This is a genomic window from Pseudomonas sp. D5(2026), from assembly GCF_057766845.1.
The window spans coordinates 182,672-237,950 of sequence record NZ_CM173421.1; the positions used below are offsets into that span (position 1 = coordinate 182,672).

The 55,279-nt window shown below is 61.9% G+C and carries 53 protein-coding genes and 1 tRNA gene (2 of these 54 cut by a window edge); 27 read left to right on the forward strand and 27 right to left on the reverse strand.

Features of this window, described 5'->3' with window-relative positions:
* Positions 1-193, forward strand: the final stretch of a protein-coding gene (locus AC3B5Q_RS00800) for a LysE family transporter (protein WP_103443291.1). The gene continues 440 nt to the left of window position 1, outside the view; 193 of the gene's 633 nt are visible here — the last part of the coding sequence; its start codon lies beyond the left edge, outside the window; its stop codon occupies positions 191-193.
* A gap of 45 nt (positions 194-238) precedes the next feature.
* Here AC3B5Q_RS00800 and AC3B5Q_RS00805 read toward each other — a convergent pair whose 3' ends face one another.
* Both AC3B5Q_RS00805 and AC3B5Q_RS00810 read right to left on the reverse strand, forming a co-directional pair.
* Positions 239-991 (reverse strand): slipin family protein, encoded by a 753-nt coding sequence (locus tag AC3B5Q_RS00805; RefSeq protein WP_488392795.1) that lies wholly within the window; start codon positions 989-991, stop codon positions 239-241.
* Between the two features lie 2 nt (positions 992-993).
* Positions 994-2,340, reverse strand: coding sequence for an NfeD family protein (locus tag AC3B5Q_RS00810; RefSeq protein WP_103443292.1), 1,347 nt, complete (start codon positions 2,338-2,340; stop codon positions 994-996).
* Positions 2,341-2,438: 98 nt separating this feature from the next.
* Between AC3B5Q_RS00810 and AC3B5Q_RS00815 the strand changes: the two genes are divergently transcribed.
* The 3 genes from AC3B5Q_RS00815 (at position 2,439) to AC3B5Q_RS00825 (ending at position 3,909) form a co-directional block, all read left to right on the forward strand.
* A complete protein-coding gene (locus AC3B5Q_RS00815; protein WP_103443293.1) occupies positions 2,439-2,897 on the forward strand; it encodes an aminoacyl-tRNA deacylase in 459 nt (152 codons plus the stop codon).
* Positions 2,898-2,958: 61 nt separating this feature from the next.
* Positions 2,959-3,201 (forward strand): DUF2789 domain-containing protein, encoded by a 243-nt coding sequence (locus AC3B5Q_RS00820; RefSeq protein WP_021782569.1) that lies wholly within the window; start codon positions 2,959-2,961, stop codon positions 3,199-3,201.
* A gap of 69 nt (positions 3,202-3,270) precedes the next feature.
* Complete coding sequence (locus AC3B5Q_RS00825) at positions 3,271-3,909, forward strand: hypothetical protein (RefSeq protein ID WP_021782570.1); 639 nt, start codon at positions 3,271-3,273, stop codon at positions 3,907-3,909.
* Positions 3,910-3,915: 6 nt separating this feature from the next.
* Here the strand turns inward: AC3B5Q_RS00825 and AC3B5Q_RS00830 are convergent, their stop codons facing one another.
* The 3 genes from AC3B5Q_RS00830 to AC3B5Q_RS00840 all read right to left on the reverse strand — a co-directional run bounded on the left by AC3B5Q_RS00830 (position 3,916) and on the right by AC3B5Q_RS00840 (position 6,491).
* On the reverse strand, positions 3,916-4,353 hold the full coding sequence (locus AC3B5Q_RS00830; protein ID WP_021782571.1) for a CBS domain-containing protein: 438 nt from the start codon (positions 4,351-4,353) through the stop codon (positions 3,916-3,918).
* A 168-nt stretch (positions 4,354-4,521) separates the two neighbouring features.
* Positions 4,522-6,252 (reverse strand): dipeptidase, encoded by a 1,731-nt coding sequence (locus tag AC3B5Q_RS00835; RefSeq protein ID WP_021782572.1) that lies wholly within the window; start codon positions 6,250-6,252, stop codon positions 4,522-4,524.
* Positions 6,253-6,414: 162 nt separating this feature from the next.
* Positions 6,415-6,491: transfer RNA gene (locus AC3B5Q_RS00840), tRNA-Arg, on the reverse strand.
* A 24-nt stretch (positions 6,492-6,515) separates the two neighbouring features.
* Here AC3B5Q_RS00840 and AC3B5Q_RS00845 point away from each other — a divergent pair.
* The 4 genes from AC3B5Q_RS00845 to AC3B5Q_RS00860 all read left to right on the forward strand — a co-directional run bounded on the left by AC3B5Q_RS00845 (position 6,516) and on the right by AC3B5Q_RS00860 (position 11,259).
* Complete coding sequence (locus AC3B5Q_RS00845) at positions 6,516-7,049, forward strand: aryl-sulfate sulfotransferase (protein ID WP_258035516.1); 534 nt, start codon at positions 6,516-6,518, stop codon at positions 7,047-7,049.
* On the forward strand, positions 6,959-8,401 hold the full coding sequence (gabD, locus tag AC3B5Q_RS00850) for an NADP-dependent succinate-semialdehyde dehydrogenase (protein WP_103443294.1): 1,443 nt from the start codon (positions 6,959-6,961) through the stop codon (positions 8,399-8,401). The genes AC3B5Q_RS00845 and gabD overlap by 91 nt, the downstream gene beginning before the upstream one ends.
* 182 nt (positions 8,402-8,583) lie before the next feature.
* Positions 8,584-9,861, forward strand: coding sequence for a 4-aminobutyrate--2-oxoglutarate transaminase (gene gabT / locus AC3B5Q_RS00855; RefSeq protein WP_003255866.1), 1,278 nt, complete (start codon positions 8,584-8,586; stop codon positions 9,859-9,861).
* Between the two features lie 138 nt (positions 9,862-9,999).
* Entirely contained in the window at positions 10,000-11,259 is a 1,260-nt protein-coding gene (locus AC3B5Q_RS00860) for a response regulator (RefSeq protein ID WP_103470270.1), read from the forward strand.
* A 102-nt stretch (positions 11,260-11,361) separates the two neighbouring features.
* Here AC3B5Q_RS00860 and AC3B5Q_RS00865 read toward each other — a convergent pair whose 3' ends face one another.
* Both AC3B5Q_RS00865 and desA read right to left on the reverse strand, forming a co-directional pair.
* Positions 11,362-12,390 (reverse strand): GGDEF domain-containing protein, encoded by a 1,029-nt coding sequence (locus AC3B5Q_RS00865; protein ID WP_103443295.1) that lies wholly within the window; start codon positions 12,388-12,390, stop codon positions 11,362-11,364.
* 99 nt (positions 12,391-12,489) lie between these two features.
* Positions 12,490-13,674, reverse strand: coding sequence for a delta-9 fatty acid desaturase DesA (desA, locus tag AC3B5Q_RS00870; RefSeq protein ID WP_010951599.1), 1,185 nt, complete (start codon positions 13,672-13,674; stop codon positions 12,490-12,492).
* Between the two features lie 146 nt (positions 13,675-13,820).
* Between desA and dibA the strand changes: the two genes are divergently transcribed.
* Positions 13,821-15,716, forward strand: a complete 1,896-nt coding sequence (gene dibA, locus AC3B5Q_RS00875; protein WP_021782576.1) for a phosphodiesterase DibA — start codon at positions 13,821-13,823, stop codon at positions 15,714-15,716.
* Between the two features lie 284 nt (positions 15,717-16,000).
* Here the strand turns inward: dibA and AC3B5Q_RS00880 are convergent, their stop codons facing one another.
* The 9 genes from AC3B5Q_RS00880 to tcyJ all read right to left on the reverse strand — a co-directional run bounded on the left by AC3B5Q_RS00880 (position 16,001) and on the right by tcyJ (position 25,032).
* Complete coding sequence (locus AC3B5Q_RS00880; RefSeq protein WP_021782577.1) at positions 16,001-16,651, reverse strand: methionine ABC transporter permease; 651 nt, start codon at positions 16,649-16,651, stop codon at positions 16,001-16,003.
* A complete protein-coding gene (locus AC3B5Q_RS00885; RefSeq protein ID WP_103443296.1) occupies positions 16,641-17,750 on the reverse strand; it encodes a methionine ABC transporter ATP-binding protein in 1,110 nt (369 codons plus the stop codon). Before AC3B5Q_RS00885 ends, AC3B5Q_RS00880 begins: the two co-directional genes overlap by 11 nt.
* 1 nt (position 17,751) lies before the next feature.
* Positions 17,752-18,552, reverse strand: coding sequence for a MetQ/NlpA family ABC transporter substrate-binding protein (locus AC3B5Q_RS00890; RefSeq protein WP_103443297.1), 801 nt, complete (start codon positions 18,550-18,552; stop codon positions 17,752-17,754).
* Complete coding sequence (locus AC3B5Q_RS00895; RefSeq protein ID WP_028697330.1) at positions 18,545-19,930, reverse strand: LLM class flavin-dependent oxidoreductase; 1,386 nt, start codon at positions 19,928-19,930, stop codon at positions 18,545-18,547. Before AC3B5Q_RS00895 ends, AC3B5Q_RS00890 begins: the two co-directional genes overlap by 8 nt.
* Positions 19,930-21,111 (reverse strand): SfnB family sulfur acquisition oxidoreductase, encoded by a 1,182-nt coding sequence (locus AC3B5Q_RS00900; protein ID WP_488392796.1) that lies wholly within the window; start codon positions 21,109-21,111, stop codon positions 19,930-19,932. Before AC3B5Q_RS00900 ends, AC3B5Q_RS00895 begins: the two co-directional genes overlap by 1 nt.
* 141 nt (positions 21,112-21,252) lie before the next feature.
* The gene (locus AC3B5Q_RS00905; RefSeq protein ID WP_021782582.1) at positions 21,253-22,494 is read right to left on the reverse strand and encodes an SfnB family sulfur acquisition oxidoreductase; all 1,242 of its coding nucleotides are present in this window, start codon (positions 22,492-22,494) and stop codon (positions 21,253-21,255) included.
* Between the two features lie 317 nt (positions 22,495-22,811).
* Entirely contained in the window at positions 22,812-23,570 is a 759-nt protein-coding gene (gene tcyN / locus AC3B5Q_RS00910; RefSeq protein ID WP_021782583.1) for an L-cystine ABC transporter ATP-binding protein TcyN, read from the reverse strand.
* Positions 23,571-23,572: 2 nt separating this feature from the next.
* The gene (tcyL, locus tag AC3B5Q_RS00915) at positions 23,573-24,241 is read right to left on the reverse strand and encodes a cystine ABC transporter permease (RefSeq protein WP_003255849.1); all 669 of its coding nucleotides are present in this window, start codon (positions 24,239-24,241) and stop codon (positions 23,573-23,575) included.
* Positions 24,238-25,032 (reverse strand): cystine ABC transporter substrate-binding protein, encoded by a 795-nt coding sequence (gene tcyJ, locus AC3B5Q_RS00920; RefSeq protein WP_021782584.1) that lies wholly within the window; start codon positions 25,030-25,032, stop codon positions 24,238-24,240. The genes tcyL and tcyJ overlap by 4 nt, the downstream gene beginning before the upstream one ends.
* Before the next feature lie 307 nt (positions 25,033-25,339).
* On the opposite strand from tcyJ, the gene epsC reads away from it, so the two are divergent.
* The 10 genes from epsC (at position 25,340) to AC3B5Q_RS00970 (ending at position 36,097) form a co-directional block, all read left to right on the forward strand.
* Complete coding sequence (gene epsC / locus AC3B5Q_RS00925; RefSeq protein WP_021782585.1) at positions 25,340-26,272, forward strand: serine O-acetyltransferase EpsC; 933 nt, start codon at positions 25,340-25,342, stop codon at positions 26,270-26,272.
* Positions 26,273-26,585: 313 nt separating this feature from the next.
* Complete coding sequence (gene betT / locus AC3B5Q_RS00930) at positions 26,586-28,547, forward strand: choline transporter BetT (protein WP_172402802.1); 1,962 nt, start codon at positions 26,586-26,588, stop codon at positions 28,545-28,547.
* Between the two features lie 484 nt (positions 28,548-29,031).
* Positions 29,032-30,363: an OprD family porin gene (locus AC3B5Q_RS00935; protein WP_021782587.1), complete on the forward strand. Its 1,332-nt coding sequence runs from the start codon at positions 29,032-29,034 to the stop codon at positions 30,361-30,363.
* 165 nt (positions 30,364-30,528) lie between these two features.
* Entirely contained in the window at positions 30,529-31,167 is a 639-nt protein-coding gene (locus AC3B5Q_RS00940; RefSeq protein ID WP_275966499.1) for a peroxiredoxin, read from the forward strand.
* 219 nt (positions 31,168-31,386) lie between these two features.
* Positions 31,387-31,980, forward strand: coding sequence for an NADPH-dependent FMN reductase (ssuE, locus tag AC3B5Q_RS00945; protein WP_084850419.1), 594 nt, complete (start codon positions 31,387-31,389; stop codon positions 31,978-31,980).
* Positions 31,981-32,063: 83 nt separating this feature from the next.
* Complete coding sequence (locus tag AC3B5Q_RS00950; RefSeq protein ID WP_103443301.1) at positions 32,064-33,029, forward strand: sulfonate ABC transporter substrate-binding protein; 966 nt, start codon at positions 32,064-32,066, stop codon at positions 33,027-33,029.
* A gap of 59 nt (positions 33,030-33,088) precedes the next feature.
* Positions 33,089-34,237, forward strand: a complete 1,149-nt coding sequence (ssuD, locus tag AC3B5Q_RS00955) for an FMNH2-dependent alkanesulfonate monooxygenase (RefSeq protein ID WP_275966497.1) — start codon at positions 33,089-33,091, stop codon at positions 34,235-34,237.
* A gap of 10 nt (positions 34,238-34,247) precedes the next feature.
* The gene (ssuC, locus tag AC3B5Q_RS00960) at positions 34,248-35,045 is read left to right on the forward strand and encodes an aliphatic sulfonate ABC transporter permease SsuC (protein ID WP_003255831.1); all 798 of its coding nucleotides are present in this window, start codon (positions 34,248-34,250) and stop codon (positions 35,043-35,045) included.
* The gene (gene ssuB, locus AC3B5Q_RS00965) at positions 35,042-35,854 is read left to right on the forward strand and encodes an aliphatic sulfonates ABC transporter ATP-binding protein (RefSeq protein WP_003255830.1); all 813 of its coding nucleotides are present in this window, start codon (positions 35,042-35,044) and stop codon (positions 35,852-35,854) included. Before ssuC ends, ssuB begins: the two co-directional genes overlap by 4 nt.
* 27 nt (positions 35,855-35,881) lie before the next feature.
* The gene (locus tag AC3B5Q_RS00970) at positions 35,882-36,097 is read left to right on the forward strand and encodes a TOBE domain-containing protein (protein WP_003255829.1); all 216 of its coding nucleotides are present in this window, start codon (positions 35,882-35,884) and stop codon (positions 36,095-36,097) included.
* 141 nt (positions 36,098-36,238) lie between these two features.
* Here the strand turns inward: AC3B5Q_RS00970 and AC3B5Q_RS00975 are convergent, their stop codons facing one another.
* From AC3B5Q_RS00975 to AC3B5Q_RS00990, 4 genes are all read right to left on the reverse strand, one after another.
* Complete coding sequence (locus AC3B5Q_RS00975) at positions 36,239-36,871, reverse strand: TetR/AcrR family transcriptional regulator (RefSeq protein ID WP_021782593.1); 633 nt, start codon at positions 36,869-36,871, stop codon at positions 36,239-36,241.
* Entirely contained in the window at positions 36,871-38,463 is a 1,593-nt protein-coding gene (gshA, locus tag AC3B5Q_RS00980) for a glutamate--cysteine ligase (RefSeq protein ID WP_323600762.1), read from the reverse strand. The genes AC3B5Q_RS00975 and gshA overlap by 1 nt, the downstream gene beginning before the upstream one ends.
* A 138-nt stretch (positions 38,464-38,601) precedes the next feature.
* The gene (locus tag AC3B5Q_RS00985) at positions 38,602-38,985 is read right to left on the reverse strand and encodes a PaaI family thioesterase (RefSeq protein ID WP_021782595.1); all 384 of its coding nucleotides are present in this window, start codon (positions 38,983-38,985) and stop codon (positions 38,602-38,604) included.
* Positions 38,985-41,309 (reverse strand): Tex family protein, encoded by a 2,325-nt coding sequence (locus AC3B5Q_RS00990; protein ID WP_021782596.1) that lies wholly within the window; start codon positions 41,307-41,309, stop codon positions 38,985-38,987. The genes AC3B5Q_RS00985 and AC3B5Q_RS00990 overlap by 1 nt, the downstream gene beginning before the upstream one ends.
* A gap of 217 nt (positions 41,310-41,526) precedes the next feature.
* Between AC3B5Q_RS00990 and ompR the strand changes: the two genes are divergently transcribed.
* Positions 41,527-42,267 (forward strand): osmolarity response regulator transcription factor OmpR, encoded by a 741-nt coding sequence (gene ompR, locus AC3B5Q_RS00995; protein WP_012270052.1) that lies wholly within the window; start codon positions 41,527-41,529, stop codon positions 42,265-42,267.
* Between the two features lie 13 nt (positions 42,268-42,280).
* On the forward strand, positions 42,281-43,594 hold the full coding sequence (locus AC3B5Q_RS01000; RefSeq protein ID WP_021782597.1) for an ATP-binding protein: 1,314 nt from the start codon (positions 42,281-42,283) through the stop codon (positions 43,592-43,594).
* A gap of 90 nt (positions 43,595-43,684) precedes the next feature.
* Here the strand turns inward: AC3B5Q_RS01000 and rimK are convergent, their stop codons facing one another.
* Together rimK and rimB are read right to left on the reverse strand one after the other, a co-directional pair.
* Positions 43,685-44,590 carry a 30S ribosomal protein S6--L-glutamate ligase gene (rimK, locus tag AC3B5Q_RS01005; protein ID WP_021782598.1) on the reverse strand — a complete coding sequence of 302 codons (906 nt, stop codon included), beginning with the start codon at positions 44,588-44,590 and terminating at the stop codon, positions 43,685-43,687.
* A complete protein-coding gene (gene rimB / locus AC3B5Q_RS01010) occupies positions 44,587-45,069 on the reverse strand; it encodes a retropepsin-like aspartic endopeptidase RimB (RefSeq protein WP_028697326.1) in 483 nt (160 codons plus the stop codon). The genes rimK and rimB overlap by 4 nt, the downstream gene beginning before the upstream one ends.
* Before the next feature lie 109 nt (positions 45,070-45,178).
* Here rimB and hslR point away from each other — a divergent pair, with 109 nt between their 5' ends.
* Positions 45,179-45,580 (forward strand): Hsp15 family ribosome-associated heat shock protein, encoded by a 402-nt coding sequence (gene hslR, locus AC3B5Q_RS01015; RefSeq protein WP_021782600.1) that lies wholly within the window; start codon positions 45,179-45,181, stop codon positions 45,578-45,580.
* A gap of 27 nt (positions 45,581-45,607) precedes the next feature.
* Here hslR and AC3B5Q_RS01020 read toward each other — a convergent pair whose 3' ends face one another.
* On the reverse strand, positions 45,608-46,402 hold the full coding sequence (locus AC3B5Q_RS01020) for a phosphatase PAP2 family protein (protein ID WP_021782601.1): 795 nt from the start codon (positions 46,400-46,402) through the stop codon (positions 45,608-45,610).
* 119 nt (positions 46,403-46,521) lie between these two features.
* On the opposite strand from AC3B5Q_RS01020, the gene hslO reads away from it, so the two are divergent.
* The 3 genes from hslO (at position 46,522) to AC3B5Q_RS01035 (ending at position 49,737) form a co-directional block, all read left to right on the forward strand.
* Positions 46,522-47,421 (forward strand): Hsp33 family molecular chaperone HslO, encoded by a 900-nt coding sequence (hslO, locus tag AC3B5Q_RS01025; protein WP_021782602.1) that lies wholly within the window; start codon positions 46,522-46,524, stop codon positions 47,419-47,421.
* Between the two features lie 179 nt (positions 47,422-47,600).
* Positions 47,601-49,142, forward strand: coding sequence for a phosphoenolpyruvate carboxykinase (locus tag AC3B5Q_RS01030; protein ID WP_003255806.1), 1,542 nt, complete (start codon positions 47,601-47,603; stop codon positions 49,140-49,142).
* 154 nt (positions 49,143-49,296) lie between these two features.
* On the forward strand, positions 49,297-49,737 hold the full coding sequence (locus tag AC3B5Q_RS01035) for an acyl-CoA thioesterase (protein WP_021782603.1): 441 nt from the start codon (positions 49,297-49,299) through the stop codon (positions 49,735-49,737).
* 52 nt (positions 49,738-49,789) lie between these two features.
* On the opposite strand, the gene AC3B5Q_RS01040 is transcribed toward AC3B5Q_RS01035, so the two are convergent.
* The 3 genes from AC3B5Q_RS01040 to fdhD all read right to left on the reverse strand — a co-directional run bounded on the left by AC3B5Q_RS01040 (position 49,790) and on the right by fdhD (position 53,647).
* A complete protein-coding gene (locus AC3B5Q_RS01040) occupies positions 49,790-50,269 on the reverse strand; it encodes a YMGG-like glycine zipper-containing protein (RefSeq protein ID WP_021782604.1) in 480 nt (159 codons plus the stop codon).
* Positions 50,270-50,465: 196 nt separating this feature from the next.
* Positions 50,466-52,811, reverse strand: a complete 2,346-nt coding sequence (locus tag AC3B5Q_RS01045; protein WP_021782605.1) for an FdhF/YdeP family oxidoreductase — start codon at positions 52,809-52,811, stop codon at positions 50,466-50,468.
* Between the two features lie 5 nt (positions 52,812-52,816).
* Positions 52,817-53,647 carry a formate dehydrogenase accessory sulfurtransferase FdhD gene (fdhD, locus tag AC3B5Q_RS01050; RefSeq protein ID WP_021782606.1) on the reverse strand — a complete coding sequence of 277 codons (831 nt, stop codon included), beginning with the start codon at positions 53,645-53,647 and terminating at the stop codon, positions 52,817-52,819.
* Between the two features lie 173 nt (positions 53,648-53,820).
* On the opposite strand from fdhD, the gene lysM reads away from it, so the two are divergent.
* A complete protein-coding gene (gene lysM, locus AC3B5Q_RS01055) occupies positions 53,821-54,261 on the forward strand; it encodes a peptidoglycan-binding protein LysM (RefSeq protein ID WP_021782607.1) in 441 nt (146 codons plus the stop codon).
* A 99-nt stretch (positions 54,262-54,360) separates the two neighbouring features.
* Here the strand turns inward: lysM and yrfG are convergent, their stop codons facing one another.
* Complete coding sequence (gene yrfG, locus AC3B5Q_RS01060) at positions 54,361-55,023, reverse strand: GMP/IMP nucleotidase (RefSeq protein ID WP_103443306.1); 663 nt, start codon at positions 55,021-55,023, stop codon at positions 54,361-54,363.
* A 64-nt stretch (positions 55,024-55,087) separates the two neighbouring features.
* Here yrfG and nudE point away from each other — a divergent pair, with 64 nt between their 5' ends.
* Positions 55,088-55,279, forward strand: partial view of an ADP compounds hydrolase NudE gene (gene nudE, locus AC3B5Q_RS01065; RefSeq protein ID WP_003255794.1) — the beginning only. It continues 375 nt past the right edge of the window; only the first 192 of its 567 coding nucleotides appear in the window; its start codon is at positions 55,088-55,090; its stop codon lies off the right edge, out of view.

The window sequence follows — 55,279 nt, forward strand, 5'->3', positions numbered from 1 at the left end:
GCAATATGTGGCGATCACCGTGACCATGGTCACTGTCGACCTGCTGGTGATGGCGGGGTACACCGGGTTGGCTTCGCATGTGTTGCGCATGTTGCGCACACCCAAACAGCAGAAGCGTTTGAACCGCACTTTTGCCGGGTTGTTCATTGGTGCGGCCACCTTCCTCGCTACCTTGCGCCGTGCGCCGGTCTGACAGACCGTATACGGGCCAATCGCGGAGCCCGCGATTGGCCCATCACTATTTCTCCTTGCCAACCAACCCTTTCAGCAAATCTATCGGCAGCGGGAAGACGATGGTCGAGCTCTTGTCACCGGCAATCGTCCCCAGCGTCTGCATATAGCGCAACTGCATCGCCCCCGGCTCCTTGCTCAGCATTTGCGCGGCCTGCATCAGTTTTTCCGACGCCTGCAGTTCACCCTCGGCATGAATCACCTTGGCCCGACGTTCGCGCTCGGCCTCGGCCTGGCGGGCGATGGCGCGTATCATCGACTCGTTCAGGTCAACGTGTTTGATCTCGACGTTGGCTACCTTGATGCCCCAGGCATCCGTCTGCGCATCCAGCACCTGGCGGATATCCAGATTCAGTTGCTCGCGCTCTGCCAGCAGCTCATCCAGTTCGTGCTTGCCCAGCACCGCACGCAGGGTAGTCTGGGCCAGCTGGCTGGTCGCCACCAGAAAATCCTCGACCTGAATGATCGCTTTCTGCGGGTCGAGCACGCGAAAGTACAACACTGCGTTGACCTTGACCGAAACGTTGTCGCGGGTGATCACATCCTGCGGCGGCACATCCAGTACCACTGTACGCAGGTCGACCCGTACCATTTGCTGAATCACCGGGATCAACAGGATCAGCCCCGGCCCTTTGACCTGCCAGAAGCGCCCCAGTTGAAACACCACGCCGCGCTCGTATTCGCGCAGGATGCGAAACGCCGACAGCACCAGCATGGCCAGCACGATCAGCACTGCGCCGAAACCGAATTGCATGAACATGCTCATTCTCCTTGCGTCGCAGGGGCGGCGGCGCTCACTTCCAGCATCACGCCATGGCGCGCGGTCACCCGTACGTTCTGGCCAGTTTGCAGCGGCGTTGCGCACCGCGCTTGCCATGGCTCGCCCTGAGCCAGCACGACGCCACAGAATGGGTCGCTTGCCATCACCTGGGTGACGGTGACCAGGCTGCCGACCAGGCCGGCGTCGCCACTGACCAGTGCCCGTTGGCGGGCCTTGAGAGCCATGCCCAGTACGCCACCGATCAGTAATGCCGAGAGCAGCGCCAGGGTGCCGATCAAGGCCAGAGGGATGCCGAAACCGGGAGCGTCGGTGTCGATCAGGATCAACGCGCCGACCACAAAGGCAACGATGCCGCCGAAGCCGACCACGCCGAAACTGGGCAAGAAGGCTTCGGCGATCATGAAGGTAATGCCAAGCAGGATCAGCGCCACCCCGGCGAAACTCACCGGCAATAGCTGCAGCGCATACAGCGCCAGCAGCAGGCAGATACCTCCGACCACACCACCCACCGCAGAACCGGGGTTCATGAATTCGAACAACAGGCCGTAAACGCCGATCATGATCAGGATCAGTGCCACGCTGGGGTTGGTGATCACTGCCAGAACCCGTGTGCGCCAGTCCGGCAGATGCTCGATCACGCTGGCGCCTGCGGTCTGCAACTGGCGTGGCTGGCCGGCCACCTGGAGCGTTTTGCCGTCGAGCTTGCGCAGCAGGTCAGGCAGGTCATCGGCCACCTGATCGATCACGTTCAGGCGCAAAGCCTCGCTGGCGGACAGGCTGACCGCCTCGCGCACGGCCTTCTCCGCCCAGTCGGCGTTGCGGCCGCGCATTTGCGCCAGTCCACGGATGTAGGCAGCAGCGTCGTTGACCTGTTTGCGTGCGAGGGTTTCATCGTCGCCGCCTTTGGCCTTGTCATCATCGGGCGTGCCAGGCGGGCCGCCGATCCGCACCGGCGTGGCAGCACCCAGATTGGTCCCGGGCGCCATCGCCGCAATATGGCTGGCGTAGAGAATATAGGTGCCGGCGCTGGCGGCGCGGGCTCCGCTGGGGGCAACGTAGCTGGCGACCGGCACAGGGCTGGCGAGAATTGCCTTGATCATCTGGCGCATGGCGCTGTCCAGCCCGCCCGGGGTATCCATGCGGATAACCACCAGTTGCGCGCCTTGCGCCTGGGCCTGGCTGAGGCTGCGTACCAGGTAGTCGGCGCTGGCTGGGCCGATGGCGTCGTCGATGCCCAGCACCCACACCGCGCCGGGCGCTGCCTGGCCACCTGGCGTGATGCCAAGCAACAACAGCAGCAACAGCCAGCGCCAGCAGCGGGCGATCACCTGTCGTCACCTCATTTGCTTGTATTACACAAGTTTAGCCCCGCCCACCCGTACCCGGCCTAAAATTGAAGATTGGGGGGCGAAACCGGAGGTGCATCATGCGTATGGCAAAGACCCTGCAGGCCCGCCTGGACAAGGCCAACTGCGACTACGACATCATTCCCCACCCACATTCGGCCACCAGCCTGGAGTCGGCCCGAACGGCCGGCGTGCCCGCCGAGCGGGTCGCCAAGTCGGTGATGCTCGATGACCGTCATGGCAACTACATCATGGCCGTGCTACCGGCCAACCGGCACCTGGACATGACCAAGGTGCGTATGTCCGGGGCCTGGCATCTGACCCGTGAAAGCGGTCTGCCGAGCCTGTTCAATGACTGCGAACGCGGTGCGGTGCCGGCCTTTGGCGATGCTTACCAGATAAAAATGCTGCTCGACCCGAGTCTTACCCGCCAAGGCGATGTCTACCTGGAGGCGGGTGACCACGATCACCTGATTCACATGAGCATGGAGCAGTACATGAAACTGGTGCCGCACGCCGAAGTGTGCGAGCTGTGCTGATGTTTTCAAACCAATGCCAGGCGGGCGTCGTGGACGGCTTGCCTGGCGCTCAGGAGGAACCATGGAAGCGCTGATCCATCCCTTTGCCGAGCTGTTCAAGCAGCTGGGCTTGCCCGACGATCCCAAGAGTATCGATCAGTTCATCACCAGCCATTCCCCGCTGAAGAACGAAATCAAGCTGGTGGATGCGCCATTCTGGAACGACTCTCAGCGTGCATTTCTCAAGGACAGCATCATTGAAGATTCCGATTGGGCTGTGCCCTTCGATCAACTCAATGAAGCATTGCGCCGCCCCCGAAAATAAAGCGCCGAGTGGCACCTGACGAGTGATCGGCCGTTGCTATGCTCAGGAAAACAATAAGGGGATAGCGCGATGAAAGATCCCTACGCACCAGGCTTCTGGTGTTCCGTGACGATCCTGGGCACCCTGACGGCCAGTTACTTCTATGGCATCAGGCAGACGCAACAGATGACCCAGGCGGTGCATTTCCTGTATGCCGCTGCCGCAGTCACTGTGGCGGTTGCACTGGTGGCGCTGACATGGATCGCCTGGCAGCAACTGCGCCTGAACAAGCGCGAAGTGGTGCAGGGGCGAACGTTGCTGACCATCTGGAACACCAAGGTTGCACTACGCCGCGTCGAGACGGTTTTCGACCGCTATTTCTGGGGCAGCTACTGGCATTCGGGGCGTACCTTCGAAGAGGTCATGGGCGAGCTCAGAGGCACACCGCTGGAGCAGAGCCTGGATGCGTTGAAGCGCCAGTGCCGGGTGCTCGACCGCGAAATCCATGACCGCCATCACCACTGGCTGGCCAACGCTCGCGACCTGTCCAGCGTGGCCCAGGCGATGGCCCGTGAACGCTACCAGCTTGACCTCGGCGAGCCCACGCACAGCGGCCACGGCAATACGGCAGTGCTCAACCGCGACCTGGAAGTGTTGGTGTACACCTGGTCGGCGCGCTTGCGTAGCTTCGACCATCAACTGGACGAGTTGGAGCGCGCCTACCATTGAGGCGCGTCATTCGCCGCGGATGTACTGCTCCATCTGCTTGATCAGGCTGGCCTGTTCGGCGATGGTTTCCTTGACCAGGTCACCGATCGACAGCAGGCCGAGCAATCTGCCGTTGTCGACCACCGGCAGGTGACGCAGGTGGCGGTCGGTCATCAGGTTCATGCAGAAGTCGAGCTTTTGCTTGGGTTCCACGGTGACCACCGGTGCACTCATGATTTCGCGTACCGGGGTGGCGGCGGAAGAGCGGCCCTTGAGGACCAGTTTGCGCGCATAGTCCCGTTCACTGACGATACCCACTACCTGGCTGCCCTCGACTACAGGCAGCGCACCGATGTTTTTCTCCGCCAGCAGTTTCAGGGCGTCGAGCACCGAGTCATCCGGGCCGATGGTGTAGACGGTCTGGTGCTGGGACTTGGTCTTGAGGATTTGTTCGACGGTCTTCATACGGGCCTCTGCGGATAAAAAAGCACTGTCTCGGAGTAACTAAAGCATCCGGTACGGCGCTCTGCACGGCAATGCAGGAAACGGCATGGAGCCGATTGAAAAACGTCATTGCTGTTCGCTTGCAGCGGCCTTTTCGCGGCTAAAGCCGCGAAGAGGCCGTAATGCCCATCAAAGCTTCGGCATCTGCCCGATCCGCGCCACCATCTCGCTCACTATCTGCAGGTCCAACATGAACTGTTCCACGGTCTTGAACTCGTTGTCGTTGTGCCCGGTGTACTTCACGTCTGGCATCGCCAGGCCAAATTGCACACCGTTGGGAAGATCGTGCACCGAAGTCGCGCCGGCCGAGGTACCGAACTCATGCTTCATACCCAGGTTCTCGGTGGCCACGGCGAGCAGAGCCTGGACCCATTCGCCTTCAGGGTTACGGTACATCGGTTCGTCCAGGCTGTAATCGAACGCCACCGAGGTGTTGCTTTCCCGGGTCCATTTGCCCAGTTTCTCTGCCAGTTCGTCCTTGATCGTGGCGATCGGCTTCCCCTTGGGAATGCGCAGGTTTACCGCCAGCTTCAAGCCTTTGTCATCCACTCCGACAAAGGTCAGCGAAGTGGTCAGCGGGCCCATGAACGGGTCCTTGAAGGCCACGCCGAGCTTGTTGCCCAGGTAGTCCAGGCCCCAGTTGTCGGCGGCATAGCGGGCAGCGTCGGTAAAGTGGTTGTGCTTGAGCGACACCTGCTGGCCGAGACCATTGATGAAGTCGAGCATACGCGCCACCGGGTTGATGCCGGATTCCGGCTCCGAAGAGTGTGCGGAAACACCGGTCACGGTGAGCAAGACTTGCTTGCCGTCGGCCTTGGCGTCGATGCTGAAGTCGCTTCCATGCTGCTTCACATATCTGGCGCCGGCTTGCTGCAGGTGCTTGGCCAGCTGTGCCGGGTTGTCAGAAATCAGGGTCGCAACCGAAGTTGTCGGGATCTGGTTGGTCGCCAGGCCACCGGTCAGGTTGACGATCTCGGCACCCTTGCCGCTGGCCGGGCGCTTGTTGAAGCTGGCCATGATCGTGCCGTAGCCTTTCTCGGCAATTACTACCGGGTAGCCGCCGTCGAGGGCCAGGTTGTAGTCGGGCGTAGGGTTGCGCTCGAAGTAATAGGGAATGGCATCACCGCTGGTTTCTTCGGTGGTGTCGATCAGCAGCTTGAACTGCCGGGCGAGCGGCAGGTTTTCGTCCTTGGCCACTTTCAGCGCGTACATCGCCACCACGATGCCGTTCTTGTCGTCTTCGGTGCCGCGGCCGTACATGCGGTCACCCACCAGGGTGACCTTGAACGGGTCCAGGCGCGTACCATCGGCCAGCTTCCAGTTGTCCGGGTTGACCGGCACTACGTCAGCGTGGGCATGGATGCCGATCACTTCCTTCCCGCTGCCAAGCGAGATCTCGTACACCCGGTTGTCGATGTTGCGGAAGGCCAGGCCGAAGCTATCGGCCAATGCCTTGATCCTGTCGGCGATCTTGAGGAATTCAGGGTTTTCGTACTGCGGCGTACCCTCGACATTGAAGGTGGGGATGGCTACCAGTTCACGCAGGGTTTCGGTCGCGGCTTTGCCATACTTGATGCGGGTATACAGGCCGAGCAGGCGGTTGATCTCGTCTTGTTGCCCGGCGGCCAATGGCTTGTTGGCCAGGTAGGCGTCGACGGTTGCCTCGAGGTTGTCGGCCTTGCCCAGGTCGCTGCCTTTGAGCTTGCCGAGGAATTGCTTGAAGTCGCTTGGGTCGCTGCCGTCGAAGGCTTTGACGATAGCTGCGGACTGCTGCTGGGTGAGGTTGGCCTGGGCAGACTGGGTGAACAGGCCGATGCTGGCCAGCAACAGGGTGGTGGCGGTGAGTTTTTTCAACTGCATGGTTGTGCGCATTCCTTCGCCAATCATTGTTATGGGTTACCCGTTCAGAGAACGGGAAGACGCCCACGCTAACATCAATGACCCGTGGCACGGGAGTACCAGAAAGGTGACATGGCGCACAAACGAAAAAGCCCCGGGCTCAGGCCCAGGGCTTTCTTGATATGGCGCACTCGGCGGGATTCGAACCCACGACCCCTGCCTTCGGAGGGCAGTACTCTATCCAGCTGAGCTACGAGTGCAACGCGCACGCATGATACCCATCTGTGTCGTTGACGTCCATCGCCTTGATCTGTAGCTGTTTTTACCGTGTTGGCTGTGCAGATACCTGGGGCCGGATACACGACAATACCGATCGAACTGTCGGCCGGGGTAATACCGGCCGTAACTGGATCCACGTCAATGCCGTCGATTACTCTGCCGATGACGACAGCATCATCGTTTCAGCCCGACGTCAGGGCGTGTGGAAACTGACCGTGACCAGCAGTGAAACGAATTTTGGCTTCGCCCCGAATCCGGCCGCAGCATCGTCTACCCTTCAGCGGCCATTCTGCGGGCGATTTCAGATGGGCTGTTCAACCATTCGTTCTTTTTTTCGAACAGCCTATTGTCCAACACCCCAGCAGCCGCTTAGCATTCGTTTGAGATTTCAAACGCTCGATGCCCTGCCTTGGGCGCTTTTCAACAATCAACAATTCGGGAAGCCGACATGCAGCTCAAAGACGCTCAGTTGTTCCGCCAGCAAGCCTATATCAATGGTGAGTGGCTGGATGCGGACAACGGCCAGACCATCAAGGTGACCAACCCGGCCACCGGCGAAGTCATCGGTACCGTGCCAAAGATGGGCACCGCGGAAACCCGCCGCGCCATCGAAGCCGCTGACAAGGCCCTGCCGGCCTGGCGTGCCCTGACTGCGAAAGAGCGTTCGGCCAAGCTGCGTCGCTGGTTCGAACTGATGATCGAGAACCAGGACGACCTGGCTCGCCTGATGACCACCGAACAGGGCAAGCCGCTGGCCGAAGCCAAGGGCGAAATCGCCTACGCTGCCTCGTTCATCGAGTGGTTCGCCGAAGAAGCCAAGCGCATCTACGGTGACACCATCCCGGGCCACCAGCCAGACAAGCGCCTGATTGTCATCAAGCAGCCAATCGGCGTTACCGCGGCCATCACCCCGTGGAACTTCCCGGCCGCCATGATCACCCGTAAAGCCGGCCCGGCCCTGGCCGCTGGCTGCACCATGGTGCTCAAGCCTGCTTCGCAAACCCCATACTCCGCTCTGGCCCTGGTTGAGCTGGCCCACCGTGCCGGCATCCCGGCAGGCGTGCTGAGCGTGGTTACCGGCAGCGCCGGCGAAGTTGGCGGCGAACTGACCGGCAACTCCCTGGTACGCAAGCTGTCCTTCACCGGCTCGACCGAAATCGGTCGCCAGCTGATGGAAGAATGCGCCAAGGACATCAAGAAGGTTTCCCTGGAGCTGGGTGGCAACGCCCCGTTCATCGTGTTCGACGACGCCGACCTGGACAAGGCGGTCGAGGGCGCGATCATCTCCAAGTACCGCAACAACGGCCAGACTTGCGTTTGCGCCAACCGTATCTACGTGCAGGACGGCGTCTACGACGCGTTCGCCCAGAAGCTGGCCGCTGCAGTTGCCAAGCTGAAGATCGGTAACGGCCTGGAAGACGGCACCACCACTGGCCCGCTGATCGACGGCAAGGCTGTCGCCAAGGTCCAGGAGCACATCGAGGACGCCGTCAGCAAAGGCGCCAAAGTGCTGTCCGGTGGCAAGCTGATCGAAGGCAACTTCTTCGAACCGACCATCCTGGTAGACGTACCGAAGACCGCTGCTGTCGCCAAGGAAGAGACTTTCGGCCCACTGGCGCCGCTGTTCCGCTTCAAAGACGAAGCCGAAGTCATCGCCATGTCCAACGACACCGAGTTCGGCCTGGCCTCGTACTTCTACGCCCGTGACATGAGCCGTGTGTTCCGTGTCGCCGAAGCCCTAGAATACGGCATGGTGGGTATCAACACCGGCCTGATTTCCAACGAAGTGGCGCCGTTCGGTGGTATCAAGGCCTCGGGCCTGGGCCGCGAAGGTTCCAAGTACGGTATCGAGGACTACCTCGAAATCAAATACCTGTGCATCAGCGTCTGATCGCACGGTAAAGGCTTTACCTCTGCCAGCGGGGCGCGAGAGCGACGTCTCGCTGGCCTTTTTTACATTGCAGTACCTGGTGGCCAGGGCGCTCACGACAGTCGATCAACGAATACTGTTCGCGAGCACTCCCAGCCACCCCCGAATAAAAGCGCCATTCCTGTCGGCGCAATGAGGGCATTATGAGCAAAACCAACGAATCCTTGATGCAACGTCGTGTAGCTGCCGTCCCACGTGGCGTCGGCCAGATCCACCCGATCTTCGTCGACACCGCGAAGAACTCGACCGTGATCGACGTTGAAGGCCGCGAACTGATCGACTTCGCCGGCGGCATCGCAGTACTGAACACCGGCCACCTGCACCCGAAAGTGGTTGCAGCCGTGCAAGAGCAGCTGACCAAGGTCAGCCACACCTGCTTCCAGGTGCTGGCTTACGAACCCTACGTAGAGCTGTGCGAAAAGATCAACAAGCTGGTCCCAGGCGACTTCGACAAGAAGACCCTGCTGGTCACCACCGGCTCCGAGGCCGTTGAAAACGCCGTCAAGATCGCCCGTGCTGCCACTGGCCGCGCTGGCGTCATCGCCTTCACCGGCGGTTATCACGGCCGTACCATGATGACCCTGGGCCTGACCGGCAAGGTCGTGCCGTACTCCGCTGGCATGGGCCTGATGCCAGGCGGTATCTTCCGCGCCCTGTTCCCGAGCGAACTGCACGGTATCAGCGTTGACGACGCCATTGCCTCGGTCGAGCGCATCTTCAAGAACGACGCCGAGCCGCGCGACATCGCCGCGATCATCCTCGAGCCAGTACAAGGCGAAGGCGGTTTCCTGCCAGCGCCGAAAGAGCTGATGAAACGCCTGCGCGCCCTGTGCGACCAGCACGGCATCCTGCTGATCGCCGACGAAGTACAAACTGGCGCTGGCCGTACCGGCACCTTCTTCGCCATGGAGCAGATGGGCGTTGCGCCTGATCTGACCACCTTTGCCAAATCCATCGCTGGCGGCTTCCCGCTGGCCGGTGTGTGCGGCAAGGCCGAGTACATGGATGCCATCGCTCCAGGCGGCCTGGGCGGCACCTACGCCGGCTCGCCGATCGCTTGCGCCGCGGCCCTGGCCGTGATCGAAGTGTTCGAAGAAGAAAAACTGCTGGACCGCAGCAAGGCTGTGGGTGAGCGCCTGACCGCCGGCCTGCGCGAAATCCAGAAGAAGTACCCGATCATCGGCGACGTCCGTGGTCTGGGCTCGATGATCGCCGTCGAAGTCTTCGAGAAAGGCACTCACACCCCGAACGCTGCTGCTGTTGGCCAGGTTGTCGCCAAGGCCCGCGAAAAGGGTCTGATCTTGCTGTCTTGCGGTACCTACGGCAACGTCCTGCGTATCCTTGTTCCGCTGACCGCCGAAGACGCGCTGCTGGACAAAGGCCTGGCCATCATCGAAGAGTGCTTCGCTGAAATCGCCTGATGTGACGTGCTCCAGAAAAAACCCGCCCAGGCGGGTTTTTTTTATGCCCAGAAAAGCCATGTAGCGCTATGGTTGTCGGAGGACTCGCTTTGGAAGCTGCGACGGACTGTGTGTCAGGGTATTCAGGAGTAGTTGGCGATGAGTGCTGTAGCCCCCACCCCACCAAGCGTACTGATTGTCGAAGGCGATCCTTGGGTACGGGATTTACTCAGCGAGATGCTGCTCAGCGTACGTTGTGATGCCCGCCTGCAGGTATGCACTGACGGCTCGCAGGCACTCAGTGCCTTGTCCAACAAGCCTGACCTGATCATCGCCGCCCGTGAGCTGGCCGGTGTCGATGGCCTCGACCTGCTGCGCAAGGTGCGCGCCAAAGGGCCAGGGGTACCGTTCATTCTCATGAGTAACCGCAATGACAGCGCCAGTGTGCGTGAAGCGCTGCCCCTGCACCCCACTGCTTACCTGAGCAAGCCGTTGAATCTGGATAACCTGCGCAAACGCCTGGAAGAGTTGCTGCTGGCCGTTGGCGAGGAGATTGCCTGCCCGGTACCGGCATTGCAGGCGGGTGCCAGCCTGCCGGCCTACCTTGAACAGCGCCGCGCTAGCGCCGATGGCGGGCCGCTGCTGGCAGATGTGCAGCTGGCGATCAAACGGGCGCTCAATCCCCAAGGCCTGAACCTCAGGGCGCTCGAAGAGGAGGTGTGTAACGACCCGCAAGTCACGGCGGTACTGATTGCTGCCGCCAATAGTGCGGCATTGCACCGTGAAGCCCCGGTGCAGACGTTGCTGCAGGCCCTGAACAAGCTTGGCAGTACCCAAAGCATGAACCTGATCCTGGGCATGACCCTCAAGCGCAGCGCACGCCTCAGCGACCCCCTGTTGGCAGAGCACGCAGCCCGTTACTGGGACCTGTCACTGCACACTGCCGAATATGGCCGCACCTTGGCGCGCATGCTCGAACTGGACGAGGGGCGTTGTTATTGCGCGGGCTTGCTGCATTGCCTGGGCGACCTGGCGGTGTTGCGCTGCCTGCAGGAGTGGCGGCTGGCCGGGGGAGACCTGAACGAGCGCAATGTGCAGCAATCGCTGGAGGAGTTTGGTGCGGCATTCGGCTCGGCGCTGCGTACTCGCTGGCGTCTGCCGCTGGCACTGCGCGAGTTGATCGCTGCGATCTACCAGTTGGGTGGTGGAGTTTACTCGCTGGAGATCCTGGCCATGAACCTGGCTGGGCAGTTGTCGCGGCTGCCGGCTGAGCAGGGGCTGGAGAAGGTGGCCAGCGGCAAGACGGCGCGCCTGCTCAAGCTTGGCCTGCCGGAGCTTAGGCGGTTGCGCAAAGTGGAGAGCCCGGAAGTAAAGCCACAGGAAGAACCGCCGGTGGCTGGGGCCGAGGTTTCCAGCTGAGATTCGGGGGCCGCATTGCGACCCTTCGCGGGCTTGCCCGCTCCCACAGGTGTGGCGCCGGGCCCGCGAATACCGGCCAAAGCCGGTGCCCCTGCCGCCTGATCAGCCGCGGACTATCTGATTCTTGCCCTGCCGCTTGGCCCTGTACATTGCCGCATCTGCCCGCGCATAGAGGCTGTCCAGCGTCACATCCTCATCGGTCAGCCCGGTCAGCCCCTGACTCACAGTCACCCCGTACGTCTGCTGCCCATGGCTAAAGCTCAAGTGCTGAATCTGCCGCTGCAAGCGCTCGGCAATCTGCTCCGCGACCTGAGCGTTGCAGCCCGGAAACACCGCAGCAAATTCTTCGCCGCCAATGCGCCCGAACAGGTCGCCCCGGCGTAGCACGGCCTTGCCGCTGTCGGCGATGTGTTGCAGCACCTGGTCGCCTTCCTGGTGGCCATAGCTGTCGTTGATGCGTTTGAAGTCGTCGATATCCAGCAGCAGGAAAGCCAGCGGTGTACCGTCCTCGCGAGCACTGTCGAAGGCTTGCTGAGCACATTCGAAGAAGTGCCTGCGGTTACTGCTCTGGGTCAGCACGTCGGTGGTGGCCAGGCGCTGCAGTTCGCCTTCAAGCTGCTTCTTCTCGGTGATGTCTTCGGCGATACCGACAATGATTACCCGATCACTATCGTGCTGCTGGTTGATGTAGCACTTGTCGCTCAGCCAGCGTATTTGCCCGTCGGCATTGAGGATGCGGTACTCGCGGTCTTCCACCGCACCCTTGAGCAGGACCTGGGCCAGGCTACGTTCGGCGAATTCGAGGTCGTCGGGGTAGATGCTGTCACGCCATTCGTTGTAGTCAGCCAGCACCAGGCTGACCGGGCGGCCGAAGATGCGCTCGTAGGCTGGGCTGACGTACAGCACCTGACGGGTTCCCCAGTCGAAGGCCCAAAGCACTGCATTGACGCTGTCGAGCAACGAGCTGAACAGCTGATCGCGCTCACTCAGGCGGGCAACCTCGCCTTGGGCGTGGAGTAACGCCAGCAAGGTCTGGGCGGCTTCGGGAGGTGGGGTACCCGGAAATATCGTTGGAATGTTCTTGGCCATGTGCACGGAGCAGGTCTCAACGTGAAGGCGTGCGGCCAGCATCCGGCCCGCCACGCAGGCGATATTCCAGATTCGAGTGGAGAGGTCGGGGCTAAGTTCCGAACGGCACGCCCCGCTGAGAGGCGTGCCGATCAACGGCGGTCAGGCGCCGGTCGGGCGTAGCGAGTAAGTCTTGAGTTGTGCTGCGAAGTCGCGCAGTGCCTGGATGCCGCTGGTTTCAGCCTCGTGTACCCAGTCTTTCATGGCCGCCAGCATGTCGTGGCCGTTGGCGCTGGTGCGCGCCCAGATCTGCTGCAGGGCCAGGCGCTTTTCATAGATGGTTTTCAGTGCCTGGCTGTGCGCGAGCATGGACTCGATGCGCACGTGGTGGCGATCTTCCAGCAGGCTGGTTTCGCGCGAGAGCAGCCGTTTGGCACGGCGGAAGCGGTGACGCACCGAGGCGTCGACGCGGGCCAGTTCCTGTTTCACCAGCGGGCCGATCACCAGCTTGCGGTACTGGGCCATGATCTGGAAACGGTTGTTCAAGATGGCCATGGCGGTGTCCATGTCCAGGCTGGCCTTGCCGGCCACCCGATGGGCGATGGGCGCTACGCGCTGCACCTTGGCCAGACGCAGCAGGCAGAACAGGCGGATCCACGCCCAGCCCATGTCGAACTCCCAGCGCTTGACCGAGAGCTTGGCCGAGTTGGGGTAGGTGTGATGGTTATTGTGCAGTTCTTCACCGCCGATGACGATGCCCCATGGCACCAGGTTTGTGGCCGCGTCGCGGCATTCGAAGTTGCGATAGCCCAGGGCATGGCCCAGGCCGTTGACCACACCGGCGGCCCAGAACGGAATCCACATCATCTGCACCGCCCAGATGGTGATGCCTATGGTGCCGAACAGCAGCAGGTCGATCACCGCCATCAGTGCGATACCGCCCAGTTTGTAACGCGAGTACAGGTTGCGCTCGATCCAGTCATCCGGGCAGTTCTTGCCATAAATGCGCAGGGTTTCGGGGTTGCGCGCCTCTTCACGGTACAGCTCGGCACCTTTGCGCAGCACTGTGCCCAGGCCCTTGTACACCGGGCTGTGCGGGTCGTCGGGGGTTTCGCACTTGGCGTGGTGCTTGCGGTGGACGGCGGTCCACTCGCGGGTGTTCTGCGCCGTGGTCAGCCACAGCCAGAAGCGGAAGAAGTGCTTGAGCGCGCCGTTGAGCTCCAGGGCCCGGTGCGCGGAGTAGCGATGCAGGTAGACCGTGACGCTGACAATGGTCACGTGGGTCATCAACAGAGTGATGCCGACCAGTTGCCAGGCCGACAGGTCGAGCAGGCCGTTATACCACATAGGTGCAAATACCCTCGAAATGCAGGGGGAAGGGCTGATTATCCCTTGGCGGGGAAATAAAACCAGTCAACCGTTGAGATAGGAGGTCACGACATGTTTCAGCCTTTATAATGCCCACTCCTTTTTGATGGCCTTTCCCACCCGACATGTCTGTTTCCGTTCGCGACGCCTTGCGCATGGCTGCGCTGTATGTGGTGCTCTCGATCCTCTGGCTTGCGCTGGCGGAGATGATGCTGCACAGCATGACTGACGACCCCTTGGCACTGACCGTGGGGCGGCAGATCAATGTGGTGGTCTGGGTGCTGCTCAGTGCCGTGCTGATCTATGTGTCGCGCGTGCGCCTGCTCAACTTCATCGGCCATGGCGCACGTTTGCGTTGTGAAGACCGTGAACGGCTGCGCATGGCTGCCGCGGTGTTCGACAGTACCCTCGAAGGTGTGCTGGTGACCGACCGCCAGGGCCTTATCGTGCACGTCAATCGTGCCTTCATGCGCATCACCGGCTACCAGCAGGATGAGGTTATCGGCCAGCGCCCGAACAAGTTCAAGTCCGGCCACCATGGCCTGGCCTTCTACCAGGAGGTTTTCGCCACCCTGGCCGAGAAGGGCGAGTGGAGCGGTGAAATCTGGAACCGGCGCAAAAGCGGTGAAATCTACCCGCAGTGGCAGACCATTTGCGCCATTCGCGATGACGAAGGTGAGCTCAGTCATTACGTGGCGGTGTTCAGTGATATCAGCGCCATCAAGCATTCGGAACAGGAACTTGCCTACCTGGCCCACCACGACCCGTTGACCGGCCTGCCCAACCGCCTGCTGTTTACCGACCGGGTAGAGCAGGCATTGGCGGCGGCGCAGGCCAACAAGCGCGGTTGCGCCTTGTTGCTGCTGGACCTGGATCATTTCCAGAGCATAAACGACGGCCTGGGCCATACCATTGGCGACCAGTTGTTGAAGCTGGTGGGCGAGCGTCTGGGCGAGGTGTTGGGTAACGGTATGACCCTGGCGCGCCTGGGCGGCGACGAGTTCGGCGTGCTGGCCGAGAACTGCCAACAGGTCGGCCAGGCGGGCAAGCTGGCGCAGTGCATCATCGAGCGCATGCGTGAGCCGTTTCAGTTCGAGGGCAATCGCCTGTTCATCAGCGCCAGTGTCGGAATCAGCCTGTACCCCAGCGATGCCTTGGGTGCCGAGCAGTTACTGCGCAATGCCGACTCGGCGTTGTACAAGGCCAAAAGCAACGGGCGGGCCTGCTATGCCCTGTACACCGAAGAGCTGACCGCCCATGCACAGCATCGGGTCGAGACCGCCGCTGAATTGCGTCGGGCCCTGGAGCAGGATGAACTGAGGGTGTACTTCCAGCCGGTACACGACCTGGCATCAGGCCGACAGGTCGGGGTCGAGACGCTGGTGCGCTGGCAGCACCCCAGGCGCGGCCTGGTACCGCCGGGTGAGTTCATCCCGATTGCCGAGCGCACCGGCCTGATTGCCGAGATCGATACCTGGGTGCTGCGCCAGGCCTGCCGGCAAATGGTGCAGTGGCAGGCTGAAGGCCGGCAGCTGGCATTTGTGGGGGTGAACATCTCCAGCCGCCTGTTTGGCCAGCACGAACTTTATCAACAGGTAGCCGAAGTGCTGCACGACACCGGCCTGGCCCCGGCCTTGCTGGAGCTTGAAGTGACCGAAAGCGCGGTGATGGAAGACCCTGAGGTGGCGCTTGAGCAACTGCACCGTTTGCGCGAGCTGGGGGTGACCTTGGCCATCGACGACTTTGGCACCGGGTATTCATCACTGCTGCGGCTCAAGCGTTTGCCGGTGCAGAAGTTGAAAATCGACCAAGGGTTTGTAGCTGGGTTGCCAGTGGATGAGGATGACATCGCAATTGTGCGGGTGATCATTGCCTTGGCCCGCAGCATGGGTATGCAGGTGCATGCCGAGGGCATCGAGCAGGCGGAACAGGCCACCTTCCTGTTGCAGGAGGAGTGCCAGCTGGGGCAAGGGTACTGGTTCGGGCGGCCGGTGCCGGCTGAGGATCTGCGCTGGGATTGAGGGTATGTATGGCGCGAGTCGTGCAGCGCCTTTGAGACCGAGCGCCGCCCGCGCGGCGCATCGCGAGCTGCGCTCGCTCCTACGTTTGTTGCGGGCCAATCATTCCTGCGGGATTTGCGCGCGCCCCACCCCTTGGCGCATGCCGCGATATCGTGTCGTACAAACAAGGCGGTCGCGCGCGCCTGTCACAGGCATAACTGGCCCGAAACAAACGTAGGAGCGAGCGCAGCTCGCGATGCGCCGCGCGGGCGGCGCTGGATTTACGCCCCAATAAATTCCCCAAGTCATGCGCATCGCTTGTTCAAACCCTTCGCCAGGCGGTCCCCGCCCAACTGGATCAACGCCACTAACGCTACCAGCATGGCGATCACGGTCAGCATGATCTGGCTGTCGAAACGCTGGTAGCCATACCGATAGGCGATATCCCCCAGCCCGCCGGCACCAATCGCCCCGGCCATCGCCGACGAGTTGATCAAGGTCACCAAGGTAATGGTGAAGCCCCCGACGATCCCCGGCAGCGCCTCGGGCAACAGTACATGCCAGACGATGTGCCAGCGCCGGCAGCCCATGGCCTGTGCGGCTTCCACCAGGCCATGGTCGACTTCACGCAGGCTCACCTCGGCAATCCGCGCAAAGAACGGTGTGGCGGCAATGGTCAGCGGCACCACTGCCGCCCACACGCCATAAGTGGTACCCACCACCAGGCGGGTGAAAGGAATCAGCGCAACCATCAGGATCAGAAACGGAATCGAGCGGAACAGGTTGACGAAGGCGCCCAGCACCCGGTTCAGCAGCGGCGCCTCGAAGATCCCACCCTTGTCGCTGGTGACCAGCAGTACCGCCATGGGTACACCCACCAGCAGGGCGATCAGTGACGAAACCCCAACCATCAGCAGCGTATCGAGCAAGCCTTCCAGCAGGCGATCAAACCACATGGCCCAATACCTCCACGTTTTCGGCCCAACGGCGGGCACGTTCCAGCAATTGATGGGTGTCGTGCGGCGAGTGTTGCACCGAGAGGATGAGTTGCCCCAAGGCATGTTCGCCGATGGTTTCCACGCCGCCCTGCAGCAGACGCACACGCCCGCCCAGGTCGTTGAACAGGGCAGACAGCTCTGGCTCGCCAAGCATGGTCAGTTTCAGCACCACGGCGCTGTTGCGGCCCGCCGCGCTGGCCTGGAGGCTGGCTTGCAGTGCGGCGGGTAGCTTGGCCTGCAAAGGGGCGAGCAGGGTGCGGGTGACCTCGTGACGGGGTGAACCAAACACCCGCCAGACCTCGCCCTGCTCGACAACTGCGCCGCGTTCCAGCACCACTACCCGGTGGCAGATGTCGCGAATCACTGCCATTTCGTGGGTGATCAGCACGATGGTCAGGCCCAGGCGCTGGTTGATATCGCGCAGCAGCTCCAGGATCGAGGCGGTGGTTTCCGGGTCCAGCGCCGAGGTGGCCTCGTCGCACAGCAGGATCTCGGGGGTGTGCACCAGTGCCCGGGCAATGCCCACGCGCTGTTTCTGCCCGCCGGACAGTTGCGCCGGGTACACGTGATGTTTTTCCTGCAGGCCGACCAGTTCCAGCAACTCGCGCACCTTGTGCTGGCGTTCGGCTTTTGCCACGCCGGCGACTTTCAACGGCAACTCGACGTTCTGCCACACGGTCTTGGCCGACATCAGGTTGAAGTGCTGGAAGATCATGCCGATGCGCCGGCGCAGGGCCACAAGCTGGTCCTCATCGAAAGGCGCGATATCCACCTGGTCGATCAATACGCGGCCCTGGCTGGGTTGCTCCAGGCGGTTGATGGTGCGCAGCAGTGATGACTTACCGGCGCCGCTGCGGCCGATGATGCCGAAGATCTCGCCATGGCGGATGTTCAAGTCGATGCCTTGCAAGGCCGGTTGCGCCTGGCCCGGGTAGGTCTTGCCCAGGCCGATGAAGCGCACGTGGGCTTCATTGACCTCGGGGCGCAGGGCCTGTTCCCTGGCCATTGGCGGCAGTGCTTGGGGTGTGGGCGCTCTGAGCGCGCTGGCCTGGCTCATGTCAGCCTTCCCAGCCGGCTTGGTAGAGCTTGCCGTGAGCTTTGTTCAACGCAGCGCGCACCACTGGCGAATGCTGGTAGATGTCGACGAACTTGGCCAGGCGTGGGTCGTCCTTGCTTTGCGGGCGAATGACGAACTGGATCACGTATTCCTTGTTTTCCAGCCCGTCGAACAGCAATGCCGAGGTGGCATCGAAAGTGTTGGCCAAGCGGATGTAGGCCGGGTAACCCTGCACCAGGTCGGCGTCGTCGTAGGCACGTACCAGTTGCACCGCTTCGACCTGAAGGATCTTCAGCCTTTTCGGGTTGGCGACGATGTCGTCCTCGGTGGCCTTGTAGCCAACGCCTGGCTTCAGGGTGATCAACCCGGCCTTGGCCAGCAGCAGCAGACCACGGCCGCTGTTGATCGGGTCGTTGGCGATGGCCACGCTGGCGCCTTCGGGCAGCTCAGCAAAGCTTTTGTACTTTTTCGAGTACAGGCCAACGTTGTTGATGATGCCCGGGGCGTAAGGCACGAGGTTGAAGCCTGCAGCAGCCTTGGCGTTTTCCAGGAACGGGATGTGCTGGAAGTAGTTCACGTCGATGTCGCCGCTGTTGAGGCTGACATTGGGCGCAATCCAGTCGCTGAACTCGACCAGCTTCACTTCCAGGCCTCGCTTGTGGGCTTCTTCCACCGCGGCTTCCAGCGGAATGGCAAAGGCCGAGGTGGTGCCGATCTTCAACGGCTCGGCAGCAAGGGCACCGGCGCACAGGCCAAGGGAGATGGCAATGGCCGCGACGGGCCGGAACAGTTTCTCAAGCATGGTGCAGCGCTCCAGTCGAGGCAGGGATAAAGCGGTAAGCCGAGCCAGGGTGGTCGGCGGGTAAGTGCGGGTGGTCGGTATGGAACAGTTTTTCGCGCAGGGTGCCTTCGGTGTAGGCCGTCTTGTAGCGGCCACGCTGCTGAAGTTGCGGGATGACCAGCTCGATGAAGTCCTCGAAGCTCTCCGGGGTGACGGTGCGGGTCAGGTTGAAACCGTCCAGGCCGGTTTCATCGATCCACGCGATCAACTGCTTGGCCACCTGTTCAGGCGCGCCGACCAAGGTTACGTAGCGGCCGCCCAGGGCGTGCTGCTGCAACAGGCGCCGGCGGGTCCAGGCGCTGTCTTGCAACTGGCGCGTGGCTGACTGGATGGCGTTGCCCTGGCTGAAGGCAATGGGTTGGTCCAGTTCATAGGCGGCGAAGTCGATGCCCGTGGACGCGGCGAAGTGCGCGACCCCCGCTTCGGCGCTGGCGTGGCGCAGGTACTCGGCATGTTTGGCCTGGGCCAGTTGCTCGGTGGCCGCGACGATCACCGTGATGCCCATGAACACCTTGACCGCCTGCGGGTAGCGGCCGGCGGCCTGGGCGGCCGCGCGAACCTTGTCGACCTGGGCGCGGGTGGCTGCCTTGTCCTGGCCACTGATGAACACGCATTCGGCATGGTTGCCGGCGAAGGCCAGGCCACGCGGCGAGCTGCCGGCCTGGAACAGCACCGGGGTGCGCTGCGGTGAGGGCTCGCACAGGTGGTAGCCTTCGACCTTGTAGAACTCGCCCTGGTGCTGAACCTTGCGCACCTTGTCGGGCGTGGCATAGACGCGATGCTGGCGGTCGGCGACCACTGCGTCATCGGCCCAGCTGCCTTCCAGCAGCTTGTACAACACCTGCAGGTATTCATCGGCCTGGTCGTAGCGGCGATCATGCGCCGGTTGCTGCGCCAGCCCCATGGCCCGGGCGGCGCTGTCGAGGTAGCCGGTAACGATGTTCCAGCCCACCCGGCCATTGCTCAGGTGGTCGAGTGTGGAAAGTCGTCGGGCGAACAGGTACGGCGCCTCGTAGGTGAGGTTGGCGGTAAGGCCAAAACCCAGGTGACGAGTGACCGCAGCCATGGCGGAGACCAGCAGCAGCGGGTCGTTGACCGGCAACTGGATCGACTCCTTGAGGGTGACGTCCAGTGACTGGCCATAGATGTCGTAGGTACCGACGATGTCGGCAATGAAAAGCCCGTCGAACAGACCGCGCTCCAGCAGGCGTGCCAGGTTGGTCCAGTAGTCCAGGGTCTTGTACTGGGTTGAAGTGTCCCGTGGGTGGGTCCACAGGCCGTGGTTGATGTGCCCGATGCAGTTCATGTTGAAGGCATTGAGCAGAATCTGCTTGGCCATCAGATGGTCCCCCGGCGCGGCGGGTTGGCATCGTTGAGGTAGTAGTTGCCGATGGCGTGGTACTTCCAGCGCACCGGGTCGTGCAGGGTGTGCACGCGAGCGTTGCGCCAGTGGCGGTCGAGGTTGTGTTCGGCCAATGTTGCCTGGCTGCCGCCCAGTTCGAACAGGGTGGTACCGGCTGCGAGGGAAATTTCGGTGCTGATGGCACGTGCTTCGGCCACGGCAATGGAGGCGGCGGCAACGTTGTCGGCAGTGCTGTCGTCGCGGGCGCGGTCGAGGTATTCGCCGGCGCGCTCGAGCAGGGCTTCGGCCGCATGCAAGCGGATAGCCAGTTGGCCGAAACTTTTCAGCGTCAGCGGGTCATCCGTGGCGTTGTCCAGGCCGGAGTCGACCCACGGACGGCTGCGGGTGCGCACGAAGTGCAGGGCATCTTCATAGGCGGCGCGGGCAATGCCAGTATCGATGGCGGCATGGAGGATCTGCGCCAGCGGGCCGACCGGGGTGGGGCGCTCGAAGGCGCTCTGGAACGGCACCACGTCGGCTGCGCTGACGTACACGTTGTCGAACACCACCGAACCGCTGCCGGTGGTGCGCTGGCCGAAGCCGCTCCAGTCGTCGATCACCTGCAGGCCCTGGCTGTCGGCCGGGACGAAGGCCAACTGTTGTATGCCTTGTTCATCCACGACCGAGGTTGGAATGCGCTGGGCATAGATGGCGCCTGTGGAATAGAACTTGCGCCCGTTGATGCGGAAACCGTCGCCGTCACGGCTCAGGCGGGTGGTGCGCTCGTGGGCGGTCTTGGTGCCCAGCTCGGCCAGGGCATTGCCGAAACGGCGGCCGGCCAGTACCTCGGCGTACAGGCGCTGCTTCTGTTCGGGGCTGCCGTTTATCCGCAGCACTTCCAGACCGTAGAAATGATTCTGCGGAATCTGCCCGAGCGAACCGTCGGCCTGTGCGATACGGGCGATGACCTTGACCAGGGTGACGTTGGACACGCCGGCACCGCCGAAGGCTTTGGGCACGCTGATGGCCCACAGGCCGGAGCGGGTGAACAGCTCGAGTTCGGCGAGCGGCAAGCGGCGCTCGCGGTCGCGCAAGGCGCTGTCGCGGCGCAGTTGCTGGGCGATGTCTTCGGCGACGGCCAGAGCTTGGGCGTCGCTAGTGATGATAGCGATTGTCATGGGGTTCTCCGGGGGCCACTTTGCGGCCCTTCGCGGGCTTGCCCGCTCCCACAGGTGTAGTGATGCCAGTTCAGGCGGTGGCAATCCTGTGGGAGCGGGCAAGCCCGCGAAGGGCTGCGCAGCAGCCCCAAAGGCAGCAAATCAGATCCAGGAATGCCGTGCAGGCAGGGTGCCGTTAAGGTGGTAAGCGCCGACCGCGTGGTACTTCCAGCGCACCGGGTCGTGCAGGGTGTGCACCCGGGCATTTCGCCAGTGGCGGTCGAGGTTGAACTCGGCAAGGGTGGCGCGGCTGCCGGCCAGCTCGAACAGCTTCTCGCTGGCCTGCAGGGCAATTTCGGTGGTCAGCACCTTGGCCTCGGCCACTGCAATCGAGGCCCGTGCCGCGCTGGCTGCGTCGATAGGCGCAGCATTGACTTCGTCGAGTACCCGAGCAGCTTTGCGCAGCAGCGCTTCGGCGGCGTGCAGCTCGAGTTTCAGGCGGCCGATGTCGGCAATTACATAAGGGTCGTCACTGGCACGGTCGACGTTGGCTTCAATCCACGGGCGGGACTTTTCGCGCACGAACGTGATCGCATCATCGATAGCCGCTTCGGCGATGCCGGCGTCGATCGCCGCCTGGATCAGCTGCGAAGCGGCGCCCTGAATGTTGGGGATATCGCGCTGGCGCCAGTTGTCGATCACCAGTTCCGCGTCAACCGGCACCTGGTCCAGCAGCACGGTACCACTGGCGGTGGTGCGCTGGCCGAACCCGGACCAGTCATCGACAATACGCAACCCCGGGCTTCCCCGGCGCACGAATGCCAAGCGCTGGCGGCCTTCGTCGTCGAGGGCCTTTACCGTCACCCAATGGGCGAACAAGGCACCGGTGGAGTAGAACTTCTCGCCGCTTAAGCTATAGCTGTCGCCGGCGGGCGTGATTCGGGCCTTGAGGGTAAGGGTGTCTTTGGTGCCGCGCTCAGGCCCGGCGTTGCCGATGCGCCAGCCGTCGAGCACGCTGCGGAAGATCAGCGCTTGTTGCGCCTCGCTGGCCGTCAGGCGCAGCAGTTGCAGCATGCCGAACTGGTTCTGCGGGATCTGCCCCAGGGCGGGGTCGGCGGCGCTGATCAGGCGGAACACCTCGGCGACGGTTTCGAACGACACGTCGGGGCCACCGTAGGCCTTGGGTACGCTGATGCTGCCCAGACCGCTGCGGGTAAACAGTTCGATTTCGGCCCAGGGCAGTTTGCGTTGCTGGTCGCGACGGGCCGCTTGCTCACGGGCGACCTCGGCCAGTTCGCGGGCCGCTTGCAGGGCTTCGGCGTCGTTGCGCAGTACCTTGGCCGGCAGCAGCGGGGGCGAGCTGTCCAGATCGCTATGGGATTGGGTGTTGGCTTGGCTGGGCATCAGTGCCGCTCCTTGGCTGCACTCAATGCCCTGGCGTTACGCACTGGGGTGATTGTGATCCTGACCATTCCTGACCTCACAAAATAGTTATGTCGCTACAGCTGATCGCGACAGACGTGTGCTGGTCCGGTGGTCCGGTTTATATACCCTAATGATTTATAAAAATTTTATGAACTAACTTTTTGGAATATTTATAGAAGGGGGGATTTATTACGGGCGTGCCGGCCTCTTCGCGGGTAAACCCGCTCCTACAGATGCCTCAAGATCTGTGCATTCACTGTAGGAGCGGGTTTACCCGCGAAAGGGCCGGAACAGGTTTACTCGGAGGCCGCAGTCCCGAGGAACTTGCGCAGGAACTGCCGCGTGCGCTCTTCCTTCGGCGCTGCAAACAGCGCCTTGGCCTCGCCCTGCTCCACGATCACGCCCTTGTCGAAGAAGATCACCCGGTTCGCCACATCCCGGGCAAAGCTCATCTCGTGGGTGACGATGATCATGGTGCGCTTTTCTTCGGCCAGGCCGCGGATGGTCGCCAATACTTCACCGACCAGCTCCGGGTCCAGCGCGGAGGTCGGCTCGTCGAACAGGATTACCTCCGGTTCCATGGCCAGGGCGCGGGCGATGGCCACCCGTTGCTGCTGGCCGCCGGATAGGCGCCGTGGGTAGGCGTCTTCCTTGCCCGCCAGGCCGACTTTGGCCAGCAGGCGCCGGCCAAGCTCGATGGCCTGCTCGCGAGGCGTTTTCTTGACGACCACCGGCCCCTCGATCACGTTCTCCAGGGCGGTGCGGTGGGGGAACAGGTTGAAGTTCTGGAACACGAACCCGGCCTGCTGGCGCAAACGGCGAATCGCACTCTGCTGCCCGCCCAAAGGGCGGTTGGCATCGATGCTGATGGCGCCGATCTGGATCTGCCCGGCATCGGGGGTTTCCAGCAGGTTCAGGCAGCGCAGGAACGTGGTTTTGCCCGAACCACTGGGGCCGATGATGGCCACTACTTCACCGGGCTGCACGGTCAGGTCGATACCGTTGAGCACGGTCTGGCCCTTGAACCGCTTGGTCAGGCCTTTGACTTCAATCATGCTCAATGCTCCTGGTCATGCTGGTTGACCCGCGCTTCCATGCGGTTCTGGAAGTGCGCAAGGATGCTGCACAGCACCCAGTAGATGACCGCGACCGCCACGTACATGGTGAACACTTCGAACGTGCGCGCAGTAATCAACTGGGCTTGGCGGAACAGCTCGGGCACCTGGATGGTGGCGGCCAAGGCGGTGTCCTTTACCAGCGAGATGAAGCTGTTGCCCAACGGAGGCAACGCGGTGCGCAAGGCCTGCGGCAGGATCGCCCGGCGCATGGCTTGCACGCGGGTCATGCCGATGCTGGCGGCTGCTTCCCACTGGCCGCGGTCGATCGAGGAAATGGCTGCGCGCAGGATCTCGCAGATGTAGGCCGCCATGTTCAGCGACAGGCCGATCAGCGAAGCGGGGATCGGGTCGAGCTCGATGCCGATTTGCGGCATGCCGAAATAGATGACGAACAGCTGCACCAGCAGCGGCGTGCCGCGGAAGAACGACACGTAGACCCGCGCCAGCCAGTTCAGCGGCAGGATCTTCGACAGCCGCATCAGCGCCAGGGCAAAGCCCAGCACCAGACCGAAGAACATGCCGCCGACACTGAGCAGCACTGTATAACCCGCGCCCTTCAGCAGGAAGGGCGCGGAGTCGACAACGAGTTGCAGGCTTTCAGCGATCATTTGGTGACATCGGCACCGAAGTACTTCTCGGACAGCTTGGCCAGCGTGCCATCAGCTTTGAGCTTGTCGATGGCCTTGTTGATGGCTGCCAACAGTTCCGGCTCACCCTTGCGCATGGCCACGCCGCTTTCCAGGCGCGAGAAGGCATCGCCGGCAAGTTCGGTGTCCTTGGCTTTTTGCGCGTATTCCAGCGCGGCCAGGCGGTCGATCAGAATGGCGTCGATACGGCCGTTGCGCAAGTCGGCGAACTTGCTTGGGTCGTCCTCATAGGTGCGCACATCGGCTTGCGGCACGTCCTTTTTCACCCACTGCTCGTAATTGGTGCCAAGGCCTACGCCGACCTTTTTACCGGCCAGGTCCTGTGCGCCCTTGATGTTCAGCTGCTCGGCTTTCTTCTTCAGGATCAGTGCCTGGATGCCGGAGACAGTGTAGGGCTCTGAGAAGTCGTACTTTTTCTTGCGCTCTTCGGAAATGGTCACCTGATTGACCACTACATCCAGGCGCTTGGATTCCAGCGCGGCGAGGATGCCGTCCCACTTGGTCGGCTGGATCTTGGCCTTGACCCCCAGCTCCTTGGCCAGCAGCTCGGACAGTTCCACTTCGAAGCCGGTCAGTTTGCCGTTTTCGTCCTGGAAGCTGAATGGCGGGTAGGTGCCCTCTAGACCGACGTTGATGACGCCTTTTTCCTGGATGGTCTTCAATTGCTCGCCGGCGAACGCCTGGCTGAGCAGGCCGGCACCCAGCAGGAGGGCCAGGCTGGCGTTGAGTAGCGGTTTGGCGAATTTCGACATTTCAGAGCCCCGCGCTTGTTGTCTAGGTAGTGAGGTGGCGACTATAGGGTTGGCTGATTAGGCCGGGAAATACTAAAAAATAACTTTAATATTCCTTTTTTGATTTGCGCCAGGTGCTGGCTGCTTTGAGGGTAGGCGACGATACCCACTCCGTCATCGCGGCTTATGCCTGACTTAGTGCAGGATGGAATAAAGCGTTGTTTTTTCCAAGCCTCGGATTTGCCGTAAAGTGGATTGCAGCAGGCAGGTTCGGCCTTTTCGCGGGCCTGGCAACAAAATCAGATGGCCTATACGGCAGGAGAATCCCGTGAGCGAACAACCTTCATCCGCGCATTGGCAGTTGCAGAGCATTGTCACTGGCCTGCGCGGCGCCCGTGAGCAATGGCGCACCCGTAATGGCCGCAGCATCGGTGAGCAGGGCGGGCGCGAGCTGCCGTCGCGCGAAGCGATGCGACAGATTCTGGAACAACTTTGCGGCGCGCTGTTCCCCATGCGGCTGGGACCAGTCGACCTGCGCGAAGAAAGTGAAGACTTCTACGTCGGCCATACCCTGGATGCCGCGCTGACCGCCTTGCTGGCCCAGGCTCGTCTTGAACTTCGCTATGCGGCACGACAGAGCAAGGCTGAGCTGGCTGGCGTCGACGCCCGTGCGCTGAGCCTGATCCAGGGCTTTGCCGCTGCGCTGCCGGAACTGCGCGTACTGCTCGACACCGATGTACTGGCCGCCTACCACGGCGACCCGGCTGCGCGCAGCGTCGATGAAGTGCTGCTGTGCTACCCGGGCATCCTGGCGATCATCCACCACCGGCTGGCGCACCACCTGTACCAAGCCGGCCTGCCGTTGCTGGCGCGGATCAGTTCGGAGCTGGCGCATTCGGCCACCGGCATCGACATCCACCCGGGGGCGCAGATCGGCCCGAGCTTCTTCATTGATCACGGCACTGGTGTGGTCATTGGTGAAACCGCGATCATCGGCGAGCGCGTGCGCATCTACCAGGCGGTGACTCTGGGTGCCAAGCGTTTCCCCAGCGATGAGTCGGGGACTCTGCACAAAGGCCTGCCGCGTCACCCGATCGTCGAGGACGATGTGGTGATCTATGCAGGGGCCACGGTGCTGGGGCGTATCACCATCGGCAAGGGTTCGACCATTGGCGGTAATGTGTGGCTGACTCGCAGTGTGCCGGCTGAAAGCAACATTACTCAGGCCAACCTGCAGCTGGATTGCCAGGACAAGAACTGATCCCGCATTGAAATTGCCTGTGCCGGCCTCTTCGCGGACAAGCCCGCGCCTACACGGAACGTACCAAATGTAGATGCGGGTTTACCCCGCGAAGAGACCGGAACAGGACGACCCAATCAGCGCCCCAATTCGCATTGAAATCCGATCCATGTTTAACTTGAACGCTTGTTCAATGAAAAAACGCTGGTCCGCTGCCGGTGTTCAACAGGAGGATTCCTTTGCTGAACCCGTTCATTCCGAACCTCACGTCATTCGACGAGGTGCACGCCCGATGAGTGCACCGAACCCTTCCCTTTCCAATGGCAAGATCCGCATGAACCCCCCGGTGTTCTACTTTGCGGCAAGTTTCATCCTCATCTTTGGCCTGGTAGTCATCTCCAATCCGCAAGCCGCAGGTGACTGGTTGCTGGCGGCGCAGAACTGGGCGGCCAACACGGTCGGCTGGTATTACATGCTGGCGATGACGCTGTACCTGGTCTTCGTGGTGGTCACCGCCTTGTCTGGCTACGGCAAGATCAAACTCGGTGCCGACCACGACGAACCCGAGTTCAGCTACCTGTCGTGGGCCGGCATGCTGTTCGCCGCCGGCATCAGCATCACGCTGTTCTTCTTCTGTGTCTCCGAACCGCTCACCCACATGCTGCAACCGCCCCAAGGCGAAGCAGGCACGGTCGAGGCCGGGCGCCAGGCGATGCAGATCTTGTTCCTGCACTGGGGCCTGCATGGCTGGGGCGTGTTCGCCTTCGTCGGCATGGCATTGGCCTATTTCGCCTACCGGCACAACCTGCCACTGGCCCTGCGTTCGGCGCTGTACCCGTTGATTGGCAAGCGCATCAACGGCCCGATCGGCTATGCGGTGGACGGCTTCGGCATCATCGCCACGGTGTTCGGCCTGGGTGCCGACATGGGCTTTGGGGTGCTGCATCTGAACGCCGGTCTGGACTACCTGTTCGGCATCAGCCACAGCCAGTGGGTGCAGGTGATCCTCATCACCCTGATGATGGGCGCGGCTGTGGCCGTCGCCGTGGCCGGGGTGGAGAAGGGCGTGCGGGTGATGAGCGATATCAACCTGTTCCTGGCCTGTGCGCTGCTGCTGTTCGTGCTGTTTGCCGGGCCTACCCAGCACCTGTTCAACACGCTGATCCAGAACCTGGGCGACTACCTGGGGGCGTTGCCGCGCAAAAGCTTCGACGTGTATGCCTATGGTGAGAATCGTGGCTGGCTGGGCGGCTGGACCGTGTTCTACTGGGCCTGGTGGATTGCCTGGGCGCCGTTCGTGGGCCTGTTCATCGCCCGCATTTCCCGGGGCCGCACCATTCGCGAGTTCGTCTTTGGCGTGTTGCTGATCCCGCTGGGCTTCACCCTGGCGTGGATGTCTATCTTCGGCAACAGCGCCCTGGACCAGGTGATCAACCACGGCATGACCGCGCTGGGCCAATCGGCGTTGGATAACCCGTCGATGAGCCTGTACCTGCTGCTGGAAACCTACCCCTGGAGCAAGGCGGTAATCGCCACCACGGTGTTCATCAGCTTCGTGTTCTTCGTCACCTCGGCCGACTCGGGTACCGTGGTGCTGTCGACCTTGTCGGCCAAGGGTGGGGGAGCTGATGAGGATGGGCCGAACTGGCTGCGTATCTTCTGGGGGGCGATGACTGCGCTGATCACCAGTGCGCTGTTGTTCGCTGGCAGCATCGATTCGCTGAAGTCGGCAGTGGTACTGACTTCGCTGCCGTTCTCGCTGATTCTGCTGTGCATGATGTGGGGGCTGCACAAGGCGTTCTACCTGGAGTCGCAACGGCAGATCGCGCAGATGCACTCGCTGGCCCCGTTCGCCCAGTCACGCCGGGGGCGTGGCGGCTGGCGCCATCGCCTGAGCCAGGCGGTGCACTTCCCGTCGCGTGATGAGGTGTACCGCTTCATGGATGATGTGGTGCGCCCTGCGATTGCCGATGTGCGTGAAGTGTTCGAGCAGAAAGGCCTGGTACTGATCACCCAGGACGACCCTAGCCATGACAACGTCAGCCTGAAGATTGGCCATGGCGAGGAACAGCCGTTCATTTACCAGGTGCAGATGCGTGGCTATTTCACGCCATCATTCGCCTTGGGGGGGCTGGGTACGCAGGAGTTGAAGAACCGTCGCTATTACCGGGCGGAGGTGCACCTGAGCGAAGGCAGCCAGAACTATGACCTGGTGGGCTATAGCAAAGAGCAGATCATCAACGACATCCTCGACCAGTACGAGCGGCACATGCAGTACCTGCATTTGGTCCGCTAGACCGACGGGGCCGCTCTGCGGCCCATTCACAGCACAAGGCTGCACATGCAGGTCCATGCTGCAGGGCTGTCGTGCGTCGCGGTCAACCCATCCCGCATTCCACGTCGCAATGCCGCTGGCCTACAGGGGATCGCCTCCGTAGGTCAGCCACTCCCGCGCTAATCAAGAACGAAACTCATTAGGCTATAAGCAAACGTTTGCTTATAGCTAAAAGATATTATTCGTTGCGATTCTATAGTGACCGGAAGTAAAAATTTCTAACATATTCCTTAAAAATCTTACAAATTCATAAAACGGTCATTTTGGTTTTATAGGATTGTCATTATCCTGTAGCGCAGGTGGCGTCTTAGACCAAAGTCGCGAAACGTTTAGAAACGATTGACTTGATGGTCACGCTTTGGGACTAAATCGCCCATCCCGGTGAGCGGGGCATCAGACCCCTCCGCCAGAGATACACAAAAATTAGAACGTAGAGGAGCAAAACATGTACAAGTCCAGCCTGGCTCTGGCCGTGGCACTGGGGGTTCTCGCCCAACAAGCAGGCGCTGCCGGTTTCGTTGAGGACAGCAAGCTGTCGCTCAGCTCGCGCACCATGTACTTCAACAATGACAACCGTGACGGCGGGGCTGACAACCGCGAATCGGGTCAGGGCTTCAAGCTCGACTACCTGTCCGGTTTCACTGAAGGCACCGTTGGTTTCGGTGTAGACGTCCAGGCCCTGTGGGGTATTCATCTGGATGGCGGCCGCGGCAAACACCCTGACAACAGCTCCTTCTTCCCAAGTGACACCGACCGCTCGGCTGTAAGCCAGTGGGCCCGCGTGGGTGGTAACGCCAAGGCGCGTTTCTCGAAGACCGAAGTTCACTATGGTAGCGCTCTGGCGCCGAACCTGCCGATTCTGGTCTCCAACGATGGCCGCCTCCTGCCGCAGACCTTCGAGGGTGGCACTATCCAGTCGAAGGAAATCGACAACCTGACCATCAACGCCGGTCAACTGACCCATGCCATGGGCCGTGCTTCGAGCAACCGTACCGGCCTTTCGGTCAACGGCGCCACTGCCGATAGCAACAAGTTCATCTACGGCGGTCTGGACTACAAGCTCACCCCTGACTTGACACTGCAGTACTACTACTCGAACCTGAAGGACTTCTACAAACAGCACTTCCTGGGTGCGACCCACGTTTTCAAGATTGCTGATGATCAGTCCTTCAAAACCGACCTGCGCTACTTCGATAGCAGCAGCGATGGCAAGAACGGCGGACCAGGAGCGTATAACTTCAATAACAACGGCGGTTACGAGAAAAATGACGGCAAGGTCGATAACAAGACCTGGTCCGCAATGTTTACGTACACCTTGGGTGGTCATTCGCTGATGTTGGGCCATCAACAAGTCAGTGACGACGGTGGCTTTGTCTGGCTGAACCAGGGCTCGGTCCGCGATGGCAACAACCGTCCGGAAGGCGCCGGCGGCTCCAGCTTCTACCTGTTCACCGACAGCATGATCAACCAGTTCGCCAAGGCTGGTGAAAACACCACCTTCGGTCAGTACGCCTACGACTTCGCTCGCCTGGGCGTGCCGGGCCTGAAAGCGTCGGTTTCCTACCTGAAAGGTGAAGATGGCAAAAACGCCGTTGGCGGCGGCCACTTCAGCGAGTGGGAACGTGACGCCCGTGTCGACTACGTTATCCAGGACGGCACCTTCAAGGGCCTGGGCGCCAGCCTACGTCACGGCGTCTACCGTGGCACCGGCACCAGCTCGCTGGCTGACCAGGACCAGACCCGCCTGATCTTCAACTACACTTACAACTTCCTGTAAGCCGTAGCTGAACAAGAAGCCTCGCCTGATGCGAGGCTTTTTTATGTCTGCAGATTTTTATGGTTTTTGATTATAAATAAATTGTTATTTATTCCTTTAGTTCTTGGTCGATTGCAGGCACATTGAATCCCTAAGGTACAGAACCCAGCCTAGGAGCCGCAGCCCATGAGCCTCAAACTCGGCGATATCGCCCCCGATTTCGAACAGGATTCCAGCGAAGGCAAGATCCGCTTCCACGAGTGGCTGGGCAACAGCTGGGGGGTGTTGTTCTCCCACCCGGCCGACTTCACCCCGGTGTGCACCACCGAGTTGGGCCTGACCGCCAAGCTCAAGGACGAATTTGCCAAGCGCGGGGTCAAGGCCATCGCCCTGTCGGTGGACCCGGTCGACTCGCATCACAAGTGGATCGATGACATCAACGAAACACAGAATACCGTGGTCAACTTCCCGATCATCGCCGACGCCGACCGCAAAGTGTCCGACCTGTACGACCTGATCCACCCGAACGCCAGCGACACCCTGACCGTGCGCTCGCTGTTCATCATCGATCCGAACAAGAAGGTACGCCTGACCATCACCTATCCGGCCAGTACCGGGCGCAACTTCAACGAAATTCTGCGGGTGATCGACTCGCTGCAGCTGACCGACAACCACAAGGTCGCCACACCTGGTAACTGGCAGGATGGCGATGACGTGGTGATCGTGCCTTCGCTCAAAGATGAGGAGGAGATCAAGCAGCGCTTCCCCAAAGGTTACCGGGCGGTCAAACCCTATCTGCGCCTGACCCCTCAGCCCAATCGTTAATGGATTCCTCGTTGCATTGCTCTTAGCCAAGCAGGGATTTTCGGGCCGTTTCGACGGCCCTTTTTTATGCCTGTAAAAAAACTGTGAGAGCGGGCGCGCCCGCGAAGAGGCTCTCGCGGACAAAGACAATAATGGAATAAACAAATGAATAAATATGATTTCTAGATATATGAAGCGGCTGTTAATGTTACCTCCAACAGAACACAAGGAAGCGCAGCAATGCTGGTCGTCTCAATCGGTGGTAGCCCAAGTCTCCGTTCACGCTCCGGCGTGCTGCTCGAGCGTTCGCGCCAGTGGCTGCAGGACCGTGGCGTTGAAGTGGTGACCTTCCAGGTGCGTGACTTCCCCGCCGAAGACCTGTTGCATGCCCGTTTCGATAGCCCCCAAGTGCAACACTTCCAGCAGTTGGTGGCCCAGGCGGATGGCCTGATCGTTTCTACCCCTGTCTACAAAGCATCGTTTGCCGGTGCACTGAAGACATTGCTCGACCTGCTGCCCGAACGCGCACTGACCCACAAGATCGTGTTGCCAATCGCCACTGGCGGCAGCATCGCCCACATGCTGGCGGTGGATTACGCATTGAAGCCGGTGCTGTCGGCACTCAAGGCACAAGAGACCCTGCAAGGGATCTTTGCCGACGATAGCCAGGTGGCTTACGCAGAAGGTACAAAGCCCGCCCAATTGGTACAGGCGCTGGAAGAGCGCCTGCAGGACTCGCTGGAAACCTTCCACGCGGCCTTGACCCGTCGGCCGAACCCCGTGGCGCCCGGCGTACTGAATGAACGTCTGATCAGCGCTCGCTGGAGCATCTAACGGCATTACCCGCTTCACCACCTTACTCGCCCGTTAACGAGGCAAGCAGGTGCAACCCGAACCCATTCGCACAGGAGAGCGCCATGCGCACAGTCTTCTTGCGTCGTGGTCTGGTCGCCCTGTTCGCGGCGGCTGTGTCCTTCGGCGCCATTACCCAAGCCCAGGCCGAGAGCCTGCGTATCGGTTACCAGAAATACGGCACCTTGGTGCTGCTCAAGGCCAAGGGCACGCTGGAGAAGCGCCTGGCCGAGCAGGGAGTACAGGTGCAATGGACCGAATTTCCCGGCGGCCCGCAGTTGCTTGAAGGGCTGAACGTCGGCTCCATCGATTTCGGCGTAACCGGTGAGACCCCGCCTGTGTTCGCTCAGGCCGCTGGCGCCGACCTGCTCTATGTCGCCTACGAGCCGCCAGCGCCGCACAGCGAAGCAATCCTGCTGCCCAAGGGCTCGTCGATCCAGTCGGTGAAGGATCTCAAGGGCAAAAAGGTCGTCCTCAACAAAGGCTCCAACGTGCACTACCTGCTGGTCCGCGCCCTGGAAGACGCCGGCCTCAAGTACAGCGACATCCAGCCTGTCTACCTTCCTCCTGCCGACGCCCGCGCCGCCTTCGAGCGCGGCAGCGTGGATGCCTGGGTGATCTGGGACCCGTACCAGGCCGCCGCCGAGCAGCAGCTGCAAGCGCGCACCCTGCGTGACGGCAAGGGCCTGGTCGACAACCACCAGTTCTACCTCGCCACCCGCAACTATGCGACACAGCATCCAGCGGTGATCAACACCGTGATCGAGGAAGTGCGCGCTGTGGGTGAATGGTCCCAGGCCAACCCGCAGGAGGTGACCGAGCAGGTTGCCCCGCTGCTCGGCCTGCCTGCCGACATCACCCTCACCTCAGTCAAACGCCAAGGCTACGGCGCTGCGCCGCTAACCCCAGAGGTGGTGGCCGCGCAACAGAGGATCGCTGACACCTTCCAGGCGCTCAAGCTGATACCCAAGCCGCTGAGCATCAAGGACGTGATCTGGACACCCCCGGCCAAGGTCGCTAGCGCGCCTTGATTGACTGCCTGTGCCGGGGCGTCGCTCCGGCTAGAGCCACCCTTGAGGAGACGACTCCAATGAGCCTTAACATTTTCTGGTTCCTCCCAACCCACGGTGACGGCAAGTACCTGGGCACTTCCGAAGGCGCACGTGCGGTCGACCACGGTTACCTGCAGCAGATCGCGCAGGCCGCCGATCGCCTTGGTTTTGGTGGGGTGCTGATCCCGACCGGGCGCTCCTGCGAGGACTCCTGGCTGGTGGCCGCGTCGCTGATCCCCGTGACCCAGCGCCTGAAGTTCCTGGTAGCCCTGCGCCCGGGCATCATTTCGCCGACCGTGGCAGCACGCCAGGCAGCCACCCTTGATCGCTTGTCCAATGGCCGTGCGCTATTCAACCTGGTGACCGGTGGTGACCCGGACGAGCTGGCGGGTGACGGCCTGCACCTGAACCACCAGGCGCGCTACGAAGCTTCGGTCGAGTTCACCCGTATCTGGCGCAAGGTGCTGGAAGGCGAAAACGTCGATTACGACGGTAAGCACATCCAGGTAAAGGGCGCCAAGCTGCTCTACCCGCCGATTCAGCAACCACGCCCACCGCTGTATTTCGGCGGCTCGTCCGAGGCCGCTCAGGAATTGGCGGCCGAACAGGTCGAGCTGTACCTGACCTGGGGCGAGCCACCGGCAGCCGTTGCCGAGAAGATTGCTCAGGTGCGCGAAAAAGCAGCGGCTCAGGGGCGCGAAGTCCGCTTCGGTATTCGCCTGCATGTGATCGTGCGCGAAACCAACGAAGCGGCTTGGGCCGCCGCCGACCGCCTGATCTCGCACCTGGACGATGACACCATCTCTCGTGCCCAGGCTTCGCTGGCGCGCTTCGACTCGGTGGGCCAGCAACGCATGGCTGCCCTGCACGGCGGCAAGCGCGACAACCTGGAGGTCAGCCCCAACCTGTGGGCTGGCGTTGGTCTGGTACGTGGCGGGGCTGGCACCGCACTGGTGGGCGATGGTCCGACGGTGGCGGCGCGGGTGAAGGAATATGCCGACTTGGGGATCGATACCTTCATCTTCTCGGGTTATCCACACCTGGAAGAGTCTTATCGCGTGGCTGAACTGCTGTTCCCGCACCTTGATGTGCAGCGCCCAGAGCAGCCGAAAACCGGTGGTTATGTAAGCCCGTTCGGCGAAATGGTGGCCAACGACATCCTGCCCAAATCTGTGTCGCAGAGCTGAGGGCCTGGCCATGAGTCGTGCAACTTCCTCCAACCTGACCCAGCGCCTGGCGCCGTGGGCGCTGCCGGTGCTGCTGTTGGCAATATGGCAGTTGGCCGTCAGCGCTGGCTGGCTGTCGACGCGTATCCTGCCGGCACCTAGCGCAGTGGTAAGCGCTGGCGTCGAGCTGGTGCGCAGCGGCGAAATCTGGACCCACCTGGCCATCAGCGGTTGGCGTGCAGGCCTGGGCTTTGTCATCGGCGGCAGCATCGGCCTGGTACTGGGCTTCATCACCGGCTTGTCGAATTGGGGTGAACGCCTGCTCGACAGCTCAGTACAGATGATCCGCAACGTGCCGCACCTTGCGCTCATACCGCTGGTGATTCTGTGGTTCGGTATCGACGAGTCGGCAAAGATCTTTCTGGTCGCGCTGGGCACGTTGTTCCCGATCTACCTGAACACCTACCACGGCATTCGCAACGTTGACCCAGCGTTGGTGGAAATGGCGCGCAGTTACGGCTTGTCCGGCTTCGGCCTGTTCCGCCAGGTGATCCTGCCGGGGGCGCTGCCTTCGATCCTGGTGGGCGTGCGTTTCGCCTTGGGCTTCATGTGGCTGACGCTGATTGTTGCCGAAACCATTTCGGCCAACGCTGGCATCGGTTACCTGGCAATGAATGCTCGCGAATTTCTTCAAACCGACGTGGTAGTGCTGGCCATCGTCCTGTATGCCGTACTCGGCAAGCTTGCCGACCTTGCGGCTCGGGGCCTGGAGCGCGTGTGGTTGCGCTGGCACCCGGCCTATCAAGTTGCCAGGAAGGAGGGCGCATGACCGTGCTCAAGGAACAGCCACCACGCCTGCTGCGTGGCACCCCGCTGGCCTCCAAGGGCCTGCGCAAGACTTTTGGTCAACGCGAAGTTCTGAAGGGTATCGACCTGCACATTCCGGCCGGCCAGTTCGTGGCCATTGTCGGCCGCAGCGGCTGCGGCAAGAGCACTTTGCTGCGGCTGCTGGCCGGGCTGGACCAGCCCACCGCCGGGCAACTACTGGCTGGTGCCGCGCCGCTGGAAGAGGCCCGTGAAGAAACCCGCCTGATGTTCCAGGACGCGCGGCTGCTGCCGTGGAAGAAGGTGATCGACAACGTTGGCCTTGGGCTGTCTGGTGACTGGCGACAGCGTGCGCTGGAGGCCTTGGATGCGGTTGGCCTGGCCGACCGCGCCAACGAATGGCCGGCAGCGCTCTCGGGAGGCCAGAAGCAGCGCGTGGCTTTGGCCCGAGCCTTGATTCACCAGCCCCGTCTGCTGCTGCTGGACGAGCCACTGGGGGCGCTGGATGCATTGACCCGCATCGAGATGCAGCAACTGATCGAACGCCTGTGGCGTCAGCACGGCTTCACTGTGCTGCTGGTCACCCACGACGTCAGCGAGGCGGTTGCCGTGGCTGACCGGGTGATCCTGATTGAGGACGGCGAGGTCGGGCTCGACCTCACTGTTGACCTGGCACGGCCCCGGGCGCGTGGTTCGCACCGTCTGGCCGCGCTGGAAAGCGAAGTGCTCAACCGTGTTCTGTCCACCCCGGGCACTGCGCCCGAGCCGGATCCTGTAGCCCCTCTGCCCACGCAACTGCGCTGGGCGCACTGAATCCCAAAAGCCAAAAGGAAGCAAACCATGACTATCAAAGCCATCAATGTTCGCAACCAGTTCAAAGGTACTGTGAAAGAAATCCTCGAAGGCCCGGTACTGTCGGAAATCGACGTGCAGACGGCTTCGGGTATCGTCACTTCGGTGATTACCACCCGTTCCGTGCGTGAACTGGAGCTGCAGGTGGGCAGCGAAGTGATTGCCTTCGTAAAGTCGACTGAAGTGTCTATTGCAAAGCTGTGATGCTGCTGCTCGATAATGGGGCTGCTTTGCAGCCTTCGCGGGCACGCCCGCTCCCACAGGTACTTCGCAAGCTCCAGGGTATGCGCGGGCTCTGTGGGAGCGGGCGTGCCCGCGAAGGGCCGCCAAGCGGCCCCAGATTTCTCAGCTGGAACGCTTGGCCAGAAACGGCGGCAGATACAACCCCAGATACGCCTCGAATACACGCTTGCCTTCCTCGGCCATGCGCGGGGTGATCGCCTCGTGCAACTGCACCGACCGTGCATACACCCGGTCGCTCAATTCCATGCCCAGGGCAAACACATCCACATCCAGTGGCATCACCGGCAGGTGAAAATGCTGGTCGAACAACTTGTGCATCAAGTTGCCCAGTTCCATGTCGTGCTGCCGGTCGGCCTGCACCACCTCGCTCAGGCCATGCTGCGCCAGGATCAACTGCCGCGCTGCCGCATCCTCGTTATAGATATCAAGCATGCGTTCTTCAATCAGCCGTGACAGCTCGTGCCAGGTGCTGAACGCGCTGCTGTCGATCGGTGCGCTCAGGGCTTCGCGAAACGCCCGGTGTACATCCGCAGTAAGCGCCTCCAGCAAGGCCGGCACACTGGCGAAGAAGTGATACACCGACGACGGTGGAATCTGCGCCCGCTCGGCCACGCTGTAGATAGAAAGCGCCGCCACCCCTTGCTCGGCCAACAGCTCACGCGCAGCCGCCAGGATCGCCTCGATCCTGGCCTGGCTGCTGGCACGCGGTTTGCGCGGGGTGGTGGTGCGGTTCATCAACTGCTGATTGCCAGGATGCTGGCCTGGTAGGCACCGACGAACAGGTCGAAGTCGCCGACTTCTTCCTGTTCCAGCTCGGACTGCCTGGCGAGCGACTCGCGGGCCAGCGTCTCGAATGCCTGCTGTTTCTCGTTGCTCAGTGGTTGTTCGCGGAAAGTCTCGGCGTGTACACGGCTCTGGCGCAGCGAGAACTGGACGAAGCTCTCGTCATGCTCGGTCATGCGTGCCAGCACCTGGGCCGATGGGGTCAGTGAGGTGTCGTCGACCTTGGCCTGCTGGGCATCCAGGGCCTTGGCGTGCTCATCAGAGCCCTGCGTCTGATCGAGCAGGTTGGCCAACTCGCGGATACGCTCGATCAGCTCGCTGGCCCAGTCCTTCAGGCTGATCGGCTGGCCATTGCGGTGCAACTCCAGGCCCGGACGACGACCTTCCTTGACCACGGTCAGGAAGTTGCTGGTGCACTGGCCGCACTCGCCGTTGTCCAGTTGCGGGCTGTCTTCCAGCGCGCAGAACAGCAGGAATGCGTCGAGGAAGCGCGCCTCGGTCAGGTCGATACCTACCGGCAGGAACGGGTTGATGTCCAGGCAACGCACTTCCACATACTGCACACCGCGTGAAGTCAGGGCCTGGATCGGCCGTTCGCCGGAGTAGGTGACCCGCTTGGGGCGAATGTTCGAGTAGTACTCGTTTTCGATCTGCAGAATGTTGGTGTTCAGCTGAACCCACTCGCCATCCACATGCGTGCCGACTTCAACGTACGGCGGGTAGGGCGTGCCAACGGCCTTGCGCAGGCTGTCGGTGTAGCTGGCCAGGTTGTTGTAGCAGGGCGTAAGACCGGCCTGGGCGTTGCTCTGGTAACCCAGGTCGCTCATGCGCAGGCTGGTGGCGTAGGGCAGGAACAGGGTTTCGGCATCCAGCTCTTCAAGCTGGTGCGGGCGGCCACGCAGGAAGCCTTTGTCCAGTGCCGGCGAGGCGCCGAACAGGTACATCAGCAGCCAGCTGTAGCGGCGGAAGTTACGAATCAGCGCGATGTAGGCCGACGACTGGTAGTCGCGGTCATTTTCCGTACTGCCTTCGTCTTCGCGCAGCAATGGCCAAAGCGCTTCGGGCAGCGAGAAGTTGTAATGGATACCGGCAATACACTGCATGGTACGGCCGTAACGCAGGGCCAGGCCCTTGCGGTAGACGTGTTTGAGCTTGCCGATGTTCGAGCTGCCGTACTCGGCGATCGGGATGTCCTCCTCGGCGGGCAGCGTGCACGGCATCGACGGGCTCCACAGGTATTCGTCGCCCAGCTTGCTGTAGACGAAACGGTGGGTCTCTTCGAGGCTTTCGAGCACCTTGGCCGGGTCGGCCAGCGCCGGGGTGATGAACTCCAGCAGCGACTCTGAATAATCGGTGGTGATCTGCTCGTTGGTCAGCGCCGATCCCAGAGCTTCCGGATGCGGGGTCTGGGCCAGGCGACCTTCGTCGGTCACGCGCAGGCATTCGCGCTCAATACCGTGCAGGCACTGCTTGAGCAGGGGGAGATTGGCGCCGAGCAGGCTCAGGCGGCGGTTGAGGAGGTCGCTCAAGATGTATTCCTTCACGCGTCAGTCGCCCCAATATGGGGGTAGAGATAACGGTCTACAAGGGTAGGAAGAAAGGAACTGGCGTTGTCGCCTGGTTTACGCGGTTCCAGCAGTGCCAGCGCACTGCTGAAAATACCGCAGATACTGCTTGGTGAGCTAGAGAACCGCGAAGGTTCCTTGCGCTTTGGCCACCAGCTTGTCGCCCTGGACTACGTCGGCGTCGACCACCAGCGTGCGCCGCCCGGCGTGCAGCACGCGGGCGGTACACAGCACTTCGCCGTCGCTGACGGCACGCATGTAGTTGATCTTGCACTCGATGGTGACGCTTTGCTGGTCAAAGCCATGGCTGGCCGAGCAGGCCAGGCCCATGGCGATATCCACCAGGCTGAAAATCGCCCCGCCGTGCAGCTTCTGGCCACGGTTGCGCAAATGTGGCTCGAGCGCCAGGGCTACCTCGGCAACACCGGTGTCCAGGTGTTGCAGGCGGCAGCCCAGAAGCTGGCTGAAGGCGCTTTCGACGTATTCACGTGGTACGTCCATTACTTCTTCTTCAACTGCTTTGCGTTGGCGAACAGGGCTGCCATGGCGTTGTTGGCCGGGGCGGCAGTGGCGGTTTCGCGCTGACGCGGTGCCTGCTGCTGGCGATTGCCGCCATTGCCACGGTTGCCACCGCGGTTGCCTTCGACCTTCTCGCCCGGGGTGTCGCTCATGCGCATGGACAGGCCGACGCGCTTGCGCGGGATGTCCACTTCCATGACCTTCACCTTGACCACATCGCCGGCCTTGACCGCTTCACGCGGGTCTTTGACGAACTTCTCCGACAGCGCCGAGATATGCACCAGGCCGTCCTGGTGCACACCGATGTCGACGAAGGCACCGAAGTTGGTAACGTTGGTCACCACGCCTTCGAGGATCATGCCCGGTTCCAGGTCCTTGAGGTCTTCGACGCCGTCCTGGAAGGTGGCGGTCTTGAATTCCGGACGTGGGTCGCGGCCGGGCTTGTCCAGCTCTTGCAGAATGTCGGTGACGGTTGGCAGGCCGAAGGTCTCGTCGGTGAACTTTTTCGGGTCCAGGCGCTTGAGGAAGCTGCTGTCACCAATCAGCGAGCGGATGTCGCGGTCGGTATCGGCGGCAATGCGCTGCACCAGCGGGTAAGCCTCAGGGTGCACCGCAGAGGCGTCCAGCGGGTTGTCGCCGTTCATCACGCGCAGGAAGCCGGCGGCCTGCTCGAAGGTTTTCTCACCCAGGCGGCTGACCTTTTTCAGCGCTGCACGGGTGGCAAACGGACCATTGGCATCGCGGTGGGCGACGATGTTCTGTGCCAGCGTGGCATTGAGGCCGGAGATGCGTGTCAGCAGCGCCACCGAAGCGGTGTTCACGTCCACGCCCACGGCGTTCACACAGTCCTCGACTACCGCGTCCAGGCCACGTGCCAGTTTCAGCTGGGAGACGTCGTGCTGGTACTGGCCGACACCAATGGATTTCGGGTCGATCTTCACCAGTTCGGCCAGCGGATCCTGCAGGCGACGGGCGATCGACACGGCGCCGCGTATCGACACGTCCAGGTCCGGGAACTCGCGGGCGGCCAGTTCCGATGCCGAGTACACCGAAGCACCGGCTTCGGAGACCATGATCTTGGTGATTTTCAGGGCTGGATATTTCTTGACCAGCTCGGCCACCAGCTTGTCGCTTTCGCGGCTGGCGGTGCCGTTGCCGATGGCGATCAGTTCCACCGAGTGTTTGGCGCACAGTGCGGCCATGATGGAAATGGTGCGGTCCCAGTCGTTCTTCGGCGCGTGCGGGTAGACCGTGGTGTGGTCCAGCAGCTTGCCGGTTGCGTCGACCACGGCGATCTTGCAGCCGGTGCGCAGGCCCGGGTCGAAGCCCAGGGTGGCGCGCGGGCCGGCCGGTGCGGCCAGCAACAGGTCGTGCAGGTTGTGGGCGAACACGTTGATCGCCTCGCCTTCGGCATTGTCGCGCAGCTCGCCGAACAGATCGGTTTCCAGGTGGGTGTACAGCTTGACCTTCCAGGTCCAGCGCACCACTTCACCCAGCCACTTGTCGGCCGGTCGGCTGCGGTTTTCGATACCGACGTGGTTGCCGATCATCAGCTCGCACGGGTGCAGGGTGCCGGGCAGTTCTTCGCCTACCTTCAGCGAGACGCTCAACACGCCTTCGTTGCGCCCGCGGAAGATCGCCAGGGCACGGTGCGACGGCGCAGTACGCAGCAGCTCGTCATGAGCGAAGTAGTCGCGGAACTTGGCACCTTCTTCTTCCTTGCCAGCCACGACGCGGGCGCTGAGCACGGCCTCCTGCTTGAGGTAGCTGCGCAGCTTGTCGAGCAGGGCGGCGTCTTCGGCAAAGCGCTCCATCAGGATGTACTTGGCGCCTTCCAGCGCGGCCTTGACGTCGGCCACGCCCTTTTCGGCGTTGACGAAGCGTGCGGCTTCGCTTTCCGGGGCCAGGGTCGGGTCGTTGAACAGGCCATCGGCCAGTTCGCCAAGGCCGGCTTCCAGGGCGATCTGGCCCTTGGTGCGGCGCTTCTGCTTGTACGGCAGGTACAGGTCTTCGAGGCGGGTCTTGGTGTCGGCCAGCTTGATCTCGCGGGCCAGTTCCGGGGTCAGCTTGCCCTGTTCCTCGATGCTGGAAAGGATGCTGGCGCGGCGCTCGTCGAGTTCGCGCAGGTAACGCAGGCGCTCTTCCAGGTGGCGCAACTGAGTGTCGTCAAGGCTACCGGTCACTTCCTTGCGATAGCGGGCGATGAAGGGCACGGTCGAGCCTTCGTCCAACAGGCTCACGGCCGCCTCGACCTGCTGCGGGCGTACGCCCAGTTCCTCGGCGATACGGCTGTTGATGCTGTCCATGTAAACCACCTGACATTTGTGAATACGGGGGTCGCCTGTGGGCCTTTTGCCCGGCGGCGCTGGATGAAAGCCGCGCATTATACCCATCGCAAACGGCTTGCGGTGATGGCGCCCGGCCAGCCGGAACTGGCGCCGGGGGAAAAATCTGCTAACAATGCTCACGCAACGTGCAGCAATGGCTACGCCATAATGCGCGGCGATATCAGAGGAGTTATTCATGACCGGCACGCCAAACACCGCTGAAGGTGACAAGATTCTCATCGTCGACGACGATCCGGGGCTGAGCAGCCTGCTGGAACGTTTCTTCACCAGCAAGGGCTACCGTGCCCGTGCAGTGCCCAACACCGAGCAGATGGACCGCCTGCTGCAGCGCGAGGTGTTCAACCTGGTGGTGCTCGACCTGATGTTGCCAGGTGAGGACGGCCTGTCCGCGTGCAAGCGCCTGCGCCAGCAGAACAACCAGATCCCGATCATCATGCTGACCGCCAAAGGCGACGAGCTCAGCCGCATCAAGGGCCTGGAGCTGGGCGCCGATGACTACCTGGGCAAACCGTTCAACCCGGACGAGCTGATGGCCCGTGTCAAGGCTGTGCTGCGCCGCCAGGCGCCGAGCGTGCCGGGAGCGCCGGGCAGCGAAGACGAGTCGGTCACCTTCGGCGACTATGAGCTGTCGCTGGCCACCCGCGAGCTCAAGCGTGGCGACGAAGTGCACATGCTTACCACTGGTGAGTTCGCTGTGCTCAAGGCCCTGGTGATGCACGCCCGCGAGCCGTTGACCCGCGACAAACTGATGAACCTGGCGCGCGGCCGCGAATGGGACGCGCTGGAGCGCTCCATCGACGTGCAGATTTCGCGCCTGCGTCGCATGATCGAGCCGGACCCGTCCAAGCCGCGTTACATCCAGACCGTCTGGGGCGTGGGCTACGTGTTCGTACCGGACGGAAACGCCGGAAAATGATGCCTGGACGTCGATGAAAACACCGCTCTGGTTTCCGCAAAGTTTCTTCGCCCGCACCCTGTGGCTGGTGTTGATCGTCGTTCTGTTCTCCAAGGCGCTGACCCTGGTCTACCTGCTGATGAACGAGGACGTGCTGGTCGACCGTCAGTACAGCCATGGTGTAGCGCTGACCTTACGTGCCTATTGGGCCGCTGACGAAGAAAACCGCGAAAAGATCGCCGAGGCGGCAGGCCTTATCCGGGTGACCGGTTCGGGTGTGCCCGAAGGTGAGCAGCATTGGCCTTACAGTGAAATCTACCAACGGCAGATGCAGGCCGAGTTGGGTGAAGACACCGAGGTGCGGTTGCGCATTCATGCGCCTCCGGCGTTGTGGGTCAATGCGCCAAGCCTTGGCCCAGGTTGGCTGAAGGTGCCGCTGTACCCGCACCCATTGCGCGGGCAGAAGATCTGGAACGTGCTGGGCTGGTTCCTGGCCATTGGTTTGTTGTCCACCGCCTCGGCGTGGATTTTTGTGCGCCAGTTGAACCAGCCGCTCAAGCGCCTGGTGTTCGCCGCCCGCCAGCTTGGCCAGGGGCGCAGTGTGCGCCTGCCGATCAGCGATACTCCCAGCGAGATGACCGAGGTGTACAAGGCGTTCAACCAGATGGCCGAGGATGTCGAGCAGGCCGGGCGTGAGCGCGAGCTGATGCTGGCCGGGGTTTCCCACGACTTACGCACACCACTGACGCGGCTGCGCCTGTCGCTGTCGTTGCTGAACAGCGACAACGAGCTGAGCGATGACATGGTTCGCGATATCGAGGACATGGACGCGATCCTCGACCAGTTCCTGGCCTTCATCCGCGATGGCCGTGACGAGCCGGTGGAAGAGGTCGACCTTGCTGATCTGGTGCGTGAGGTGGTGGCTCCGTACAACCAGCCAGAAGAGCGCGTGCGCCTGTGCCTGGAGCCGATTCCACCGTTCCCGCTGCGCCGGGTTTCGCTCAAGCGCATGCTGGGCAACCTGATCGGCAACGCCCTGCACCATGCTGGCAAGGGGGTCGAGGTGGCTGCCTATGTGTCGGGTGACGAGAGTGCGCCGTATGTGGTGCTCAGCGTGCTGGACCGCGGCACCGGTATCGACGAGTCGGAACTGGAAACCATCTTCAACCCGTTCATTCGTGGTGACCGGGCGCGGGGTGGCAAGGGCACCGGGCTGGGGCTGGCGATCGTCAAGCGGATTGCTGCGCAACATGGCGGGAATGTGGAGTTGCGCAACAGGTCTGGCGGCGGGATCGAGGCGCGGGTCAGGTTGCCGCTGGGGCTGCTGCTGCCGCGTAATGCTGTGTGAGGCTCACCGGCCTCTTCGCGACTAAAGCCCTACAGGGTTTGTGCAGTACCTGTGGGGCTTCAGCCGCGAAGAGGCCGGTACAGGCTTGAATCAGCCTTTGCCCTTGGTCCGGGTCTGATTGGGCCCGCCATTTTTCTCCAGGTGCTCGATGATCATCCCGGCGACGTTCTTGCCGGTGGTGACTTCAATGCCCTCCAGGCCCGGCGACGAGTTTACCTCCATCACCAACGGCCCGTGGTTGGAGCGCAGGATGTCCACGCCCGCCACGCTCAACCCCATCACCTTGGCCGCCCGAATGGCGGTGATGCGCTCTTCAGGGGTGATTTTTATCAGGCTGGCGACGCCACCCCGGTGCAGGTTGGAGCGGAACTCGCCCGGCTTGGCCTGACGCTTCATCGAGGCAATTACCTTATCGCCTACCACGAAGCATCGAATATCTGCGCCACCGGCTTCCTTGATGTACTCCTGAACCATGATGTCCTGCTTGAGGCCCATGAACGCTTCGATCACCGACTCGGCCGCCTGGGGAGTTTCGCACAGCACCACGCCGATGCCCTGGGTGCCTTCCAGCACCTTGATCACCAGCGGGGCACCGTTGACCATCTGGATCAGGTCGGGGATGTCGTCCGGCGAGTGGGCGAAACCGGTGATCGGCAGGCCAATGCCGCGCCGCGACAACAGCTGCAACGAGCGCAGCTTGTCGCGCGAGCGGGCAATGGCGACCGACTCGTTGAGCGGGTATACGCCCATCATTTCAAACTGGCGCAGCACCGCGCAGCCATAGAACGTAACCGAAGCACCTATGCGCGGGATTACCGCATCGAAGCCTTCCAGCGGCTTGCCACGGTAGTGGATCTGCGGCTTGTGGCTGGCAATGTTCATGTAGGCCCGCAGGGTATCGATCACCACCATTTCGTGGCCACGCTGGGTACCGGCTTCGACCAGGCGGCGGGTGGAATACAGACGCGGATTGCGCGACAGCACAGCGATCTTCATGCAGCACCTGTGACAGGAGAAAGGGTGGCCGGGAAGGCCGGTTTGTCTTGTACGTATTTCAGGCCGGGGTTGACCACCAGCTGGCCGTGTATCAAGGCCTTGGAGCCAAGCAACAGGCGGTAGCGCATGCTCTTGCGGCAGGCCAGGGTGAACTCCACCTCCCACACACCATCACCCAGCGCCAATGACGTGCGGATGACGTAGCGAGTCTGGGCGTGGCCGTTGGAGCTCTTGATGGTCTTCATGGTCACCAGCGGTGCTTCGCACCGGCGGTGACGCAACTGCACCACCGAGCCCAGGTGCGCAGTGAAGCGAACCCAGGGCTGGCCGTCGCGCTCGAAGGGTTCCACTTCGGTGGCATGCAGGCTCGACGTGCTGGCACCGGTGTCGATCTTGGCGCGCAGCCCGGCCACGCCGAGGTCAGGCAAGGCGACCCACTCGCGCAGGCCGATCACAGTCAAATGGTCAAATGTCTTCACGAAGCGCACCCTGCGAATGAGGTGGTGAACTTTAAGCACGGCGGGGACTTTTTGCATCCGTATGTGAAGGTAGTACAGTTCGATGAAAGACAGAATCCGAGGTAACGGGATGGCACAAAAAGCCGAAGACGACGACAAGGTTCGCCTGGACAAATGGCTGTGGGCGGCGCGCTTCTACAAGACCCGAGCGCTGGCCAAGGCGGCGATCGAGAGTGGCAAGGTGCATTGCCGGGGCGAGCGTTGCAAGCCAGGCAAGGAGCCGCGGGTGGGCGACGAGTTCGTACTGCGTACCGGGTTCGATGAGCGCACCGTGGTGGTGAAGGCGCTGTCGATGGTGCGTCGTGGTGCCCCGGAGGCGCAGACGTTGTACGAGGAAACCGAAGAAAGTGTGCGTCGCCGTGAACAGGCCGCTGAGATGCGTAAGGCCGGGGCCATGGGTGTGACCACCGATGGCCGGCCGACCAAGAAGCAGCGTCGGCAGATCCACCAGCTGCATGGAAGTTACGATTGAATGGGGCTGCCGTGCAGCCCCAGGCACCTAACGGAGCACCGCCATTCGCCCGACCAGCGGTAGCGTGGACAGCAGCTTGAACAACGGCGCTGTCCAGCGCATCAACGCCTCGCTGCCTTTGGCCGCCAGCGGCGTGTAGTAGCTCCAGCCCAGCGCCAGCACCGCCATCAGCAAGCCGCCGATGTAGTCGTCCTGCCCCCAGTGGGCACCTGCTACCAGGCGCGGCAGCATGAACAGCAGCGCCAACCCCCAGACAACCAGGTACTGCAAAAGGCCGCGGCTGAACACGCTCATGAACAGCGCCCAGATCAGCAGCACCGAGGCGTGATCACCCGGGAAACTCTTGCTGGAACGGTCCTTGAGTTCCCAGGCAGCCTCCAGGTTCGGGTAATAGTCACTCAGGTGCACGACGTCGTCGAAGATCATCGATGGGCTCTTGTGTTGCCACCCGGCTGCATCCACCCACTTGGAAAACAGCGCGCGAATCACCACTAAGAGGAGTAGCGTGACCAGAAAGCCGAAAAATGCCTGGCGAACCTGAGCGGCCTTGAACACCCAGTCACCACGAATGAGCACAGCCAGCAGGATCAGGCCGACGACGATGTCGAACGGGCGCAGGCTGCCGATGGTCCAGATGTAGCGCCAGGTGGTGTTATCGGCCAGCGGCGCGTTCAGGCTGCGGAATAGCCATTCGTCGAAAGTCAGGCACAGGATCTGGCCAATGGGCCATAACCAGAAACACAGTAGAGCGATGGGAAGCAGCGTACAGGCTGCCAGCGGCCCCCAGGACCACCTTGCTTGGAACAGTGGTCGATTGTCCATAAAATACCTCTATTGCAAACAGAAATCGGAGCGCCGTGTGAGCGCTCTGTCATGGGCTCTCGCAGGTTCGCGATAACCCTTGTAACCATTTTGTCATCATTTTCAGATAGCCAAAACCTATGAGCGAATTGCCTGATACCGATTTCACCCAACGTTTCATCTTCGACGAGCGCGATGTGCGCGGCGAGTGGGTGTCTCTCGATGACAGCTACGCCGCAGTGTTGGCGCGTCATGAGTACCCCCAGCCGGTCAAGGTGCTGCTCGGTGAGTTGATGGCCGCCACCGCCTTGCTGGTGGGGGCGATGAAGTTCGATGGCCTGCTGATTCTGCAGGCGCGTTCGGCTGGGCCGATTCCGCTGCTGATGGTGGAGTGTTCCAGCGACCGCGAAATCCGCGGCATGGCCCGCTATGAAGCGGACCAAATTCCGGCCGGTGCCACCCTGTCGCAGCTGATGCCCGACGGCCACCTGACCCTGACCATCGACCCGGTCAAGGGCCAGCGCTACCAGGGGACCGTCGACCTCGATGGCGCCAACCTGTCGGAATGTTTCACCAACTACTTCGTTCAGTCACAGCAGCTCAATACCCGTTTCTGGCTCAATGCCGAAGGCGGCAAGGCACGTGGGCTATTGCTGCAGCAACTGCCGCGTGATCGCCAGCCGGATGATGAAGAACGCGAAGACAGCTGGCAGCACGTAGTGGCCCTGGCCAAGACGCTCAAGTCCGAAGAGTGGACAGAGGGCAACGAAACCCTGCTGCACCGCCTGTACCACGAAGATGCCGTGCGCCTGTTCGATATCCAGCCGCTGCGCTTCAATTGCAGTTGTTCGCGGGAACGCTCCGGCAATGCGCTGGTCAGTCTGGGCGAGCACGACGCCAAGGCGCTAGTCGAAGAGTGTGGCGGGACGGTAGAGATCGATTGCCAGTTCTGCAACGAGCGCTACTTCTTCGATGCCAGCGACGTGGCGCAACTGTTTGCGGGTGGCGGCACTGACGTGGCCTCAGAAACTCGTCACTGAAACGTTAAAGCACAGGACAATCTCCTGCCGAATTGCGCAAAAGCGCAGTTCTGACAGGAGGGGCCTACTTTTTTTGGGCGTTTCTGGCATAATCCGGCCACTTTTTTCGCTGTAGTAGTTTTTTCAAGACAACTACAAAACGTTTGGAGCACTCGGCCTCGGGCCGGATGGGGTATCTCATGACGCAAGCCAACAACACCGTGTACACCGACCTGAGCGTCGATGAGCTGGTAAAAGAAGCGCTGCAACGCGGTGAAGGCGTACTAGCCGATACTGGCGCACTGGTCGTGGAGACTGGTCACCGTACTGGCCGTTCGCCGGCTGACCGTTTCATCGTCGAAGAACCTTCCACCCAAGACGCCATTTCCTGGGGCCCGATCAACCGCAAGTTCCCGGCTGACAAGTTCGATGCCCTGTGGGCTCGCGTCGAGGCGTTCAACAACGCACAGGATCACTTCGTTTCCTATGTTCACGTAGGGGCTGCAGCCGAGCACTACCTGCCGGTGAAGATGACCACCCAGACTGCCTGGCAGAACCTGTTCGGTCGTTGCCTGTTCATCAACCCGGAGCAGTTCAACCCGGCTGGCCGCGACCAGTGGCAGATCCTCAACGTCGCCAACTTCGTGTGCGAACCAGAGCGTGACGGCACCAACTCCGATGGTTGCGTGATCATCAACTTCGCCCAGAAGAAAGTGCTGATCGCTGGCATGCGCTACGCCGGTGAAATGAAGAAAGCCATGTTCTCGGTGCAAAACTTCCTGCTGCCGGCTGCCGACGTACTGCCTATGCACTGCGCGGCCAACATCGGCGAAGAAGGCGATGTGACCTTGTTCTTCGGCCTGTCCGGCACTGGCAAGACCACCCTTTCGGCTGACGAAAGCCGTTACCTGATCGGTGACGACGAGCACGGTTGGGGCGAAGGCGTTGTCTTCAACATGGAAGGCGGCTGCTACGCCAAGTGCATCGACCTGTCCGAGAAGAACGAACCGGTCATCTGGAAAGCCATCAAGCACGGCGCAGTACTGGAAAACGTCGTTCTCGACGCCAACAAGCACGCTGACTACACCGATGTCAGCCTGACCCAGAACAGCCGTGCGGCCTACCCGCTGGAGCACGTTGCCAAGCGTTCGGAAGCGAACCTGGGCGGCGAGCCTAACGCAGTGATCTTCCTCACCTGCGACCTGACAGGTGTTCTGCCACCGGTGTCGATCCTGAACAACGAGCAGGCGGCCTACCACTTCCTGTCCGGTTACACCGCGCTGGTCGGTTCCACTGAAATGGGCTCGGGCGGCGGCATCAAGTCGACCTTCTCCACCTGCTTCGGCGCACCGTTCTTCCCGCGTCCGGCTGGCGAGTACGCCGAGCTGCTGATCAAGCGCATCAACGGTTTCAACTCCAAGGTCTACCTGGTCAACACCGGCTGGACTGGTGGTGGCTACGGCGTTGGCAAGCGCTTCAGCATCCCCACCACCCGTGCCGTGATCGCTGCGATCCAGAGCGGCGCACTGGTCGGTGCCGAAACCGAGCACCTGGACATCATCAACCTGGACGTGCCGAAGGCCGTTCCGGGCGTTGAAACCGAACTGCTCAACCCGCGCACCAACTGGGCTGACAAAGCGGCCTACGACGAGGCTGCCAAAGGCCTGGCCAAGCTGTTCATCGAAAACTTCAAGAAGTTCGAAGTTTCCGACGCCATCAAAGCCGCTGGCCCGCAGCTGTAAGCTGAGCTCAGCCGCAACGAGAAAGCCGCCCCAGAGGGCGGCTTTTTTGTAGTTTGCAGGAGCGGTTTGCCCACGAAGGGGCCCGCATAAGCAGCGAAAGTCAGGTTTTTCTGTTTCACTGTCAGCATCCATTGCGAAGACAAGAGTCAGCCAGATGACCGAAGCCCCTCAGCGCACTGCCTTCTCCCACTTCCACCCGATCCTCACCCGCCCCCAGGACAACGACCTGAACGGCCACATCGCCGGTGCAACGGTGCACGGCTTCTTCGAAACCGCGATACAGGCGTTTCTCGTCGAGCAGGCCGAACTGGATCTGCGACACGGTGAACTGGCCGCCTTCGTGGTCAGTTCGGCTGCGGATTTTTACGCGCTGCCGGGCTTCCCGGACTTGTTGGAGGTGGGGCTGGGAGTGACGCGCCTGGCGGGCAGCACGGTTGAGTACCGGCTGGCGCTGTACCGTCCGGGCGAGCCGGACGCGTGCGCGGCAGGCACGGTGGTGCAGGTGTTCATCGAGCGCGCCAGCGGCCGGCCTGTGGCGTTGCCAGAGGCGCTGCAGGTGATCCTGTCTGGCCTTATGCTGGAGCGACAGGCATAAAAAACCCCGCTGGCAGGGGCGGGGTTTGTTGCCGGGGCAGGGCCCTCAGGCGTTAGTCGCGCCAGTGGCGCTTGTGCTTGCGGTGGCCATAGTGGCGGCCACGGTCCCAGTGGCGACGGTCGTCGTAGTCGCGACGGTAGCGGCGATTCTCGTGGCGCTCGTCGTCGTCGGCCTTGTTGCCCATGTAGTTACCCAGTGCACCACCGGCGCCACCGCCGGCTGCTGCGCCAATGTAGCTACCAGTGGTGCCGCCGACAGAGCGGCCGACCACGTTACCGCCAGCGGCGCCCAATGCGCCACCGATGGCTGCTTCACCGCGCTGGTGCTTGTCGGCACCTACCGCACTGCCGGCTGCGCCGCCCAGGCCTGCGCCGATCGCGCCACCTGTGCTACCGCCAATGGACTGGCCCACGACAGAACCCAGTACCCCACCCAGTGCGCCGCCAATGCCGGCCTCGGTGGTGCCGCCTGCCATGGCAACGCCGCTGAGCAAGCTGAAAGACAACAACAGAATCGAGGAGTACTTCTTCATCGAGAGAGCCTCATAGGGATGACGAGGCGAATTTGAGGCTAAGAGGCGTGGCTGGCAACGGAAATCCGACGAGTAACACGAGTTGTACACAATTCTCTAACTAGCTGTATTTACTATGAAACTTTATCGTTTTCAGGCTGTCTGAGACCCTTATGACAAAGCCCTGAACCGCCACGGAACAGGGCTTTTTTCATTTTTACAGGATGCGCCCGTCGTCGCGCGCGCGCTCCAGCTTGATGGCAATGAACTTCGATGTTGGCGTATGGCTACCAACGCCAATGCTCTCCAGCGGCACCAGCGGGTTCACCTCCGGGTAATACGCCGCCGCCTGCCCGGCAGGGATGTCGAAGGCCAGCAGGGTAAAGCCTTGCACCCGGCGCACATGCTCATCCCCCCACAACGAAACGATGTCGACCTTCTGTCCCGGCTGGAAGCCCAGGCGGATGATGTCGGCTTCGTTGGCGAACAGCACCTCGCGCTGGCCGCGCACGCCGCGGTAGCGGTCGTCCAGGCCGTAGATAGTGGTGTTGTACTGATCGTGCGAGCGCATCGACTGCATGATCAGGTCTGGCAACTGGCCGCTGGCGCGTACGCGTTCGTCAAGCAGCGTGTCGGGCAGCAGGTTGGCCTTGAAGTTGGCGCGGCCGGTGCTGGTTTCCCATTCGCGGCTGGCCGCGCTGTTGCCCAGATAGAAGCCCCCCGGGTGACGCAGTCGCTGGTTAAAGCCGCTGAAACCGGCAATGGTATCGCCGATCAGGTCGCGGATACGGTCGTAGTCGGCCACCAGCCAGTGCCAGTCCACCGGTTGTTTGCCCAGCGTGGCGGCGGCAATGCCGGCGATCACCGCAGGCTCCGAGCGCATTTGCGTCGACAGCGGCTTGAGTTGGCCGTTGGAGGCGTGGACCATGCTGAACGAGTCTTCCACCGTGACTGCCTGCGGCCCGTCGGCCTGCAGGTCGATGTCGGTGCGGCCCAGGCACGGCAGGATCAGTGCCTGCTTGCCATGGACCAGGTGGCTACGGTTGAGCTTGGTGCTGATGTGCACGGTCAGCTCGCAGTTGCGCAGCGCCTGGGCGGTACGTTCAGTGTCGGGTGTGGCCTGGGCGAAGTTGCCGCCCAGACCGATGAAAACCTTGGCCCGGCCATCGAGCATCGCGTGAATGGCTTCGACGGTATTGTGGCCATTGCGCCGCGGCACGGGGAAACCAAAGCGCTTTTCGATGGCATCCAGCAGCGCCTCTGGCGGGCGCTCGTTGATGCCCATGGTGCGGTCGCCCTGCACGTTGCTGTGGCCACGCACCGGGCACAGGCCGGCCCCGGGCGCGCCGATGTTGCCGCGCAGCATCTGCAGGTTGACGATTTCCTGAATGGTCGGCACCGAATGACGGTGTTGGGTGATGCCCATCGCCCAGCACATGATCACCCGCTTGCCCCGGCAGTACATGCGTGCGGCCAGTTCGATGTCGGCCAAGGTGAGGCCGGACTGTGCCTGGATGTGCGACCACGGCGTGGCGTCCACTACGGCCAGGTACTCGTCGACACCATGGCCATGTTCGGCGATGAAGGCGTGATCGAACACGGCCGGTTCGCCGTTGGCCTGGGCTTCACGTTCCCATTGCAGGACGAACTTGGCCATGCCGCGCAGCATCGCCATATCGCCACCCAGGGCTGGGCGGAAAAAAGCGGTGTTGGTCGGGCGGTCACTGTTGGTCAGCATTTCCAGTGGGTTCTGGGGGTGCTGGAAGCGCTCCAGACCACGCTCCTTGAGCGGGTTGATGCACACCACCTGGGCGCCACGTTTTACCGCATCGCGCAATGGGTCGAGCATGCGCGGGTGGTTGGTGCCGGGGTTCTGGCCCCAGACAAAAATGGAGTCGGCGTGCTCGAAGTCGTCGAAGGTGACAGTGCCCTTGCCGACCCCGACGCTTTGCCCCAATGCCACGCCGCTGGCCTCATGGCACATGTTCGAGCAGTCAGGGAAGTTGTTGGTGCCGTAGGCGCGTACGAACAGTTGGTACAGGTATGCCGCTTCGTTGCTGGCACGTCCCGAGGTATAGAACTCGGCCTGGTCAGGGTTGGCCAGCTTGTTCAGCTCGCGGGCGATCAGAGCGAAGGCGGCATCCCAGCTGATCGGCAGGTAACGGTCGCTTGATGCGTCGTAGACCATCGGTTCGGTCAGGCGCCCTTGGTACTCCAGCCAATAGTCGCTCTGCTGCAGCAGCGAGGTGACACTGTAACGGGCAAAAAAGGCAGCATCGACACGGCGCTTGGTAGCTTCCCAGTTCACCGCCTTGGCGCCGTTCTCGCAGAACTTGACCATGCCGCTTTCTGGCGAATCACCCCAGGCGCAGCCGGGGCAGTCGAAACCGCCGCTCTGGTTGGTCTTGAGCAGGGCGCGAATGTTCTTCAGCGCGTTATCGCTGCCGACCCAGGCCTTGGCCACGCTACGCAGTGCGCCCCAACCGCCGGCGGGGCCGTGGTAGGGCTTGTAGCGAGGGGGGGAGGTTGGGGCGTTGTTCGGAAGAGGTTGGTACGAGGTCACGACTGTTACGACTCCGCCGCTGGGCTGTAGACCCGCGGTGCACTGTGCTTGGGCAAGTGGATAAGGTTGAGGTTGTGTTTGCGCGCCCATTGCAGGGCAAGGCCGGTGGGCGCAGACAGGCTGACCAGGGTCTGGATGCCGGCACGCAGCACCTTCTGGATCAGCTCCAGGCTGCAGCGACTGGTGACGATCGCCAGGCCGCCCTGGCTGTCGATGCGCTGTCGCAGCAGGGCGCCGATCAGTTTGTCGAGGGCGTTGTGCCGGCCGATGTCTTCGCGGCCAAGCAGCAGTTCGCCTTGGCGGTCCATGAACAGTGCTGCATGCACGGCGCCGCAATGCTGGCCCAGTGGCTGGAAGGCGTCGATGCGCTCGCGCAGGCCGACCAGCCACTGGGCCGGGGGCAGGGGCGCACCCGGCAACACGGCCAGATCTGGCAGCGCCTGCTCCAGGGCTTCGACCCCACACAGGCCGCAACCACTGGTGCCGGCCAGTTGGCGGCGCTGGTTTTTCAGGTTCCAGAACGCCCGGCTGGAAATTTCCAGGTCGGCGTACATTGCCGCGCCGCTGCCGGAAAGCTTGAGGTCGTAGATTTCTGCGGTGCCTTCGACAATGCCGCTGCCGACACTGAAACCGACGGCGAAGTCTTCCAGATCGGTAGGGCTTACCAGCATCACCGCCTGGTTGAGGCCGTTATAGACAATGGCCAGGGCCACTTCCTCGGCCAGCGGGGTGCTGTCGCGTTTGGCATCGCTGAGCTGGACGTAATCGTAGGTGTTGCTGGCGGCTGGCATGGACAAAGGCGATGAGGCCGCGCAGACCGGAGGCTTGCTGTTCATCGGGGCTGAATACCGGCGGCTTTCTGATAGCACAAGCCTAGGCGTGCGGGCCGGCGGCGTCTAATCGCTAGGGTCTATGCCTTGATAGACCGCGTCGATTGGTCGCACAGGGCGAGAGTGGTAAAGCTGGCCTAGACTCCTGTGTCCGAGGTTTCGTCAACAAGGAGAGCGCAATGAGCCTGTTCAGTTTCGTGAAGGAAGCCGGCGAGAAGTTGATCGACCTGCTGACCCCTGGCAACGCCAATGCCGAAGAGCAGCTTAAGAAACACGTGGAAGCTGTCGGCCTGGGCAACCCGAACATTAGCGCCACTGTAGAAGGAGACAAGATCATCCTCAAGGGTGAAGTGGCCAGCCAGGAAGAGAAGGAGAAGATCATTCTGGCGGCGGGCAACATCAGTGGCGTGGCCAGTGTCGAGGACCAGATCACCGTGACCGGGCCGATAGTCCAGGCGGCAAGGTTCGTCACTGTGAAATCGGGCGACACACTTTCAGCCATTGCCATGGTCGTGTATGGCAATGCCGGCCAGTACAACAAGATTTTCGAGGCCAACAAGCCGATGCTCAAGCACCCGGACAAGATCTATCCAGGGCAGGTGCTGCGTATTCCTGACTGATCGCTAAAGTCTGTGCAGGCCTCTTCGCGGGCGCGCCCGCTCCCACAGCTACAGCGCCAGCAGTGAATGTGGGAAGCGGGCATGCCCGCGAATGGGGCCTCACAGGCCTTCCAGTAACGCCCGGTAATCCTCGACCGCTGCAAACTCTTCGGTATCTCGTGGTTGTGCCTGGCTATCGGGCTGGCGCACCGCCAGCAAGTGCCCCACACCAAAACGCCGTGCACTGCGCAGAATCGCCAGCGTGTCGTCGATGAACAGGCTGCGCCCCGGCTCGAAGCCGATATCCGCCTGCAAGGCATCCCAGAACTGCGGGCTTTCTTTCGGGTAGCCATAGTCATGCGAGCTGATCAGCCGCTCGAAGTACGGTGCCAGCTCCACCCGTTCCAGCTTCAGCGACAGCGAGTCTCGGTGGGCATTGGTGATCATCACTACACGCTTGCCGGCCTGGCGAATCGCCGCCAGGAAGGTATCGGCATCCGGGCGCAGGGCAATCAGGTCGGCAATTTCCCGCTTCAGCTCGCGAATGGGCAGGCGTAGCTCGCGGCTCCAGAAGTCCAGGCAGTACCAGTTCAATGTGCCGGCATTGCGTTCGAACAGCGGTTGCAGCTCCATTTCCGCCATGGCCCGGCTTACACCGTGCAGCTCGGCATAGCGCTGAGGCAGGTGGTCCAGCCAGAAGCGGTTGTCGTAATGCAGGTCGAGCAGGGTGCCATCCATGTCCAGCAGGACGGTATCGATGGCAGACCAGGGAAGAACAGGCATGGGAAACTCTCGATCAGTCGGCAAGCCACGGTATAGTAACCCGTTCACGCCAAGGAGCCGCCCCATGCGCCAGAAACCCACCGTACTCAGCCGCGAAATTGTCGCCAGCAGCCGGCTGTTCCGCGTCGAAGCCGTACAGTTGCGCTTCAGCAATGGCGCCGAGCGCACCTATGAGCGCCTGGTGGGCCGGGGTAACGGCTACGGCGCGGTGATGATCGTGGCCATGCTCGACGCCGAGCACGCCGTGCTGGTGGAG

Bases quoted from the DNA above. Each gene is read 5' to 3' on its own strand.
- AC3B5Q_RS00805 (WP_488392795.1), bottom strand. From the start codon at position 991: ATGTTCATGCAATTCGGTTTCGGCGCAGTGCTGATCGTGCTGGCCATG.
- AC3B5Q_RS00815 (WP_103443293.1), top strand. From the start codon at position 2,439: ATGCGTATGGCAAAGACCCTGCAGGCCCGCCTGGACAAGGCCAACTGC.
- AC3B5Q_RS00820 (WP_021782569.1), top strand. From the start codon at position 2,959: ATGGAAGCGCTGATCCATCCCTTTGCCGAGCTGTTCAAGCAGCTGGGC.
- AC3B5Q_RS00825 (WP_021782570.1), top strand. From the start codon at position 3,271: ATGAAAGATCCCTACGCACCAGGCTTCTGGTGTTCCGTGACGATCCTG.
- AC3B5Q_RS00830 (WP_021782571.1), bottom strand. From the start codon at position 4,353: ATGAAGACCGTCGAACAAATCCTCAAGACCAAGTCCCAGCACCAGACC.
- AC3B5Q_RS00835 (WP_021782572.1), bottom strand. From the start codon at position 6,252: ATGCAGTTGAAAAAACTCACCGCCACCACCCTGTTGCTGGCCAGCATC.
- gabD (WP_103443294.1), top strand. From the start codon at position 6,959: ATGCAGCTCAAAGACGCTCAGTTGTTCCGCCAGCAAGCCTATATCAAT.
- gabT (WP_003255866.1), top strand. From the start codon at position 8,584: ATGAGCAAAACCAACGAATCCTTGATGCAACGTCGTGTAGCTGCCGTC.
- AC3B5Q_RS00860 (WP_103470270.1), top strand. From the start codon at position 10,000: ATGAGTGCTGTAGCCCCCACCCCACCAAGCGTACTGATTGTCGAAGGC.
- AC3B5Q_RS00865 (WP_103443295.1), bottom strand. From the start codon at position 12,390: ATGCTGGCCGCACGCCTTCACGTTGAGACCTGCTCCGTGCACATGGCC.
- desA (WP_010951599.1), bottom strand. From the start codon at position 13,674: ATGTGGTATAACGGCCTGCTCGACCTGTCGGCCTGGCAACTGGTCGGC.
- dibA (WP_021782576.1), top strand. From the start codon at position 13,821: ATGTCTGTTTCCGTTCGCGACGCCTTGCGCATGGCTGCGCTGTATGTG.
- AC3B5Q_RS00880 (WP_021782577.1), bottom strand. From the start codon at position 16,651: ATGTGGTTTGATCGCCTGCTGGAAGGCTTGCTCGATACGCTGCTGATG.
- AC3B5Q_RS00885 (WP_103443296.1), bottom strand. From the start codon at position 17,750: ATGAGCCAGGCCAGCGCGCTCAGAGCGCCCACACCCCAAGCACTGCCG.
- AC3B5Q_RS00890 (WP_103443297.1), bottom strand. From the start codon at position 18,552: ATGCTTGAGAAACTGTTCCGGCCCGTCGCGGCCATTGCCATCTCCCTT.
- AC3B5Q_RS00895 (WP_028697330.1), bottom strand. From the start codon at position 19,930: ATGGCCAAGCAGATTCTGCTCAATGCCTTCAACATGAACTGCATCGGG.
- AC3B5Q_RS00900 (WP_488392796.1), bottom strand. From the start codon at position 21,111: ATGACAATCGCTATCATCACTAGCGACGCCCAAGCTCTGGCCGTCGCC.
- AC3B5Q_RS00905 (WP_021782582.1), bottom strand. From the start codon at position 22,494: ATGCCCAGCCAAGCCAACACCCAATCCCATAGCGATCTGGACAGCTCG.
- tcyN (WP_021782583.1), bottom strand. From the start codon at position 23,570: ATGATTGAAGTCAAAGGCCTGACCAAGCGGTTCAAGGGCCAGACCGTG.
- tcyL (WP_003255849.1), bottom strand. From the start codon at position 24,241: ATGATCGCTGAAAGCCTGCAACTCGTTGTCGACTCCGCGCCCTTCCTG.
- tcyJ (WP_021782584.1), bottom strand. From the start codon at position 25,032: ATGTCGAAATTCGCCAAACCGCTACTCAACGCCAGCCTGGCCCTCCTG.
- betT (WP_172402802.1), top strand. From the start codon at position 26,586: ATGAACCCCCCGGTGTTCTACTTTGCGGCAAGTTTCATCCTCATCTTT.
- AC3B5Q_RS00935 (WP_021782587.1), top strand. From the start codon at position 29,032: ATGTACAAGTCCAGCCTGGCTCTGGCCGTGGCACTGGGGGTTCTCGCC.
- AC3B5Q_RS00940 (WP_275966499.1), top strand. From the start codon at position 30,529: ATGAGCCTCAAACTCGGCGATATCGCCCCCGATTTCGAACAGGATTCC.
- ssuE (WP_084850419.1), top strand. From the start codon at position 31,387: ATGCTGGTCGTCTCAATCGGTGGTAGCCCAAGTCTCCGTTCACGCTCC.
- AC3B5Q_RS00950 (WP_103443301.1), top strand. From the start codon at position 32,064: ATGCGCACAGTCTTCTTGCGTCGTGGTCTGGTCGCCCTGTTCGCGGCG.
- ssuD (WP_275966497.1), top strand. From the start codon at position 33,089: ATGAGCCTTAACATTTTCTGGTTCCTCCCAACCCACGGTGACGGCAAG.
- ssuC (WP_003255831.1), top strand. From the start codon at position 34,248: ATGAGTCGTGCAACTTCCTCCAACCTGACCCAGCGCCTGGCGCCGTGG.
- ssuB (WP_003255830.1), top strand. From the start codon at position 35,042: ATGACCGTGCTCAAGGAACAGCCACCACGCCTGCTGCGTGGCACCCCG.
- AC3B5Q_RS00970 (WP_003255829.1), top strand. From the start codon at position 35,882: ATGACTATCAAAGCCATCAATGTTCGCAACCAGTTCAAAGGTACTGTG.
- AC3B5Q_RS00975 (WP_021782593.1), bottom strand. From the start codon at position 36,871: ATGAACCGCACCACCACCCCGCGCAAACCGCGTGCCAGCAGCCAGGCC.
- AC3B5Q_RS00985 (WP_021782595.1), bottom strand. From the start codon at position 38,985: ATGGACGTACCACGTGAATACGTCGAAAGCGCCTTCAGCCAGCTTCTG.
- AC3B5Q_RS00990 (WP_021782596.1), bottom strand. From the start codon at position 41,309: ATGGACAGCATCAACAGCCGTATCGCCGAGGAACTGGGCGTACGCCCG.
- ompR (WP_012270052.1), top strand. From the start codon at position 41,527: ATGACCGGCACGCCAAACACCGCTGAAGGTGACAAGATTCTCATCGTC.
- AC3B5Q_RS01000 (WP_021782597.1), top strand. From the start codon at position 42,281: ATGAAAACACCGCTCTGGTTTCCGCAAAGTTTCTTCGCCCGCACCCTG.
- rimK (WP_021782598.1), bottom strand. From the start codon at position 44,590: ATGAAGATCGCTGTGCTGTCGCGCAATCCGCGTCTGTATTCCACCCGC.
- hslR (WP_021782600.1), top strand. From the start codon at position 45,179: ATGGCACAAAAAGCCGAAGACGACGACAAGGTTCGCCTGGACAAATGG.
- AC3B5Q_RS01020 (WP_021782601.1), bottom strand. From the start codon at position 46,402: ATGGACAATCGACCACTGTTCCAAGCAAGGTGGTCCTGGGGGCCGCTG.
- hslO (WP_021782602.1), top strand. From the start codon at position 46,522: ATGAGCGAATTGCCTGATACCGATTTCACCCAACGTTTCATCTTCGAC.
- AC3B5Q_RS01030 (WP_003255806.1), top strand. From the start codon at position 47,601: ATGACGCAAGCCAACAACACCGTGTACACCGACCTGAGCGTCGATGAG.
- AC3B5Q_RS01035 (WP_021782603.1), top strand. From the start codon at position 49,297: ATGACCGAAGCCCCTCAGCGCACTGCCTTCTCCCACTTCCACCCGATC.
- AC3B5Q_RS01040 (WP_021782604.1), bottom strand. From the start codon at position 50,269: ATGAAGAAGTACTCCTCGATTCTGTTGTTGTCTTTCAGCTTGCTCAGC.
- fdhD (WP_021782606.1), bottom strand. From the start codon at position 53,647: ATGAACAGCAAGCCTCCGGTCTGCGCGGCCTCATCGCCTTTGTCCATG.
- lysM (WP_021782607.1), top strand. From the start codon at position 53,821: ATGAGCCTGTTCAGTTTCGTGAAGGAAGCCGGCGAGAAGTTGATCGAC.
- yrfG (WP_103443306.1), bottom strand. From the start codon at position 55,023: ATGCCTGTTCTTCCCTGGTCTGCCATCGATACCGTCCTGCTGGACATG.